Here is a 56,102-nt window from a genome sequence, read left to right on the forward strand (position 1 = left end):
CGTCACACGCGGGTCGAAGCCGATGCGGCGAAGGTGTCGCGCGCCGTCCAATGGGTGGAACCCGGTGTCGGAGACAGCGGTCGCGTACCCGATGTCATGCAACCATGCGGCACAGACGAGCGCCTGGCGATCCTCAAGCGACGCCGTGAGTGACTCGGCGCGCTCGGCCACCGCCACCACATGCCGCCAGCGCTTCGGCCACTCGTCTGCGAGCAGCTGGTGCGCAAGCCAACGCGCGTCGTCGATGATGGGCACGCCGCCAGGCTACGACTCGTCCACGTCGCGTACCCGACCAAGAACGACGGTGGCGGGGTGGGCGGGACCGGCATCCCGCCCACCCCGCCACCGGTCCGGGGGAACGCTCAGCCGTCCAGCCAGGGGTCCTCGGGACGTTCGCGGTCGAAGGTGGGCCGCGGGTCCTCCCAGTAGCCGCGGGTGAAGTCGGGGACCTTGACGGACTTGATGCGGCCGCCCTTCATCGAGTCGTGGCTGAGGGGGACGACCGAGCACCAGGCGGCCGAGTCGTAGACGTCGATGTCGGGGGTCATGCCGAGGCGCATGAGCTGCACCAGGCGGAAGATCGCGATGAAGTCGCCGCCGCCGTGGCCGCCGTACTGGTCGGCGAGGTCCTCGAGGGCCGGCCAGAGCCAGTGGTCGTGCTCGGCCATGATCGCGTTGTACGCGCTGCCGGTGCGCCAGGTGTGGTTGTCGTGCCCGAGCGACTCCAGGTAGATGCGCGCGTTGTCCAGCTCGACGACGCCGCCGCTGCCGGTGAGAGTGGTCTCGCGGCTGTACGGGTGCGGCGAGTTGACGTCGTGCTCGACCCGGATCATGCGGCCGTTCACGGTCTTGATCAGCGCGGTGTGGCGGTCGCCGGAGATGTACTCGTCGTCCTGCCACGAGGAGTGGTCGGGGCCGACCCGCGGGTCGTTCTCGCGGAACAGGGCGAGGTTCATCGGCGGCGACGAGACGGCGACCAGCTCGTCGAAGCGGTCGCCGCGGTTGATGTCGAGGGCGGCGGAGACCGGGCCGAGGCCGTGCATCGGGTAGTGCAGTGCGTTCATCCGGGTCTGCCAGTGCCGCCGCCAGTACTCCGGGTAGTACGCGCCGCCGAAGAAGTACGGCCAGCGCAGGTCGTGCACGTACCCGCCGGACGCGTGCTGCAGCTCGCCGAACACGCCGGCCTTGGCCATGTTGAACATGCGCAGCTCGGGCCGGAAGTAGTTGACGTTCTCGAGCAGCATGCAGTGCTTGCCGGTGCGCTCCGAGGTACGCACGAGGTCCCAGATCTCGTCCAGGTGCGGCGAGATCGGCAGCTCGACGGCGACGTGCTTGCCGTGTTCCATGGCGGCCTTGGCCTGCGGGTAGTGCCACTCCCAGGGGGTCGCGACGTAGATGAGGTCGATGTCGTCGCGCTTGACGAGGTTGAGGAAGTCCTCCTCGCCGTTGGAGTAGCCGACCGGTTCGACGTCCTGGAAGCCCTGGGCCATGATGCGCCCGATGGTGCGGCTGACCCGGTCCGGCCGGATGTCGCAGACGGCGGTGACGGTCGAGACGGCGCCCCAGCGGACGTCCTGCCCGCCGCCGCGCTGGCCGACTCCGATGAGGCCCACGCGGACCTGCTCGAAGCCCTCGAACGGCACCTCGGCCATGGACCGCTCGCGGCCCTTGATGCGCGGTGGCTCGCGGCGGGTGTCGTCGGCGACGTCCGAGGCGGCGGCCGCGCCGGTGGCGGCCGCACCGAACCCGGCGGCGGCGCCCAGGGCGGCGCCGGTCCTGATGACGTCGCGGCGGGAGGGTCGATACCTGTGCGGAAGGGCCACGCGAATCACTCCTCTGATCGAACCTGCACTTTTCAATCGAGTAACGAGCATTATCGAGCACGGCCGGAACCGCCCGCAAGGGGTGGAACCGACTCATTCCGGAACCCGTCGAACTCGGCGAGCCCGGTGGCGCCGCTGATCACGTTCACGGCGCTCATGAACACCCCGGCGTCGACGGCGGCAGCGGCGGGCAGCGCCGCGGAGCCGACCTCCGTCCACGTGACGCCGTCGGCGCTGCACTCGCCGGCGAAGGTCGAGCCGCGCCGGGTCAGGCGCAGGTGCACGGGCACGGTGAACGACGGCGCCTGGCGGGTCGAGTCCAGTTGGCCGTCCCCGTTCGCGTCCCAGGAGAAGACGCAGCCGTTGCCGGGCGTGACGGCGATGTTGGCGTACCCGGCCGACCCCTGGACGGCGAGGTCGTCGCGGGCGATCAGGCCGGCCCGCGCCCACGGCCAGGTCGGGTCCTGCGCGACGACGGTCGTGCCGACGGAGCCGCCGTCGGCCAGCAGGCCGTCCCGGTAGACGGCGCCGAACTCGTTCGTCCCGCCCCACAGGTCACCGCCACCGCCGACGATCGCGAACCGGTCGCCCTGCTGCCCGAAGGTCGCGTCGTTGAACGACACCGACGCGTACGGCGCCTCGACGGTGGCGTCCGTCAGCAGCCGCACCGACGCACCGCCCGCGGGCACGCCGTCCGCCGTCACCCGCACCGGCAACCGCACCACCAGGTCGTCCGGCGGCGCCGTCAGGGCGACCTCCACCTCCAGCGTCGCCGACCCACCGGGCGGCAGCGCCGGCACGTCGCCCACCGGCGTCGCGGTCAGGCCCGCCGGCGTCACGACCTCGACGGCGACGTCCGTCGCGGCGGCGAACTCGTTCGGGTTCGTCACCGTGACGACCACCCGGGCCGGCTCCGACGGCGTCACCACGGGCCGCGACGCCGACGCAGTCGCGGTCAGCGCGAGCGGGTGGTCCGTCAGGTGCTCCAGCACCCGCCCGGCGACCTCGTGCACGTCCCCCGACGGCGTCACCGGCAGCTGGTCGGTGCGCGCGGCCCACGCGGCGCCGACGGCGTACCAGTCGATCGGCGCCGGCGCGGTCCCCGAGACCAGCGCCGCCTCCAGCGAGGCGAAGTACGCCCGCCACCGCGGCGCGTAGTAGGTCGACACCAGCCCGGCCCACTCACGATTGGCGTAGTCCGTCAGCCCCGCCGCAGCGCCGGACCGCGTCCCCCAGACCGACAGCAGCGTCCGTGCGTCGTGCGCCAGCCGGTCCGCCTCGGCCGCGTCGGCGCCCCACGACCGCGCGTCGGCCAGCCAGCGGCCGAGCAGCCAGTCGGGGTTGGTGGCCGCGACCTCGTCGACCAGCTCGAGCAGCGTCATCCACTCGTCAGTCAGCGCGCGGAACCCCGCGAGATCACCGGACTCGTACGCGGCCCGCACCGACGGCAGCAGCAGCCGGCTCCGGTTCGCCAGCGCCTGCCGCGCGACGTCGGCGAGGTCGTACGCGTACGCCGACGACGACCGCAGCGACGGCGGCACGTCCAGCAGCGCCGGCAGCGCGGCCGCGAACGCCGCCGCGTCGTAGCGCAGCTCGCTCGGCGACCACTCGGCGGCGCGGTCGGCGGTGAGGCTGGGCTCGGCGCCGAACAGCCCGTCCTGCGCCTCCGACCAGGTGCCCGACGGCATCGCGTACGCCGTGCGGCCGAGCGCCTGCCAGGCGGCGCGCGCCGACGGCGACGGCCCGCCGTAGCGCCGGTCGGCCCAGTCCGCGAACCACGCGTCGAGGTCGACCGGCCCGTCGCGCCAGGCCAGCGACGTCAGCAGGTCGAGGGCGGCGGGGTTGTTCGCGCCCGCCTCGGGCAGCACGGCGATGCCGTCGAGGGCGCTGCCGGGACGGTCGCGCCAGGCGAAGAACCGCTCGTTCCAGACGCCGGCGTTGGCGCCCATCGTGGTGTGCCCGCCGAAGTTCCAGATCGACCCGAACGCGTACGGCGTGCCCTGCCACGACGCGTCGCGGTCCAGCCCGTCGTAGCGGTCGGACAGCCCGTCGACGATCAGCATCTTCGACCGGTCGACGGCGGCCAGCGTCTCGGGCCGCGGGTTGTTCTGCCAGCCGAGGATCGCCCAGATCGCGCCCGGCCGCGCTGCCTGCAGCGCGTCCTCGACCGCGACGCTGGCCGCGGCCACGTCGACGTCGCCGGCGACGCCGCCCTCGTGCAGCAGGTCCATCTTGTACATCGCGGAGTCGCCGAACCGGGCCCGTGAGCTGCGGTAGAACTCCGCCGCGACGTCCGGGAAGACAGCGCCGGTGGGGTCGAGCCAGCCGGGCCGCTCGAACCCGACCCAGTCGCCCTGCGGCACCACGTTCGCGCCGGGGTTGCGCGTCGCGAACCCGGCCGGCACCGTCCCGAAGTAGCCCGGCAGCACCGGCGTCATGCCCAGTTCGCGCAGCCGGTCGGCGATGCGCCGGCCCAGCTCGGCCCGCTCCTCGATCAGCGCCGCCGACACCGGGCTCGGGAAGCAGCACATGTTCTGCAACAGCCACCACGGCTGGTGCGCCGGCGGCGGGATCCATCCGCGCAGCTCGTCGGCGGTGTAGCCGAAGCGCTGGAACGTGTCGTAGTACACGGCCTCCGCGCCGACCGGCACGAACACCTCGTTGACGCCGTGCAGCGCGAGCACGTCGATCAGCCGCTCCCAGTCGGCCCAGTCGCGGTACGGCCCGGTGTAGCCGTCGTCGGTGTCGTTGAGCGCGAACCGGTGCGTGACGGTGGCCGGGCGGACGATCTCGGCGTCGGGCAGCGGCAGCCGGGCGGGCAGGTCCAGCTGCTCGCCGGTCCACGAGACGTTCGCGTCGGCGACCTCGCCGAGGTAGGCGTTCAGGCCGGTCAGCAGCACGGCCGGGCTGGTGCCGCCGATCTCGACCAGGCCGTTGCGGGCGCCGACGCGGTAGTGGTCGGCGCCGTCCGGGCCGGGCTGCTCGGCGACGAACCGGATTCGGCGGGCGTGGTCGGGCAGCAGCCGCCGGGCCGCCTCGACGGCCGGGCGCACACTCCAGTCCGCGGCCCGGTACCCCTCCGGCTCGGTGCCCGAGGACGGCGCGGCCGCGGCCGGGAACGCCGCCGCGACCAGAGCGAGGACGACCACGAAGCGGGCTGGACGGAAGGCCATCGGCTACTCCCTGGCGATCGATTATGATCGAATTGCCCGGAGAATAGCCAGATTCACGCACTATGCCAAGGGTTGTCCGGCCCGCAGCACCCCCAGCAGCCGGGCCGTCTCGGCGGCCAGCGCGTCTCGCCCGGCGGCGATGTAGCGGCGCGGGTCGACCAGCTCCGGGTCGCCGGCCAGCCGGTCCCGGACCGCCCCGGTGAACACCGCGTTGAGGTGGGTCGAGATGTTCACCTTCGTCATCCCTGCCTCGACCGCCCTGGTCAGCTCGGCGTCGGGCACGCCGGAGGAGCCGTGCAGCACCAGCGGCACCGGCACCGCGGCGCGCAGCTTCGCGATCAGGTCGTGGTCGACGACGGCGTCGCGAGTGCGCATGGCGTGCGAGGTGCCGACGGCGACCGCGAGGGCGTCGACGCCGGTCGCGGCGGCGAACGCGGCCGCCTCGGCGGGGTCGGTGCGCGCACCGGGCGCGTGCACGCCGTCCTTGCCGCCCACCTCGCCCAGCTCGGCCTCGACGGCGACGCCGCGGGCGTGGCAGTGCTCGACGACGGCGCGGGTGGCGGCGACGTTGTCGTCGTAGGGCAGCTTCGACGCGTCGAACATGACGCTGCCGACGCCGAGCCGCACCGCCTCGTGGACGAGCTCGGGGTTCTCGGCGTGGTCCAGGTGCACGACGACGGGGACCGCCGCGGCCTCGGCGACGGCCAGCGTCGCGGCGGCGATCGGGGCCAGGGCGCCGTGGTAGCGCACGCAGTTCTCGCTGATCTGCAGCACGACGGGCGCGCCGGCCCGTTCCGCGCCGGCGACCAGCCCTTCGGCGTGCTCGAGCAGGATCACGTTGAAGGCGCCGACGCCGCCGGAGCGAGCGGCGGCCGCGGCGAGGAGGGTGATCATCGGGGTCAGCGTCATGCGATGCGCTCCGCGGTCAACAGGGGCAGGAACCGTGCGTAGGCGGCGAGGTCGACCTCGCCGGCGGCCGCCTCGAGCACCGCCGCGGCCCCCAGCGCGGCGGCGTCGACGAGGACGTCCGGCCAGGGCGCGCCGGCGACCAGGCCACGGACCAGCGCGGCGACGGTGGCGTCGCCGGCGCCGGTCGGGTTGCCGCCGACGCCGGGGACGCCCGCGACCCGCCAGGCCGAGCCGTCGCCCGTCAGGCCGAGCAGGCCGTCGGCGCCCTGCGAGACGACCACGTGGCCGGCGCCGAGCGCGAGCAGCCGCCGGGCGGCGTCAGCGGGGCCGAGCCCGGGGACGGCGGCGGCCAGCTCCTCGGCGTTCGGCTTGAGCAGCGCCGGGCCGGCCCCGGCCGCGGAGAGCAGGGCCGGCCCGGAGGTGTCGGCCACGGCGGGGACGCCGGCGGCACGGGCGGCCGCGATCAGCCGCGGCAGCAGGTCGTCCGGAGCTCCGGCGGGCAGGCTGCCGGACACCACCAGCGCGTCCGCGCCGCGCACCTCCTCGGTCACGGCCGCGACGACGGAGGCCCACTCCGCGGCGGACAGCGGGCGGCCGGGCTCGTTGAACGCGGTGGCCGCGCCGGAGTCGTCGACGACGGTGACGGTGCGGCGGGTCGCGGCGGCGACCGGGACCGCCCGCACCGCGAGGCCGCCCTCGGCCAGCGCGCCCGCCAGCCAGTGCCCGCCCGGCCCGCCCACCGGCGCGACCACGACCGCGGGGACGCCGAGCGCCTGCAGCACGCGCGCGACGTTGACGCCCTTGCCACCGGGCCGTTCCAGCACGTCGGCGACGCGATGACTGGCGCCGAGCTCGACCAGCGGCACGCGGTACGTCACGTCGACCGCCGGATTCGGCGTGACGCAGACGACCCGGGTCACGTGACCAGCTCCCGCGCCAGCAGTCCGGCGCCGACGCACCCGGCCCGGTCGCCCAGCTCGGCGGCGACGATGCGGGGCACACGCTGGAAGGTCAGCCGCGCGGCCAGCCGGCCGGCCAGCGGACGCAGCACGAGGTCGGCCGACTCCCCCAGCCCGCCGCCGATCGCCACCACCGACGGCGCCAGCAGACCGGTGAGCATCGACAGCCCGCACGCCAGCGCGTCCAGCGCGTCGTCCCAGACGGCGACGGCGGCGGGGTCGCCGCGGCGGACGAGGTCGGCGACGTCGCGGCTGCCGGCGACGGTGGTGCCGGTGGCGGCGGCGTAGCGACGGGCCACGGCGGCGGCCGACGCGATGGCCTCGAGGCAGCCGCGCCCGCCGCATGCACACGGCAGGTCGTGCCCGACGGACACGTGGCCGATCTCGCCGGCGTAGCCGTCGGCCGAGAACACCCGGCCGTCGAGGATCAGCGCCGCCGCGATGCCCGTCCCGACCGGCAGGAACACGCCGTCCGACGCCCCGCGCAGCGCGCCGGCCCGGTGCTCGGCCAACCCACCCGCCCGCACGTCGTGGCCGACCGCGACCGGACAGCCCAGCCGCTTCGCCAGCACGTCGCGCAGCGGCACGTCCGCCCAGCCGAGGTTCTCGGAGTGCACCGCGACCCCCGCGGCGTCGTCGACGATGCCCGGCACGACGACGCCGACGGCGGCCGGCTGTGCGCCGTCCGCGAGCCGCCGGACGATCGCCTCGACGGCGTCCAGCACCGCCGCGCCGTCGGCCCCGGCGGCCGGCGTGGCCGTGCGGTCGACCGCGTCCAGCCGGCCGGCGGCCTCGAGCACACCGGCCTTGATCGAGGTGCCGCCGACGTCGACGGCGACCACCGGCCCGGCGCCGGAACCCGTCACGTCAGCCGCCCGGCAGCACGACGGAGCGGGTGAGGTGCCGCGGCCGGTCGGCGTCGAGACCGCGCGCCTCGGCCAGCGCGACCGCCAGCCGCTGCGCGACCACCAGCTGCGCCAGCGGATCGAGCTCGCTGGTGACGAACGTCGCGCCGGTGGCCTCGACCTCGTCGGCCAGCCCGTCCGGCGGCGGCCCGAACGACCACACCAGCCGGCCCGGCTGGGCGATGGAGATGGGGCCGTGGCGGTAGTCCATGGCGGGGTACGCCTCGGCCCAGAACTGCGCCGACTCGCGCAGCTTCAGCGCCGCCTCGTGCGCCAGCCCGACCGTCCAGCCGCGCCCGACGAACGTCGCCTGCTCGGCCCCGACGAGGTCGTCGAGCGGCTCGGCCATCGCCTTCTCGGCATCGGCGGCCACCGGCGCGAGGTCGTCGCCGAGGTGCGCGCGCAGCAGCGCCAGCGTGCTGGTGGCGAACCGCGTCTGCACGACCGCGCGCTCGTCGGCGAAGTCGAGCACGACGGAGTGCTGGGCCGCCTCGATCACCGGTGAGCCGGCGGTGGCGGTCAGCGCCACGGTGCGCGGCGCGCCGGGCCTGGCGGCGAGCGTCGCCAGCAGGTCGAGCACCTCGGTCGTCGTGCCCGACCGGGTGATGGCGAGGACGGTGTCGTAGCCGCGCCCGATCGGCGCCTCGGACGCGGCGAACGCGTCGGTCTCACCCAGCCCGGTCTGCTCCCGAAGCGCCGCGTAGGCCATGGCCACGAACCACGACGTGCCACAGCCCACGACGGCGACCCGCTCGCCCGCCGCCGGGAGCGCCCGGCCGGCGTCGTCGAGCAGGCCGGCGGCGCGGACCCAGCAGCCCGGCTGACTGGCGATCTCCGCCCTGACGTGTTCGCTCATCGATGTGTGTCCCCTCTCGCGCGGCCCGGATCGTCTGCATCATATCGATCGAATCATCCACTAATCGAGCAGACTCAGTCGCGCCCCGTCACATACGATCAAGGTTGCGGTCCAGTCACGACCTGTTGACAGCGTTTCCCCCGGCCGCCACGATGGGTACCCGCATCGACAGATTGTGCGCGAAACGTGCATGAAACGCATACAAACAATCATCGCAGTGAGCGGACCGGAGGGCGGACATGAGACGACTGGTGTCGTTGACGGCGACGGCGGTGGCGGCGGGCCTCGTGCTCACGGCGTGCGGGTTCGGTGGTGACGACGACGGCGGCGGCGGTGACTCCGCGAGCGGCGGCTCGACCACGCTCGACCTGCTGGTCCCCCAGTACAGCGATGGCACGACGGCGCTGTGGGAAGAGATCATCGCCTCGTTCGAGGAGGCCAACCCCGACGTCACCGTGAACCTCGAGGTGCAGTCGTGGGACAACATCAACGACGTCATCCGCACCAAGGTGCAGGCCGGTGAGGCGCCCGACATCCTGAACATCGACGCGTTCAGCGGCTTCGCCAAGGACGACCTGCTGTACCCGGCCGACGAGGTCGTCTCCGAGGACACCTTCGGCGACTTCCAGGAGTCGTTCGTCGAGAACGCCTCCCTCGACGGCACCGTCTACGGCCTGCCGATGATCGCGTCGGCGCGGGCGCTGTTCTACAACGAGGACGTGCTCGCCCAGGCCGGCATCACCGAGCCGCCGGCCACGTGGGACGACCTCCTGGCCGCCGGCACCGCCGTCGCCGGGCTGGGCACCGGCGTGTTCGGCTACGGCATGCCGCTGGGCAGCGAGGAGGCGCAGGCCGAGACGTCGATCTGGACCTTCGGCGGCGGCGGCTCGTGGACCGACGGCGACGCCATCACCGTCGACACCCCGGAGAACCTCGCGGCCGTCGAGTTCATGAAGCAGATGATCGACGCCGGCGCCACCCAGCCCGACCCGGGCGCCACCGACCGCACCCCGATGCTCGACGTGTTCATCCAGGGCAGCATCGCGATGGCCGTCGGCCTGCCGCCGACCATCGGGCAGATCGAGGAGCGCAACCCTGAGCTCAACTACGGCATCGCGCCGGTGCCCACGCAGGACGGATCGCCGGTGACGCTCGGCGTCGCCGACCACCTGATGGCGTTCCGCAACGACGACGACAAGCAGGAGGCCATCACGGCCTTCCTCGACCACTTCTTCAGCACCGACGTGTACCTGAGCTTCGTCGACACCGAGGGCTTCCTGCCCACCACGAAGTCCGGCGCCGAGGGCACGGCCAACGCGGAGCGGTTCGCCGACTTCCTCGCGCTGCTGCCCGACGCGCAGTTCTACCCGAGCACCAACGAGGCATGGGCGGCCACGCAGGGCGCGCTGCAGAGCCTGGTCGGCCAGATCCAGACCCAGGACGCCGCATCCGTGCTGCAGCAGATCCAGGCCAGCGCCGACAACGCATGACGACCACCGCGACCCGCCCCGCGACCCGGTCCTCCGACCGGCCGCGGGGCGGCCGCTCCCGCTGGGCGGCGACGGCCCGCGCACTGCCGTGGCTCGGGCCGACGCTGCTCCTCGTCGCCGGCGTGGTGTTCTTCCCGGCCGGCTACATGGCGTGGACGTCGTTTCGCGACCTGAGCCAGTTCGGCATCGACAACGGACCGGCCGGGCTGGACAACTACGCCCGGCTGCTGGAGTTCACCGCGCTGCCGCGGGTGCTGCTGAACACCGTCGTGTGGGTGGTCGGCGTGGTGGTGGTGACGGTGCTGCTGTCGCTGGGGCTGGCGCAGTTCCTGGACAAGGCGTTCCCGGGGCGGCGCTTCGTCCGGCTCACCATCATCATCCCGTGGGCGGCCAGCGTCGTCATGACCACCACCGTCGTCTACTACGGGCTGGACCCGTTCTACGGCATCATCAACGCGTTCCTCGTCGACGTCGGGCTGCTGGACCAGCCGTACGGGTTCACCCGCAACGCGGTGCCCGCCTTCCTGACGGCGATGGGCATCGCGGTGTTCGTGTCGCTGCCGTTCACCACGTACACGCTGCTGGCCGGGTTGCAGACGATCCCGGCGGACGTGCGCGAGGCCGCGGCCATGGACGGCGCCGGACCGTGGGCGACGTACCGGCGGATCATCCTGCCGCTGCTGCGTCCCGCGCTCGCCGTCGCCACCATCATCAACATCATCAACGTGTTCAACTCGCTGCCGATCCTGCAGGTCATCACCGGGTCGATCCCCGGCTACAACGCCGACACCACGACCACGCTGATCTTCAAGTTCATCCGGGCGGATCGGCAGATCGACACCGCCAGCGCGCTGAGCATCGTCAACTTCCTCATCGTGCTCGCCGTGATCCTCGTGTACCTGAAGGTCGTCAAGCCGATGAGGGAGGACTGAGCCGTGGCCGCCGCCGTCCGCACGGGAGGCACCCGAGGCGCACGGGGCGCACGGAGCCCGCGCCGGCCGCTGATGGCCGCCGCCGGCGCGCTCATCGCGCTGGTCTTCGTCCTGCCGTACCTGATCATGCTGATCGGGTCGTTCAAGTCGCGGTCGGAGATCCTGCGGGTCCCGCCGACGTTCCTGCCCGAGGAATGGCTGCCGTCGAACTACGTCGACATGTGGTCGACGCCGGAGACGCCGCTGCCGTACAACCTGGTCTCGACCATCGTCATCTCGGTCTGCGCGACGCTGCTGGTGCTGGTCGTGGCCGCGCCGGCCGCGTACTACACGGCGCGGTACCGGTTCCCCGGCCGGCTGGTGTTCCTGCTGCTCGTGCTGGTGACGCAGATGCTCCAGCCGACGGTGCTGGCCACCGGGCTGTTCCGGCAGTTCGTCACGCTCGGCATCAACGACACCTGGCTGGCGATGATCCTGGTCAACAGCGCGTTCAACCTGTCGTTCGCGGTGTGGATCATGCACAGCTTCTTCGCCGCGATCCCGCGCGAGCTGGACGAGGCGGCCGCGCTCGACGGCGCGTCGCGGCTGCAGATCCTGCGCCGGGTGACGATGCCGCTGGTCTGGCCCGGCGTGGTCACCGCGATCATCTTCACGTTCGTCGCCTGCTGGAACGAGTTCGCCGCCAGCCTCGTCATCCTGACGACGGCGGAGAACCAGCCGCTGTCCGTCGCGTTGACCAAGTTCGTCGGGCAGTACGAGTCGGCCTGGCAGTATGTGTTCGGGGTGTCGATCGTCGGTATCGTGCCGGTGGTCGTGCTGTTCGCGCTGATCGAGAAGAGACTGGTGGCGGGGTTGACCGCCGGGGCGGTCAAGTGAGGGGGACGCCGTCGTGACCGACCAGCCGGCCGGGGAAGCCGGCACCGACCTGGACGGGCAGGCGCCCGACCGCGCCCGGCGCTGGCGCCAGATGCTCGACCTGCTGGCCGAGCGGGGCCGCCTCAGCGTCACCGAGACCGCGTCGGCGCTGTCGGTGTCCGAGGCGACCGTCCGCCGCGACTTCACCGAGCTGGCCCGGCAGCAGCTGGTCACCCGCACCCACGGCGGCGTGCTGGCCACGGCGGTCGCCTACGACCTCCCGGCCCGCTACCGCGCGTCGTCCGGCAGCGACGCGAAGGAACGCATCGCCGCGCTCGCCGCCGACCTCGTCGAGCCCGGCATGGTGGTCGGGTTCAACGGCGGCACCACCACGTCGGCGACGGCGCGGCGGCTGGCCGCCCGCATCGAGCACGGCCCGCACTCCGGCGAGCACGCGCTGACCGTCGTCACCAACGCGCTGAACATCGCCACCGAGATGGTGCTGCGCCCGCACATCCGCACCGTCTCGCTCGGCGGGGTGGCCCGGCCGCAGTCCTACGAGATGACCGGCCCGCTGGCCACGCTGGTGCTCAACGAGCTGTGGCTGGACGTGCTCATCCTCGGCATCGACGGGCTGACGGCGGCCGGCGGGGCGTCCTGCCGGCACGTCGGCGAGGCCGGCATCAACGCGCTCATGGTGCAGCGGGCCAGCCGCGTGGTCGTCGCCGGCACCGGCGAGAAGATCGGCCACCGCGCGTTCGCCCGCATCTGCGACGTCGACCAGGTCGACGTGCTGGTCACCGACCCCAGCGCCCCCGAGGACGAGCTGACCGCCCTGCGCACCGCGGGCGTCGAGGTGCACGTCGTCTGACGCACCCTGGCGTCAGCAGACGTCGTCGACGTTGACGGCGCCGTCGGCGTCGTTCGGCGTCTCGGTGCCCGCCGGAGTCTCGCCGTCGGCCGGGGTCTCGCCGTCGGCCGGCGGCTCCTCCTCGCCGGTGGGCGGGTCGGCCGGCTCCTCGGTGGCCGGCGGCTCCTCCTCGCCGGTCGGGTCGCTGGTCGGGTCGCCCGCCGGCTCCCCCGTCGGCTCCTCGGCCGGCGGCTCCGTCGGCTCCTCCTCCGCGGGCGGCGTGGCGGCCGGGTCGAGCGACTCCTGGACGAACTCGCGGATGAGCTCGTAGTCGGGGTCGTGGTACTGGATGATGTCGTCGGTGAACGGCAGGCTGCGCAGGCCGCCGGCGTCCTGGACCTTCAGCGCAAGCTCGGCGAAGTCGGACAGCCGGGCCTGGGTGATGTCGGTCGACATGGTCTTCTCGGCCGCCTGCGCGAGCTGCTGGTAGCGGCGCAGCAGCGTCGTCGGGTTGGCCTGCTCGGTGATGGCGCCGATGACGCAGCGCTGCCGGCGCATGCGCTCGTAGTCGTCGGAGACCGGTCCGGGGCCGCAGCGGGCCCGCGCGAACCACAGCGCCTGGTAGCCGTCGAGGTGCTGGTTCTTGCCCGGCTCGATCCAGCCGGACGGCTCGGTGCAGCGGCCGTACTGCTCCTTGGTGCCGATGGGGATGCGGTACGGCACGTCGATGTCGATGCCGCCGAGGGCGTTGACCAGGTACTGGAAGCCGCGCAGGTTGACCAGGACGTAGTAGTGGATGTCCAGCCCCAGCACCTCGCCGACGACCAGCTTCATCGCCTCGGCGCCGGGGTCGGGGATGCCCTCGAAGTACTCCGGGAACTCGTACGGCACGAACCGGTACATCGAGGAGAGCCAGTAGTAGGCGTCCTCCTCGGACCCGCGGAAGCCGTCGGGGTACGCCTCGGCCAGCGGGGTGTCGGCCGGCATCGGGACGTTGAGCAGGTTGCGCGGCAGCGAGAACAGCGCGGTGTCGCCGGTCTCGGTGTTGATGCTGGCGACCATGATGGTGTCGGTGCGGGTCTCCTCGCGGCCGGGGCCGGCGTCGGAGCCGAGGATGAGCACGTTGACCCGCTGCTGGCCGGCCCACGGGTCCTCGTCGGACGAGTCGGGGACGGTGAGGCTGGGCTGGTCGTCGTCGGCGAACACGCTGCCGATGAGGTCGCGCTGGGTGTACGCGTACCGGCTGCCGAGGCTGAGCGGGCTGACCACCAGCGAGGCGACCACCACCACGACGAGCGCCGACAGCAGCCGCTGCGGACCTCGCAGGCCGCGCGGCTGCAACAGGTACAGGCTGACCAGCGCCGTCAGCAGCCAGGCGACGGCCACGGCGGCGAGGCCGGCGGTGATGAGGTTCAGCGTGTCGGTGTCGGTGCCGGCGTCGACCAGGCCCGACCGCCCGCTGCGCACCACCGCGACCACGGCTCCGGCGGCGAGCAGCACGAACACGGCGAGGATCGTCCAGCCCAGCTTCTTCCGCCCGGCCGAGATGAGCCCGACGCCCGGAACGAGCGTGCCGACACCGACCTGGCGCAGGAAGCGGCGGAACTCGGCCGGGCTGACGTTGGTGCGTCGCCCCCGAGCTCGTCGGCCGACCGTCTCGTCGCTGCTCATCGATGCCGCCACCACACGCGTGCCCCCGCGCGGGCTGCCTCCTCACCAGTTCGGGACGTGCTGCCGATGGGTCGCCGGACATTGTGCCTCACGTGTCGAACTCCCACCGACGCACCCGCGTTCCCGGCGTGCCCGGCCTGTCCCGATTCACAGCTTCCGGATCATGAGCACGGAGTCGCGGTCGTCGCCCGGCGCGACCCTGATCGCGCCGGGGATGCGGCCCACCTCGGCGAACCCGCACGACTCGTAGAACCGGTCCAGCCCCATGCCGTCGCGATAGGTCAGGTGCAGGAACTCCAGCCCGTCTTCGCGGGCGAGGGTGTGTCTCCCGGGTCTCGGCCGTAGCGAGCGGCGTCCAGGTGGATGCCTCGCAAGGCCGAGGAAGGAGTCATAGCGGGGTTCTATGACGACTGACGAGAACGCGGCGAGGCGCCGCCTGGGCGCCGCGCAGTAGGCCACGGACCCGGGAGACACACCCTGGGTCAGGCCTTCGAACAGCGCACGGCCGGCGCCGCGGCCCTGGAACCGCGGGTGCACCTGCAGCCGCAACACCGTCGCCCAGTGGCGGAACAGCGGCCGTGTCGAGCCGATGACGAGACCGAACCCGGCCCGCTCGCCGTCGACCCGCAGCACGCCGGCGAATCCGGCGCCCGCCGCGACGTCGGCGAGGTGGTCGTTCAGCGCGGGCCGCACGTCCGCCCAGCAGGTCAGCAGCCAGGCGGCGGGGTCGTCGCCGATGTCGGTGACGCGCTCGACCATTTCACTCACGGACCGACGGTACGGGACAATGGGGCGGTGAACGACGGACCCCTCATCGTCCAGAGTGACAAGACCCTGCTCCTCGAGGTCGACCACGACCACGCCGACGACTGCCGCCGCGCCATCGCGCCGTTCGCCGAGCTGGAGCGGGCCCCCGAACACGTGCACACCTATCGTCTGACCCCGCTCGGCCTATGGAACGCCCGGGCCGCGGGTCACGACGCCGAGCAGGTCGTCGACACCCTGCTCACGTACTCCCGCTACCCCGTTCCGCACGCCCTGCTGGTCGACGTCGCCGAGACGATGGCCCGGTACGGGCGGCTGCGGCTGGAGAGCCACCCCGTCCACGGGCTGGTGCTGGTCAGCACCGACCGCGCGGTGCTCGAGGAGGTGCTGCGGTCCAAGCGGGTCGTCCCGCTCGTGGGCGCCCGGCTCGACCCCGACACCGTCGTCGTGCACCCGTCCGAGCGCGGCAACCTCAAGCAGGCTCTGGTCAAGCTGGGCTGGCCGGCCGAGGACAGCGCCGGCTACGTCGACGGCGAGGCGCACCCCATCGAGCTGGCCGAGGACGGCTGGGCGCTGCGGCCGTACCAGCGCGAGGCCGCCGACGGCTTCTGGCACGGCGGCTCCGGCGTGGTCGTGCTGCCGTGCGGCGCCGGCAAGACGCTGGTCGGCGCGGCCGCCATGGCCCGGGCCGGCGCCACCACGCTGATCCTGGTGACGAACACCGTCGCGGCCCGGCAGTGGCGCGACGAGCTGATCAAGCGCACGTCGCTCACCGAGGACGAGATCGGCGAGTACTCCGGCGCCAAGAAGGAGGTTCGCCCGGTCACCATCGCCACCTACCAGGTGCTGACCACCCGGCGGAAGGGCGTCTACCCGCACCTCGAGCTGCTCGACGCCCGCGACTGGGGCCTCATCGTGTACGACGAGGTGCACCTGCTGCCGGCGCCGATCTTCCGCATGACGGCGAACCTGCAGGCCCGCCGCCGGCTCGGGCTCACGGCCACGCTGGTGCGCGAGGACGGCCGCGAGGACGACGTGTTCACGCTGATCGGCCCGAAGCGCTACGACGCGCCGTGGAAGGAGATCGAGAACCAGGGCTGGATCGCCCCCGCCGACTGCGTCGAGGTCCGCGTCACCCTGACCGACGGCGAACGGCTCGCCTACGCCACCGCCGAGCCCGACGAGCGCTACCGCCTCGCGTCGTGCACCGCCGCCAAGACCCGCGTCGTCGAGGGTCTGGTGAAGCGGCACGCCGGCGAGCCCACGCTGGTCATCGGCCAGTACCTCGAGCAGCTCGACGAGATCGGCGAACGCCTCGGCGCCCCCGTCGTCAAGGGCGAGACGACGGTGCGCGAGCGGCAGCGGCTGTTCGACGCGTTCCGCACCGGCGAGCTGCGCACGCTGGTCGTCAGCAAGGTGGCGAACTTCTCCATCGACCTCCCCGAGGCCAGCATCGCCATCCAGGTGTCCGGCACGTTCGGATCGCGGCAGGAGGAGGCGCAGCGGCTCGGTCGCATCCTGCGTCCCAAGGCCGACGGCCGCACGGCCCGCTTCTACTCCGTCATCGTCCGCGACACCGTCGACCAGGACTTCGCCCAGCACCGTCAGCGCTTCCTCGCCGAGCAGGGTTACGCCTACCAGATCGCCGACGCCGAGGACCTCCTCCGCGAGGGCTGACGATCAGGGGGTGTCCCGTGGATATTGGTGGATGCGGGCGGCGTCCAGTCGTCGATCCAGCAAGGCGTCGAAGTAGTTCGATGCGGTGCCATCGGGCGACGACGACAACGCAGCTGGTCGGCGTCTGGGCGTCGATCCGCGCCGCCGAAGATCCACGGGACACCCCCTAATTGGGTGGACACCCCGGCCGGTCGCGAACTAGGCTCCGATGCCCTTCGCGACCGGACCGGGGCACCGGGCCGTCGGAATGTCTCATCTTCCGCCGAGCCCTAGGAGGCCCCCTGTGTCCACCGACCCCGTCCTGCGTGCCGAGCGCGAGCATCTGCGCCGTTCCCGCGCCGATCTCGCCGCCATGCGCGAGCACACCCTGTCGCTGACGGCGCAGAGCGCGGATCACGTCTCGACGGAGTACCTCAAGGCCTCGCTGTACCGCCGGGCCAAGGCGCTCGAGGACGACCCGTCGCTGCCGCTGTTCTTCGGCCGCATCGACCGCACCGCCGACGACGGCGACGACACGTTCCACATCGGGCGACGCCACGTCATGGACGGCAACGGCGACCCGATGGTGATCGACTGGCGGGCGGACGTGGCGCGGGCGTTCTACCGGGCCACCCGCGACGACCCGCACGGCGTCACGCTGCGCCGCCGCTACGGGTTCGCCGGCGGCGACCTCACGTCGTACGAGGACGAGCACCTGCTCGACCCCGGCGAGGCCGACGTCACCAGCCGCATCCTCGCCGAGGAGATCGAGCGGCCGCGCGTCGGCCCGATGCGCGACATCGTCGCCACCATCCAGCCGGAGCAGGACGAGGTCGTGCGGGCGGGCCTGGACCGGACGGTGTGCGTGCAGGGCGCGCCGGGCACCGGCAAGACCGCCGTCGGGCTGCACCGGGCGGCGTTCCTGCTGCACACCTACCGCGAGCGGCTGGCCCGCACCGGCGTGCTGGTCATCGGGCCGAACCAGGCGTTCCTGCACTACATCGCCCAGGTGCTGCCGACGCTCGGTGAGGTGGACGTCCGCCAGGTCACCGTCGCCGGTCTGGTCGAGAGCGTCCCGGTCCGCGGCGCCGACGACCCGGAGACGGCGACGCTCAAGGGCGACGCCCGCATGGCCGAGGTGCTGCGCAACGCCATCTGGTCGCACCTCGCCGAGCCGACCGAGACGCTCTACGTCGCCCGCGGCACCCGGCGCTGGCGGGTGCCGGTGCACGAGGTCGCCGACGCGATCCGGACGCTGCGCGAACGCGGCGACGGCTACACGACGGCCCGCGCGCTGCTCGGCCAGCGGCTGGCGCACCGCGTCCTGCTGCGCATGGAGTCGGCCGGCGAGATCACCGACGACCGCGTCCAGAACGCCGTCGCCCGGTCCCGGCCGGTGAAGGCGTACGTCGACGAGCTGTGGCCGGCGCTGGACCCGGTGAAGCTGGTCCTGCGGCTGCTCAGCGACCCGCAGCTGCTGGCCGCGGCCGCCGGCGGCATCCTCGACGCCGACGAGCAGCAGCGGCTGCTGTGGCGCAAGCCGGCCCGCGGCCCGAAGACGGCGCCGTGGTCGCACGCCGACGCCGTCCTCGTCGACGAGGCGGCTGCGCTGCTGGAGCGGATCTCCGGCGTCGGCCACGTCGTGCTGGACGAGGCGCAGGACCTCTCCCCCATGGAGCTGCGCGCCGTGGGCCGCCGCGCCGCCACCGGCTCGCTCACCGTCCTCGGCGACATCGCCCAGGGCACCACCCCGTGGGCGACGCCGTCCTGGCCGGAGGCGCTGCGCCATCTCGCCCAGGACGACGCCCACCTCGAGGTGCTGCGCAAGGGCTACCGCGTCCCGGCCGCCGTCGTCGAGTTCGCCGGGCAGCTGCTGCCGGTCATCGCGCCGGGTGTGGCGCCGCCGGTGCCGGTCCGGTCCAATCCGGGCCGCCTCGACGTCACGCGCACCGGCGGCGAGCTCGACGCGGCCATCGTCGATGCCGTGCGCGACGTCGCCGCCCGCGAGGGGTCGCTCGGCATCATCGTCGCCGACGACGCCGTCGACGCGGCCGCGGCCGCCCTCGACGCCGCCGGCCTGCCCGCCGGCCGGCTGGCCGACGACGCCCGGATCACGCTGGTCCCGGCCACGTTGGCCAAGGGTCTGGAGTACGACCACGTGATCGTCGCCGAGCCGGCCGCCATCGTCGCCGCCGAGCCGGCCGGGCTGCGCCGCCTCTACGTCGTGCTGACCCGCGCGGTGTCGTCGCTCACCGTCGTGCACCGCGAGCCGCTGCCCGATCCACTGATTCACCAGTAGCGATACGATGGCGATGCCCGCCAAGGGCTACATTCTGTGTATTGTCTGCACGGCGTATGGGGTCATCGGCACCCCCCGAAACATCGCTCGACCGAGCGGCGGCACCTGCCTGGGGAGGGCGCATGGCATCTGACTTCGACCTGGCACAGGCCGGACGCGGTGCCTCGGGAATCCGCCGGTGAGCGCCGACACGGCCAGCGGAGGAACCTCGATCTTGCACGGCGCACACGTTCTCCTCACCGGCGCGACCGGGTTCGTCGGACAGGCTCTGCTCGAGAAGCTGCTGTCCAGCTACCCCGACACCAGGGTCAGCCTGATCGTCCGGCCACGCGGCGCGCTCAGCGCACAGGACCGCATCGACCGGCTGTTCCGCAAGCCCGTCTTCGGCGCCTGGCGCAAGGCCGTCGGCGACGACGAGGCCGAGCGGCAGTACCGCGCGCGGGTCACCGTCCTCGAAGGTGACCTCGGCGCCCTGCCGCCACTGCCCGCCGACGTCGACGTCGTCATCCACTCCGCGTCGACGGTCTCCTTCGACCTGCCGATCGACGAGGCGTTCGACTCCAACGTCTCCGGGCCCGAGTCGCTGTACCGTGCGCTGCTCGCGGGCGGCACCGACCCCCACGTCGTCCACGTCTCCACCGGCTACGTCGCCGGGCTGCGCAAGGGCATCGCCGAGGAGCGCAGCCTCGAGCACGAGGTCGACCGCGTCGCCGAGCTCGCCTACGCGCAGGCCGCCCGCCCCGACGCCGAGCGGCTGTCGCGCAACCCGCGGCTGCTGCAGCGGCTGCTCACGCAGGCGCAGGCCGACCACGGCCGGGCCGGCGCGCGGGTCGTCACCGACGCCGCCGAGCAGGCCCGCCAGGAGTGGGTCCGCAACGAGCTGGTCGAGGCCGGCCGCACCCGCGCGCAGAGCCTGGGCTGGCCCGACGTCTACACCTTCACCAAGGCGCTGGGCGAGCGGGTCGCCGAGGACCTCTGGGCCGGCGCCGGCCACCGGTTGACGGTCGTCCGGCCGACCATCATCGAGTCGTCGCTCAAGCACCCGTTCCCGGGCTGGATCGACGGCTTCAAGGTCGCCGACCCGCTCATCGCGGCGTACGGACGCGGCCTGCTGCCGGAGTTCCCGGCGCTGGCCGACACCGTGCTCGACGTCATCCCGGTCGACTACGTCGTCAACGCCGCACTGGCCGCGGCCGCCGCGCCGCCACCGCCCGGCGAGGCACAGTACTTCCAGGTCAGCTCCGGCATCACCAACCCGCTGCCGTTCGGGCGGCTGCTGCGGCTGGTGCACGAGTACTTCGAGGCCAATCCGCTCCAGGACGCCAAGGGACACGTCGCCGTCCCATCGTGGTCGTTCCCGCACCGCGGCGTGGTCGAGCGGGCGCTGCGCCGCCGCGAGCGGGTCGTCGACCTCGCCGACAAGGCCGTCGACCGCCTGCCGCCGAGCGAGCGCTCGCGCAAGTGGATCTCCACCATCTACCGCGCCCGCCGCGACCTCGACACCCTGCGCAAGTTCACCTCGCTGTACCAGCCGTACACCGAGACCGAGGTCATCTTCGACGACGCCCGCCTGCGCGAGCTGCACGCGTCGCTGCCCGACGACCGCAAGGCCGAGCACGGCTTCGACGTCACCGAGATCGACTGGGCGCACTACCTGCAGAAGATCCACATCCCCGGCGTGCCCGGCCTGACCCGCGGCAGCGGCGGCGACGGCTCGGGCTCCGGCCCGGCGCCGCTCGAGCTGCCGCGGCGCACCGACGTCGTCGCCGTCTTCGACCTGCAGAAGACGGTCGCCGCGGCCACGCTGGTCGAGCACTACGTGTGGATCGAGCTGGCCGCCAAGCCGCTGTCGCGGTGGCCGGTCGTGCTGAGCAACCTGGTCGCGCTCGGCCCGCGCTACCTGCAGGCCGAGCGGCGCGACCGCGGCGACTTCATCCGCACGTTCATGCGCCGCTACGAGGGCGTCAACGAGAACGAGCTGCGCAAGGTCATCGCCGACGAGGTGACGGTGTCGCTGCACCGCGGCCTGTTCGAGCAGGCGCTCGAGCGCATCAAGGCGCACCGCGCGGCCGGGCACCGCACCGTCCTGCTGACCGGCGAGATCGACGTGTTCGTCGAGCCGCTGGCGCCGCTGTTCGACGTCATGGTGGCCGGCAAGATGGAGTCCGACGAGTCCGGCCGCTGGACGGGGCACCTGGCCACGCCGCCGCTGGTCGGCGAGGCCCGGGCGGCCTGGCTGCGCCGGTACGCGCGGTCCGAGGGGCTCGACCTCGCCGGCTCCTACGCCTACGGCGACAGCTACGCCGACCGCTCCTGGCTGGAGGTCGTCGGCCACCCGAGCGCAGTCAACCCCGACGCCAGCCTGTACCGCTACGCCAAGTCCAAGCGCTGGCCGGTGCACACCTGGACCACCACCGCCGAGGGCCGGCTGTCGCCGGTCGTGCGCAGCGTGCGGGGAGCACGACGGGCATGACCGCGCCGCTGCTCACCGGCCGGGCGCTGATCACCGGCGGGACGTCCGGCATCGGCCTCGCGTTCGCCCGGGCCCTGGCCGCGCGCGGCTGCGACCTCGTCCTGGTGGCCCGCGACGAGGACCGGCTGAAGAGCACCGCCGACGAGCTGCGCCGCCGCTACGACGTCGACGTCGAGGTGCTGCCGGCCGACCTCGGCGACCGCGCACAGGTCGACGCCGTCGTCGCCCGGCTCACCGACACCGGCGCACCCGTCGAGGTGTTCGTCAACAACGCCGGGAAGGGCGTCCACTCCCGGCTGGTCACCGACGACACCAGCGAGCACGAGCAGGCCATCGACCTCATGATCACCGCGGTGGTGGTGCTCGGCGCGGCCGCCGCGCGCACCATGCGCGGGCGCGGCCACGGCGTCATCGTCAACGTGTCGTCGGTCGCCGGGCTCATCACGATGGGCGGCTACTCGGCGGTGAAGTCGTTCGTCCGCACCTACTCCGAGAGCCTGTCGCTGGAGCTGACCGGCACGGGTGTGCAGGTCACGGCGTTGCTGCCGGGCTGGGTGCGCACCGAGTTCCACGAGCGGGCCGGCATCCGCACCAGCTCGATCCCGTCCTCGCTGTGGCTCGACCCCGACCGCGTGGTGGCCGATTGCCTGGCCGATGTCGAGAAGAGGCGGGTCCGTTCGGTACCGTCAGCACGGTTCAAGGTCCTGGCCTGGCTGGCCGAGCACGCCCCTCGGGCGGCGGTGCGCAAGGTCACGGCGCGACTGGTGAGCGGACGACGATGAGCGAACTGGCGAGTACGAAGAGGTACCACGCGGCCTGGCACCGCTGGGCCCGGTTCGTGGCGCAGCGCGTGCTCCTGCGGCCCGTCGTGCACCTGACGACGAAGGTGTCGGTGCTCGGGGCCGAGAACCTCGACGACCTCGACGCCCCGTTCATCGTCGTGGCCAACCACAGCAGCCACCTCGACGCGCCGCTACTGGTGACGGAGCTGCCGCGGCGCTACACCCGCACCATGGCCGTCAACGCCGCCGCCGACTACTTCTACCGCTGGTGGTGGATGAAGGCCGCGACGTCGTTGTTCTTCAACACCTACCCGGTGAGCCGCACCAACGCCGACATGGGCAAGGGCCGCGGCCTGGCCAACCGGCTGCTGAGCGAGGACGTCCCCGTCGTCGTGTTCCCGGAGGGCACCCGGCGCAACACCGAGAGCGGCGTCAAGCGGTTCAAGCCGGGCGCGGCCGCGCTGAGCATCGCGCAGGGCGTGCCGTGCGTGCCGGTGGCGATCATCGGCACCTCCGCGGCCATGCCGGTCGGGCACTTCTGGCCGAAGCCGGGCCGGCCGCCGGTGACGGTGGTCATCGGCGCGCCGATCCACCCGGAGCCGGGGGAACGCACCCGTGACCTGACCGAGCGGCTCGAGGCGAAGGTGGCGGCCATGGTCGCCACCGGCGACCCCGACGCCGAGGGGAAACCGCTGCGCGACGCCGCCTCGCCGGAGCACCCGGCGGAGCAGGCGAGCGACCACGCCCAGAAGGAGGAGGCGTCGTGACCGGTGTCAAGCACCAGAAGTGGTGGGGCTGGGGAGTCGAGGGCATCGCCTTCACCCACGACGACAAGCCGAAGCTGGCCCCGTTCGTCATGGAGAAGATCGGTCTCGACCTCAACGCGCCCGGCACGCCGCCGCCCGCGTTCGACGACCTCGAGGTGCCGGCCTCCCAGCTCCAGGACGACCTCGGCACGAAGCTGCGCGACGCCGTGGGCGAGCAGTACGTCGACACCGACGACCTCAACCGCGTCGTGCACACCTACGGCAAGGGGCTGGTCGACCTCGTCCGCGTCCGCGCCGGCGACCTCCCCCGCGTCCCGGACGCCGTGGTCTACCCGGCCGACGAGGACCAGGTGCGCCAGGTCGTCGACGCCGTGGTCGCGGCCGACGGCGTCGTCATCCCGTTCGGCGGCGGCTCCAACATCTCCGGCTCGCTGACCCCGCAGGCCGGCGAGCAGCGCGTCGTCGTGTCGCTCGACCTCGGCCGGCTGAGCCGGGTGCTGGAGGTCGACGAGGCGGCGGGGCTGGCCCGCATCCAGGCCGGCGCGCTCGGCCCGGACCTCGAGGACCAACTCAACGCCCGCGGCTGGACCATGGGCCACCAGCCCGACAGCTTCAAGCACTCGACGCTCGGCGGCTGGATCGCGACCCGCAGTTCGGGCATGCAGTCGGACAAGTACGGCGACATCGCCGACATCACCCGCGGCCTGCGGGTCGTGCTGCCGGGCAAGGTCATCGTGCTGCGGCCGCTGCCCAGCACGTCGTCCGGGCCGAGCGTGCGCGAGATGATCCTCGGCTCCGAGGGCCGGCTCGGCATCATCACCGAGGCGTGGGTCAACGTGCACCGGCTGCCGGAGAACCGCGAGATCATCGCGTACCTGTTCCCGACGTGGGCGGCCGGCGTCGCGGCGATGCACGAGATCTCCGAATCCGACGCGTCGCCGACGGTCACCCGCGTGTCCGACGCCAACGAGACCGCGTTCTCGCTGTCCATGCAGAAGCCGTCGAAGGGGCTGGCGGCGAAGGCCGGGCCGATCCTGTTCAACGTGCTGGAGCGGCGCGGCTGGGACCTCTCCGCGGCCTGCCTGTCCTACATCGGCTACGAGGGCGCCGAGTCGCACCTCAAGCACGAGAAGGCCATCGTCGGCAAGATCGTGAAGAAACACGGTGGCATCAAGCTGGGCAAGGGTCCGGGCTCGCTGTACGACCAGAAGAAGTTCGACACCCCGTACATCCGCGACTTCCTGCTCGACATCGGCGCGCTCGGCGACGTCTCCGAGACCGCGGCGCCGTGGTCGAAGCTGATGAACCTGTACGCCAACACCATCCGCGCGGCCAACGAGGCCTACGCCGAGCTGGGCGTGAAGGGCTTCGCGATGTGCCACCTGTCGCACAGCTACCACTCCGGCGCGTGCCTGTACTTCACCTTCGCGTTCCCGCCCAGCACCGACGTGGCGGCGGAGCAGATCGAGCAGTACTGGGTGGTGAAGAAGGCCATCCAGCAGTCGTTCATCGACAACGAGGCGACTATCTCTCACCACCACGGCGTCGGCACCGACCACGCGCACTGGCTCGAGGACGACATCTCCCCGGCCGGCGTCGACGTCATGGCCGGGCTGCTGGAGGCCGTCGACCCCGGCCGCAACCTCAACCCTGGGACGCTGCTGCCAGCACATCGGGAGTGGTGACGTCCGCCGCCGGGCGCTGGATGCGCAGCCGGACGACGGCCAGCAGCACCGCGAGTGCCGCGGCGGTGACGGTGACGGCGAACGCGGGCCGGTGCCCGCCGAGGTCGGCCAACCGGCCGGCGACGCCTGACCCGACGGCGTAGCCGATGCCCGTGGCGCCGGCCAGCAGCGTCATGGCGGCACCGACGCGGGCGGCCGGCACCGTCCGCTCGGCGGCGGCGAACACGCTGATCATGTACGGCGCGACGGCCAGGCCGAGCACCAGCACGACCGGCACGAGCGCGGCCAGTGACCCGGCCAGCAGCAGCGGCGCCGACAGCACCACCAGCCCGGCGGCGAACACCAGGATCCGCTTGTCGTAGCCGAACCGCGACGGCAGCGCTGCCGTCGCCAGCCCGGCCAGCACGCTGCCCACGCCGAGCAGCGAGTGCACCAGGCCGGCCATCCCGGGCGTGCCCGCGGCCGTGGCCAGCGCCGTCGTACCGGTCTGGGTGGCGCCGAAGATCACGCCGATGAGTAGCTGGGCCAGGCACAGCGTCAGGAACGCGGCGGTGACGAACGCCGTGCCGTGCGCGGCCGCCGACGCCCGCAGCGCGTGCGTCAGCCGGGCGGTCGGGTGCAGCGCGAACCAGGAGCCGAACACCACCAGCAGGGCGGCCGCGGCCAGCAGCGCGCCGCTCGGGCTCAGCGCCACGGCGCCGAGGCCGACCAGCGCCGGTCCGAGCACGAACGACGCCTCGTCGGCGGCGCCCTCGTAGGAGAACGCGGCGTCGACGAGCCGCGGCTGCGCGGCGCCGGTGCGGTGCGTGATGGGCCGCCAGCGCACCCGCGCCAGCGGGCCGACCTGCGGCATGGTGAACCCGGCGACGGCGGCCGCGGCGACCAGCACCGCGACACTCGCGTCGGACTGGACGGCCGCGACCAGCGCGGCGAGCGCGACACCTGCCGTCAGCGACTGGGCCAGCACGACCGGCCGCTGCCCGACGCGGTCGGCGATGCCGCCGGCCAGCGGCGCCCCGACGGCGTTGGCGACGGCCAGCGCGCCGGCGGCCAGGCCGCCGGCGGCGTACCGGCCGGTGGCGTCGGACACCAGCAGCAGCGTGCCCATCTGGCTCATGGCCAGCGGCAGCCGGCCGAGGAAGGCGACGACGACGTACCCGAGGCCGGCCAGCGACAGCAGCCGGCGGTACGAGGCGAGAGGGGACACAGGAACTCCGGGGAACGCTTCGGCGGCGCGCCTCCCCACCACCAGGTCGCGCACGGAACCCTGTGCTGGCGCTAGTTTACCCGCTCGCCCCCATGATCATCAATGATCCAACCCCACCTGGGTGGTTGGATCATTGATGATCATGGGAGGGAGGAGGATGGGACCATGGATCTCGAGCGACGTTGGGCCGCGCTGGCCGGCGACTCGGCGGCGGCGACGGCGGCCGGCGCGGATCTGCTGGCCCGCTGGGGCGAGGCGCACCGTCACTACCACGCGACCGGCCACCTGGCCGCCGTCCTGGTCGCGGTCGACGAGCTGGCCGGCGCCGCGGCCGACTACGACGCCGTCCGGTTCGCCGCCTGGTTCCACGACGCCGTCTACGACGGCCGGCCGGGCGACGACGAAGCGGCCAGCGCGCGGCTGGCCCGCGAGGTGCTGACGTCGCTGGGCCGGCCGGCGGCGCAGGTCGACGAGGTCGAGCGGCTGGTGCTACTCACCGCCGGCCACGATCCCGCGCCCGGCGACGGCAACGGCGCCGTGCTCTGCGACGCCGACCTCGCCGTGCTAGCGGGCACTCCGTCCGACTACGCGGCCTACGCGTCCGCCGTCAGAGCCGACTACGCACACGTGTCCGACGCCGACTTCGCCGCCGGCCGGGCCGCCGTGCTGAAGGGCCTGCTGGATCGTCCGGCGCTCTTCCACACCGACGACGGCCGCCGCCGCTGGGAGGCCCAGGCCCGGCACAACCTGCGGACCGAGCTCACCCTGCTCCGCGCCGCCTACTGACCACGGCGTCAGTGCCGCTTGCGGCGGCGCAACCCGGCCCTCGTCAGCCGGGTGACCAGCTCGCGGCTGCTGATGGGGACCGCACCGGCGTCGACGGCGCGCTGGTAGTCCGACTCCATCAGGTCGTAGTGGTCGCCGTCGAAGCCGCGGGCCGGCAACCCCAGCCGCGCCGCGAACTCGTGCAGTTCCTCGAACGACTCGTCCGACGCCAGGTGCGACCAGAGCCGACCGTGGCCGGGCCAGGCCGGCGGGTCCACGAGCACCGTCACAGAGCAGCCGCCACGGCATCGTCGATGAGGACCCGCCACGAGCGCACCAGCCCGGCGTCGATGTAGGCCTTCCACGAGCCGCCCGGACGGACCCGGCTGCCCACGTGGAACTGGCGGATGCCGGCCCGGGCCAGCCAGGGCACGTGGTCGGGCTCGAGCCCACCGCCGGCCATGATGACGTCGGCCGCCGCCGGCGAGCCGGTCGCGCGCGTGCACAGCTCGTCCAGGCCGGAGCCGACGCCGCGCGCGGAGCCGGCGGTCAGGACGGCGTCGAGACCGGGCAGCCCGGGTACCACAGCCCACGCGTCGTCGAGGTCGAGGCAGTGGTCGATGGCGCGGTGGAACGTCCACGGCCGCCCGTCCAGCTCCTCCGCCAGCGCCAGTGTCGCCTCGACGTCGATCTCGGCGTTGAGGCCGAGGAAGCCGAGCACGAAGCCGTCGGCGCCGGCGTTCGCCAGCTGGTGGGCGGCGATGCGCAGCCGGGCCAGTTCCGAGCCGCTGGTGGAGAAGCCGTCGTTGGAGCGCAGCATGACCCGCAGCGGGAGGTCGCAGGCGCGTTTGAGATCGCGGACGGTGTCGAGGGACGGTGTGAGGCCGTCGGCGTCCATGTCGGCGACGACCTCGAGGCGGTCGGCGCCGCCCTCGACGGCGCCGGGCACGTCACCGGGACCCAGGGCGATGACCTCCAGCAGCGGACGCACGTGGATCAGTGTGCCAGCAAGATGGCACCATCGGTGCCGTGGTCGACGACGTGATGATGGTGGCGCGGGCGATGGTCCTGCGCGACCTCGGCGCGCGCCGCCTCGACGTCGCCGCCGCGGTCGACGTGCTGGACGCGGCGCTGACCGAACGCCGCTGGTGGGTGGAGCAGTGGCCCGAGGGCGCGGCGTTCGTGGCCGGCCAGTTGGCGCAGGACGTGCAGGACCGCCTGCTCGACGCCGGGGTGGGCCGGTGGCCGTCGTGCCGGTCGTGCGACGACGAAGAGCCGCACGAACTGCGGATCGAGCCCGAACTCGGGCCCGATCCGCAGTGGGTGTGTGAGGAGACCGGCCGGCCGGTGGCGCCGCTCGGCGCGCTGTAGACCGGTCGCGCCGCTCAGGCCGCCCGCACGTCCGCGGGCTGGACGTCCTCGGCGGGGACCCAGCGCTGTTCCGTCCGCGAACGGCCGGAGATGTCGGTCACCGTCACCCAGCGGGCCACGAGCGTGGGGCGCTGGAGCTGTGTCGTTGTCACCTTGTCCGCTCCTTCCGGCCACCCATGAGTGGGGTGTTGTTCACCTTCTGTTCACCTAGCGTACCAGGCGTGTTTCCCGAACTCGATGATGGCTTCATTTTGGCCCTCAGTGCCATTATTCTGTGGTGAACGGCACGACCGGCGACCTCAGAGGTGACGATGTTCGGCAGGAACAAGTGGTTCGAGACCGTGGCCGAGGCCGAGCGGCGCGCCCGCCGCCAGCTGCCGTCGTCGGTGTACGGGGCGCTGGTGGCCGGCTCCGAGAAGGGGCTGACGCTGCGCGACAACCTCGCCGCGTTCACCGAGCTCGGGTTCGCGCCGCACGTCGCCGCGACGTCCGGCGAGCGCGACCTCTCCACCCACGTCATGGGCCAGGACATCGCACTGCCGGTCATCCTCTCGCCGACCGGCGTCCAGGCCGTCCACCCCGACGGCGAGGTGGCCGTCGCCCGGGCCGGCGCGAACCGCGGCACCGCCATGGGGCTCAGCTCGTTCGCCAGCCGGTCCATCGAGGACGTCATCGCGGCCAACCCCAAGGCGTTCTTCCAGATCTACTGGCTGGGCAGCCGCGACGAGATGGTGCGCATCCTCGACCGCGCCCGCCGGGCCGGCGCCGCCGGGGTGATCCTCACGCTGGACTGGTCGTTCAGCCACGGCCGCGACTGGGGCAGCCCGAGCATCCCCGACCGGCTCGACCTCAAGACCATGGTCCGGTTCGCGCCGCAGGTGTTGCCGCACCCGGCCTGGCTGCTGCGCTACCTGCGGGCCGGGACACTGCCCGACCTCACCACCCCCAACCTCGAGGGCACCGACGGCGTCGCGCCGACCTTCTTCGGCGCCTACGGCCAGTGGATGCAGACGCCACCCGCCACCTGGGACGACGTCGCGTGGCTGCGGTCGCAGTGGGACGGCCCGTTCATGCTCAAGGGCGTCATGCGCGTCGACGACGCCAAGCGCGCCGTCGACGCCGGGGTCAGCGCCATCTCGGTCTCCAACCACGGCGGTAACAACCTCGACGGCACCCCGGCCGCCGTCCGCTCCCTGCGCTCCGTCGTCGACGCGGTCGGCGCCGAGATCGACGTCGTCCAGGACGGCGGCATCCGGCGCGGCAGCGACGTCGTGAAGTCGCTCGCGCTGGGCGCCAAGGCCGTCATGATCGGCCGCGCCTACCTCTGGGGGCTGGCCGCCAACGGCCAGGCCGGCGTCGAGAACGTCCTCGACATCCTCAGCGGCGGCATCGACTCCGCCCTGCGCGGCCTCGGCAAGGCGTCGGTCCGCGACCTCACGCCCGACGACCTCGTCATCCCGCCGGGCTTCCACCGAACCTTCGGCGCCTAGGGTGTGTCTCCCAGGTCCGTGGCCTACTACGCGACGCCCAGGCGGCGCCTCGCTGCGTTCTCGTCAGTCGCCATAGGCACCGCTATGTCTCCTTCCTCGGCCTTGCGAGGCATCCACCTCGACGCCGCTCGCTACGGCCGAGACCTGGGAGACGCACCCTGGCCGGAAGGAGCGGGCGGGCCGTGCGCGCGCGAACGGCGCCGCGCCAGACGCCGGCGCCGTAGGCGAGGTCGTCGGCGATGCCGGCGAGGGTCCAGCGGACCGGGTCGAGCGACGGGCGCAGGCGCAGCCAGTCGCGCAGGGCCGGGGCGGCGACCAGTGCCGCCAGCGTCGCCAGCCGGCGGGGACGGCGCGCGCTCAGCGCGACCGCGGCCGGCAGCGCCAGCTGCGTGACGGCGCGACCGGTAGCGGTCAGCGTCGCCGCGGTGGCCTCGGCGATCATCGGCGCGGCGATCGACGGCGGGAGGCCGTCGGCGCGCAGTTTCGACGCCAGCCGGGCGGCCGCGACGGCGCCGGTCGCCGCGGCCAGCACCGGGCGCCGGGCGAGCAGCAGCGCCGTCACCGCGGCCGGCCAGGGTGAGAGCACCAGCGGGGCCAGCCGGTCCGGGTGCCGCCGCGCGAGCGGTCCCGCCGACGTCCCGTACAGGTGGCGGCGACGCAGCCAGGCCGACCACGTCGCCGGCTCGGCGTGCGCGACGATGACGGTCGGGTCGTAGCGGACCACGCCACCGGCCGCGATCAGCCGCCACACCGCGTCGACGTCCTCGCCATAGCGCAACGCCTCGTCGAACTCGTCCAGCGCCGCCCGCCTGACCACCAGCGCCGCCGTCGGTACGTACGACACCCGGCCGCCGGGCCGCACGAGCGCCTCGTCCGGCCCGAGATCCAGTGGCGACCGGTCCGCCGCGAACGCGCCGAGCACCCGGCCCGCGTCCGGCGCGGCGACCGGCACGATCCGCGGCGCCACGGCCACGACGGCGGGATCGGCGAAGTGGCCGGCCAACCGGTCCAGCCAGCCCGGCGACGGCACGCAGTCGCTGTCGACGAACGCCACCAGCTCCGCCGCCACGGGACGGAGGGCAGCGAGGCCGGTGTTCCGGGCGGCGGCCGGCCCGCCGCAGACCGGACGCCGGAGCAGCCGAGCGCCGTGCCGGGCGACGACGGCGGCCACCGCCGCAGGGTCCACCGAGCCGTCGTCCACCACCAGCACGGACGCGCCGGCCAGCGCCGCCAGACATCGGGACAGCGACTCGGCGCGGTCGCGGACCGGCACGATCACCGTCACCTCGGCGTCCACACGAACCGGCGGCCGCGGGTGCGCCACCCCCGCGTCGACCAGCCGCCGCGCCAGACGCCCCGTCGGGCCGTCGGTGACGGAACCGGAGGCCAGCAGCCGCCGGAACGCCCCGACGCCGGCCGGCGACAGCTTCAGCGCCCGCCGCGGCGACCCGCCGAGCAGCACCCGGCCGCCGTCGAGGACGCGCGTCTGCCGGTCCAGCACCACTCCGAACCCGGCCGGAAGCCCACGGCTCACGAGGCGGCCAGCCAGGCGGCCACGGCGGTGACGAGGTCGGCGGCCAGGCCGTCGAAGATCTCGCGGCCCGCCTCCGCCGACGCGCCGGCCGGGTCGCCGAGCACGCCGTTCGGGCTGACCGACCGCACCCCGCCGGAGCGCAGCGCCGGCATCAGCTCGGCCAGCGGCGCGACGGCGCCCGCGGCGGCCGACGACAGCGCCACCCGCGACGCGGACAGGTACAGCTGCAGCGACGTCTCGACGAACCCGGCGTGCGCGTCACCGTCCCAGCGCGGGAACCACGCCAGCACGTCGCGCGACTCCGCCGTCAGCGTGGCCAGCGCCGCCCGGACGGCGGCCAGGTTGCCGCCGTGCCCGGACACCACCAGCAGCCGCGGGAACGTCGCCGACGCCGACCGGCCGAGCTCGACCAGCACGTGCGTCAGCGCCTCCGTGCCGATGGAGACCGTGCCCGGGAAGTCCTGGTGCTCGCCGCTCGCGCCGTACGGCAGCACCGGCGCCACCACGACGTCGGGCCGCGCCGACGCCAGCGCCGTGCACAGCGCCAGCGCGACGTCGGTGTCGGTCGAGAGCGGCAGGTGCGGCCCGTGCTGCTCGGTCGACCCCAGTGGCAACGCCAGCACCGAATCACGCGGGACCACAGGCCACCGCAGATCGCCCAAGCTCACGCAAACACCTCTCCGAGTGCCGGTGCGACCTCACGATAGCCGCCGATCCGGAACAGCCGCCCGCGGCCGAGCCGGGCGAGGTCGCGGCCGAGGTCGGCGTCGTGCTCGCCGGACGTGTCCAGCAGGACGTCCAGCCGGGGCAGCCGGGCGGCGAACGGACGCGGATCGGGTCCGGCGTTGTGCACGCAGTCGGACAGCAACAGCACCCGGGCGTCTCGCGCCGGCGCCCGGGCCAGCTCGCGCGCGGCCACCCGCAGGGGGAACGCGACGTTGGTGAGCCCCTTGGCGGGGATCCGCAGCAGCGTGTCCAGCAGCCGCTGCGGCGACACCCGCTCGCCCAGATGCGCCAGCACGGCGGCGTCAGACCAGAACGCGATGGCCGCGACGTCGTCGGCCGAAAGCTCCGCGGCGAGCGCGCCCAGGGCGGCCGCCGCCGTACGCACCCGCTCGCCGCGCATCGAGCCCGACACGTCCACCAGCAACGCGACCGCCCGGCGCGCCCGCACGCGCTCGCGCACGATGACGTCGTCGTCCTCCGGAACGGGGTGCTCGACCAGCTGCTCCAGGGTCCGGTCGAGGTCGATGTCGTCGGAGCCGCCGCGGTACCGGACGCTGGCCAGCTCGCCGGCGCCGCGCCGCGCGGTCACGTCGCGACGCGGCCGCGGCATCGCCAGCCGGGCGGCGATCTGGCGGGCCCGGCGCAGCACCTCGGGATCGGGCTCGGCGTCGTCCGGGACGGCCGCGAGCAGCGTCGCCGCCTCGTCCGTCGTCCCGGGCGCGCCCGAGCCCGGCGGCACCCGCCGCGGCCCTTCCGGCCGCAGCCCGCCCGGCAGCACCACGCCCCCGCCGCCGGACGCCGAGACGTCGTGCAGGACGGGGTCGTCGTCCAGCTGCTTCGGCTTGCGCCGCAGCGGCCGCAGGCCATTCGGCGACGGCGACGAGGCCCGCCGCCGCACCGGCGACGACGCCTCGACCGTCCTTCAACCGGGGGCCGCGGCGGCCGGCTGCAGGACGAAGTGGTCCTCCCAGATCGTGCGCAGCACCCGCTCCGGCGTCGTCTCGACGGTCTCGTCGAGGAAGATCCGCCCGGACAGCGCGACGACCATCGCGTCGAACACGACGTCGGGGTAGCCCGGGTCCGCCGCCGAGGCCACCCCGGCCAGGCCGAGCAGCTGCCCGGCCACCAGCGTGAGGTCGATCGCCCCGCGGACGCTGCTGCCCTGACGCAGGTCGTCGTGCATGCGGGTGGCCCGGGTGACGGCGACGGCGTCGGCGACCAGCCGCTCGTACAGCGTCAGGTCGACGTCGTACAGCGGCGCCCGCAGGCCGACGATGCCGCGCTCGGCCTCGTCGTCCTGGTAGCCGACCGCCAGCCGGCACAGCCGGTCGTGCACGCTGGTCGACAGCCGGGTGGTGCCGACGTTGTCGAACGGGTTCATCGACGCGACCACCCGGAAGGTCGGCAGCGCCGCCACGCGGCCCACCCGCGGCACCGCGATCTCGCGCTCCGCCATCGCCGTGAGCAGCGTGTTCAGCGTGTCCTCGGGCGCCCGGTTGAACTCCTCGACGTACAGGAAGCCGCCGCCGCGCATGGCCTCCAGCAGCGGCCCGTCGACGAAGTTCTCCGGACTGTAGTCCTCGCGCAGCACCCGGGCCGGGTTGTGGTGGCCGACCAGCTTGGCCGGCGTGAGGTCGGCGTTGCCCTCGACGAACACCAGGGGGATGCCCCACTCGGCGGTGATGGCCCGCAGCAGCGTGCTCTTGCTGGTGCCGGGCGGGCCCTCCAGCAGGAGGTCCCGCCCGGCGGCCACGGCAGCCAGGACGAGATCCAGCTCGCGGTCGCGGCCCACGAGGTGGGTGCGGACCCGGTCGCGGACCTGCGTCAGTGCCGTCATGTGGCCTCCTACTTGATGACGGCGCCGGCGTCGACCGGGAGCGCCACCCCGGTGATGTAGCGCGCCTCGTCCGACGCCAGGAACAGCAGCGCGTTGCTGATGTCCACCGGCTCGACCCACGGGATCGGCAACGCGTTCATCGCCTGCGATGCCGGAACGAAGTCGTCGCGGGTCGGGTTCTCCAGGTCCGGCCGGAACAGCCGGTAGGTGCCCTCGTTCTGGATCATCGGCGTGTCGACCTGCGTGGGGTGGATGCTGTTGACGCGGATCGAGTGCGGCGCCAGCTCCAGCGCCAGCGTCCGCATCAGCCCGACGACGCCGTGCTTGGCCGACACGTAGTGGGCGATGTTCTGGTACGCCTGCAGCCCGGCAGCCGAGCTCGTCAGCACGATCGACCCGCCCTCGCCCTGCTCGACCATCCGCGGGATCGCCACCTTGGTGGTGTGCCACACGCCGGTGAGGTTGATGTCGATCATGTCGCGCCAGAGGTCCTCGGACAGCTCGTGCGTCAGGTGCGGCTGGGTGCCGATGCCGGCGTTCGCGCTGACGATGTCCAGCCGGCCCAGCTGCGCGACGCCGTCGTCGACGGCCGCCTGGAGCGCGGCGAGGTCGCGCACGTCCGTCCTGGACGCCACGATGCGCCGGTCCAGCGCCTCGACCTGCGCCACCGTCTCGGCGAGGTCCTCCTCGGTGGCCGGCGCGTAGGGCAGGCCGGGCACGTCGTCGCAGAGATCGACGGCGATGATGTCGGCACCCTCCTGCGCCAGCCGCACCGCGTGGCTGCGGCCCTGGCCGCGCGCCGCACCGGTGATGAACGCGACCTTGCCCTCGACCCGTCCGGCCATGTCAGCGCCTCACTTCTTGTTCGTGAAGCCGGCGTCGACCGGCAGCGTGACGCCGGTGACGTAGCGGGCGTCGTCGGAGACCAGCCATAGGATCGCGTTGGAGATGTCGACGGCCTCGACCATCGGCACCGGCAGCGCGTTCGCCATCGCGTTGGACAGGCTCGGGTCCTGCGCCAGGAACTCCTGCATGACGTCGTTGACGACCATCGGCGTGTTGACGCCGGTCGGGTGGACGGTGTTCACCCGGATCGAGTGCTCGGCCAGCACGTTCGCGTACGAGCGCATGAGGCCGACGACGCCGTGCTTCGACGCGGTGTAGCCGAGACCGCCGGGCTGGCTGCCGCCGATACCGTTGATGCCGGCCGTCGAGCTGGTGAGCACGATCGCGCCGCCGCCGCGCTCGATCAGCGACTGCTTGGCCACCTCGACGGTGTTGTAGACGCCGGTGAGGTTCACCGCCACGACGTCGTCCCACTCGTTCGGCCGCACGGTGACGCCCATCGGCGCGATGCCGGCGTTGGCCAGCACGATGTCGACGCCGCCGAGCTGCGCGACGCCGGCGTCGAACGCGGCCTGCAGCCCGTCGCGGTCGCGGACGTCGGCCTCGGCGGCGACGATGCGCCGGTCCAGCGCCTCGACCTCGCTGACCGTCTCGGCCAGGTCCTCCGGCGTCGACATGGGGTACGAGACCGAGTCGATCTGCTTGCAGATGTCGACGGCGATGATGTCGGCGCCCTCCTGCGCCAGCCGCACCGCGTGGCTGCGGCCCTGGCCCCGTGCCGCACCGGTGATGAACGCGACCTTGCCCTCGAGCTTGCCCATCTCGCGACCTCCTCAGTACTGGGTGTTGCCGGCGTCGACGGTCATGGTGAGCGCGGTGACGTAGCGGGCCTCGTCGGAGGCCAGGAACAGCACGGCGTTGCTGATGTCGACCGGCTGGGTGATCTCGACCGGCAGGCTGTTGGTGAACATGCCGGCCAGGCGCGGGTGCTGTTCCAGCCACGCGCCGATCTGGGCCATCCCGTCGCCCGCGCCCATCGGCGTGTCGACGCCGGTGGGGTGGACGCTGTTGACCCTGATGTGGTGCTCGGCCAGTTCATGCGCGAACGCCCGCATGAGGCCGACGACGCCGTGCTTGGCGGCGACGTACGGGGTGAGGAACGGCAGCCCCTTGAGGCCGGCCGCGGAGCTGGTGAGGACGATCGACCCGCCGCCGGCGGCGACCAGGTGCGGCGCGGCCAGCTGGACGGTGTTCCAGACGCCGGTGAGGTTGATGTCGAGGGTGTCGCGGAAGACCTCCGGCGTCACCTCGTCCCACGGCGCCAGGATGCAGATGCCGGCGTTGGCCACGACGACGTCCAGCCGGCCCAGCTCGGCGACGCCCTCGTCGATCGCTGCCTTCAGGGCGTCGCGGTCGCGGACGTCGGCCTGACGGGCGACGATGCGGCGATCCAGCGCCTCGACGTCCTTGACGGTCTGTTCCAGGTCCTCCGGTGTGGCCGGTGGATACCCGATGCCGGGCACCGGCCCGCACAGGTCGATCGCGATGACGTCGGCGCCCTCCTGCGCCAGCCGGACCGCGTGGCTGCGGCCCTGACCGCGTGCCGCACCGGTGATGAACGCGACCTTGCCTTCGACACGCCCCATTGCGCGCCTCCTTCGGATGTCAGGTGCTGGTGGGCACCTCGCTGAGGTCCAGGCCCGCGAGCGGGCTCTCTTCGCACGCGCTGACCGGCGGCCGTTCGGGCCGGCGGAGCGCGATGGTGACGGGGACCGGACCGTGCCCGCGGCGGGCGCGGCTCGCGGGCGCGGTCCGGTGGGAGTGGTCGACGGCCGATTTCGGGGGGCGGACGTCGCCACGGGCCAGCAGCGCGTCGGCGCCGTAGCCCTGCACGCACTCGGGGTCCGGGCCGTCCAGCGGCAGCCCGGTGAAGAACTTCGCCGCCATGCAGCCGCCGCGGCAGGAGTCGAAGTGCTCGCACTTCGTGCAGGCGCCGCCGGTCTGCGGACTGCGCAGGTCGGTGAACAGGTCGGACTCGCGCCAGACCCGGGTGAAGCCGCCCTCGTCGCGGACGTTGCCGGCGAGGAACGTGTCGTGGATGGCGAACGGGCAGGCGTAGACGTCGCCGACCGGGTCGATCAGGCAGACGACGCGACCGGCGCCGCACAGGTTCAGTCCCGGCAGCGACTTTCCGTAGGCGGACAGGTGGAAGAACGAGTCGCCGGTGAGCACGTTGTCGCCGTGGTCGAGCAGCCAGTCGTACAGCTCGCGCTGCTGCTGCGCCGTCGGGTGCAGCTCGTCCCAGACGTCGGCGCCGCGGCCGGACGGACGCAGCCGGGTGAGCCGCAGCTGCGCGCCGTAGCGGTCGGCGATGGCCTTGAAGTCGTCGAGCTGGCCGGCGTTCTGCCGGGTCACGACCACGGAGATCTTGAACCCCTTGAACCCGGCGGCCGCCAGGTGCTCCATCGCCCGGATCGCGGTGGCGTACGAGCCCGGTCCGCGGACGAGGTCGTTGACGTCGGCGGTCGCGCCGTCGAGGGAGATCTGCACGTCGACGTAGTCGCTCGCGGCCAGCCGGGCCGCGACCTCGGCGTCGATCTTGACGCCGTTGGTGGAGAACTTCACGCCGACGCGGTGCGCGGTGGCGTAGTCGACCAGCTCCCAGAAGTCCGGCCGCACCGTCGGCTCGCCGCCGCCGATGTTCACGTAGAACACCTGCATGCGCTCGAGCTCGTCGATGACCGCCTTGCACTCCTCGGTCGTCAGCTCGCGCGGGTCGCGCCGGCCCGAGCTGGAGAGGCAGTGCACGCAGGACAGGTTGCAGGCGTAGGTGAGCTCCCACGTGAGGCAGATGGGCGCGTCGAGGCCGTACTCGAACAGCTCGACCAGCTTCGTCTGGGTGGTCATGGGGTCCTCTCGACGACCATCTGGGACTGCACCAGCACACCGAGCGCCTTCTCGTACCTGGGCAGCTCGGCGCCACCGACGCCGGCCGCCGTGCAGGCGGCGCGCGCGGTCGGCTCGGCCGCGAGCGAGCGCACGACGGCCAGCAGCGTGCGGTCCTTGAGGAAGGAGAGCCGGCGGGTGCCGAAGTGGTACAGCAGCGCTCCGAACGGCTCGGGCCGCACCGCGACCTGCGGATGCAGGTCGAAGGCGCGGTCCAGGTCGATGGCGGGCACGGCGGCGCTCAGTACACGCCGCACATGCCGTCGATGGAGACCTCTTCCACCAGAGAGTCGTCCTCGACGAGATCATCCGGCTCGGTCACTGCTGTCTGATCCGTCTGGGTCATGAAATGCTCCTGCAGGTCGAGTTCCGGCGATATGGTTCGGATACTAATGACACCCAGTGCCGAATGGAAGGGGGTGACCCGACATTGCCCACCGACGACGGTTCCACCGCTGGTGAGAGCGGTGCGCACCGGCTCGGACGGCGTCCGTCCACCACCCAGGCGGAGCTCAGTCACGTCGCGCTGACGCTGTTCGCCGAGCGCGGCTTCGACGACACCACCGTCGACGACATCGCGGCCGCGGCCGGCATCGGCCGGCGCACGTTCTTCCGCTACTTCGCCTCGAAGAACGACCTCCCGTGGGGCGACTTCGAGGCCCAGCTGGACGGCATGCGCCGTCACCTGGACGCGCTGCCCGACGACCTCCCGCTGATGGACGCGGTCTGCCGCGCCGTCATCGAGTTCAACCGCGTCCCGGCCGAGGAGGTGCCGTGGCACCGGCAGCGGATGCGACTGCTGCTGGGCGTCCCTGCGCTGCTGGCGCACTCGACGCTGAAGTTCCAGGCCTGGCGCGACGTCGTGGCCGAGTACGCCGCCCGGCGGCTCGGCGTGCCGGCCGAGAGCCTGGAGCCGCAGGCGCTGGCATGGACGATGCTCGGCATCGCGCTGTCGGCGTACGAGCAGTGGCTGCTGCACGAGGACGCCGACCTCACCGAGCTGCTGGAGTCCGCGCTGCGGATGCTGGGCGAGCGGTTCGCGACGTGACCCTGCCCGCCGGTTTCGGGGTCGCGCTGGACCCCGGCGCCTGGCTGGACGGCGACGTGCTGTTCGGCGGCGCCCCGTTCCGGGTGGTGACGCTGACCGCGGCGCAGCGGGCGACGGTGGACGGCTGGCTGGCCGGTGCGCCGGTCGGCGCCGACGGCGTGCTGGCCCGGGCGCTGGTCACGGCCGGGCTCGCGCTGCCGGTGCCGCCTGCCGTTCCGGCCGGCGGGTGGCCGCGGGTGAGCGTCGTCGTCCCCGTGCGCGACCGGCCGCGGCAGCTGGACCGCTTGCTGACGGCGTTGACGGCGCTGTCCGCGCGCGAGCCGGTGCACGAGGTGATCGTCGTCGACGACGCGTCCGCCGACGCCGCCGCGCACGCCGCGGTGGCCGCGTCCGGCGGGGCGCGGCTGGTCCGGCTGGACGAGCGGCGCCGGGCGCCGGGCGCACGCAACGCCGGTGCGGCCGTCGCGACCGGGGACGTGCTGGCGTTCGTCGACTCCGACTGCGTCCCGTCGGCCGGCTGGCTGACGGCGCTGCTGCCGCACTTCGCCGACCCCGAGGTGGCGGCCGTCGCGCCCCGGGTGGTGGCGCTGGAGACCGGGCGGCGCGGCTGGCTGGACCGCTACGAGCAGCACCGGGCCCCGTACGACCGTGGCGCCCTGCCCGGACTGGTCGCGCCCGGGGCGCGCGTGCCGTTCGTGCCGACGGCGACGGTGCTGGTGCGCGCCGCCCACTTCCCCGGGTTCGACACCACCCTGCACGGCGGCGAGGACGTCGACCTCGTCTGGCGGCTGACGGCCGCGGGCCGGTCGGTGCGGTACGAGCCGGCGGCGACTGTGGCGCACGAGCACCTGACCGCGCCGCGGGCCTTCCTCAGCCGCCGCGCCTACTACGGGCGCACGGCCGCCCCGCTGGCCCGGCGGCACCCCGGCGCCGCGCGGCCGCTGGCGATGTCGCCGTGGACCGCCGCGGCCTGGGCGGCCGTGGCGCTGCGGCGGCCGGTCGCGGCGGCCGCGATCACCGGGACGGCCTGCGCGCTGCTGGCCGCCGAGCTGCGCGGCGTCGTGCCCGACCCGGTGCGGACGGCGGTCCGGCTGGCCGGCGGCGGCACGCTGCGCGCCGGCGAGGCCGTCGCCGACGCCGTCGTGCGGACGTGGTGGCCGGGCGCGGTGGCCGCCGGCGTGCTCGTACCCCGGCTGCGCCCCGCGCTGGCCGCCGCCGCCGTCGTCCCGGCCGTCCTGGAGTGGCGCCGGCAACGCCCCGGCCTCGACCTCGTCCGCTGGCTGCTCACCCGCCGCCTCGACGACGCCGCGTACGGCTGGGGCGTGTGGGCAGGTGCGCTGGCCACCGGCGAGCCCGACCCGCTCCGCCCCGACCTCGGGTGGCGGCTGCGGGTCGAGTCCGCCGACGACCTCATGGGCTGATCGGGGGCGGTGGGTGCTGCGCCGGCTCCGCCACCTCAGCGGAGCGTCGCGAAGAACTCCTTGACGTCGGCGGCGAGCAGGTCGGGCGCCTCCAGCGCGGCGAAGTGGCCGCCGCGGTCGAACTCGGTCCAGCGCGAGACCGTTCCCATCGGGTCGACGAGGTGCCGCACGGAGGTGTCCGCCGCGAAGACCGCGACGGCGCCCGGCGGGAGCACCGGCGCCTCCTGCGGCTGGTCGGCCGCGGTGGCCATGAACTGCCGGAACGCCTGCATCCCCTCGTAGACGACATGCGCCGCCGTGGCGCCGGTCCCGGTGAACCAGTAGAGGCTGACGTTGGTGAGCAGCCGGTCCCGGCCGACGGCGTCCTCGGGCAGCTCGGCGGCCGGGTCGGTCCACTCGCGGAACTTCTCCGCGATCCACGCCAGCTGCTCGACCGGCGAGTCGGCCAGCGCGTAGGCCAGCGTCTGCGGCCGGGTGGCCTGCAGCGCGAGGTAGCCGATGCCGTCCTCGCGGAACGTGTTGAACCGCTGCGCCCGCGCCTGCTCGGCGTCGGACAGCCCGTCGAGCTCGACCGGCGGCCCGAACGGGTACGGCGCCGGCCCGTTGACGTGCGTGCCGACGACACGTTCCGGGTGCAGCATCGCCAGCAGACCGACCACTCCGGCGCCGACGTCACCGCCCTGCGCGGCGAAGCGCTCATAGCCCAGGCGCGTCATCAGCTCGGCGACCGCGCCGGCCACCCGGAACAGGTTGCCCCAGCCCGGCCCGGACAACGGCGAGAAGCCGAACCCGGGCAGCGACGGGACGACCAGGTGGAACTCGTCGGTGAGCAGCGGGATCAGGTCCAGGAACTCGACGACGGAGCTGGGCCAGCCGTGCACCAGCAGCAGCGGCGTCGCGTCCGGGTTCGCCGACCGGACGTGCAGGAAGTGCAGGTCCTGCCCGTCGACGGTCGTGACGAACTGCGGGTGCGCGTTCAGCTCGGCCTCGCGGGCTCGCCAGTCGAACCCGTCGCGCCAGTACGCCGTCAGCTCCTTCAGGTAGGGCAGCGGGACGCCGCGTTCCCAGCCGGTGCCGGCCACCTCGACCGGCCAGCGGGTGCGGGCCAGCCGGTCGCGCAGGCCGGCGAGGTCGGCGTCGGAGATGTGGATGCGGAAGGGCCGGATCTCGTTCATCGGACGGTCTCCTTCAGGTCGGTGAAGAACGTGCGGACGTCAGCGGCCAGCAGGTCCGGCGCCTCCAGTGCGGCGAAGTGGCCGCCGCGGTCGAACTCGGTCCAGCGCACGATCGTGTCGTTCGCCTCCGCGAACCGGCGGATCGCGATGTCCGTGGTGAAGTTCGCGACGGCGGTCGGGACGGTGGACCGCTCACGCGGCGCCCAGCCGGCCGCGTCGTGGAACCGCTCGTAGTAGGTGTGCGCCGTCGAGCCGGCGGTGTTGGTGAACCAGTAGAGGCTGACGTTGGTGAGCAGCAGGTCGCGGTCGACGGCGTCCTCGGGCAGTTCGGTGGCCGGGTCGGTCCAGTCCTTGAACTTCTCGACGATCCAGGCCAGCTGCGCCGTCGGCGAGTCGGCCAGCCCGTACGACACCGTCTGCGGCCGGGTGCCCTGCAGCTGCAGGTAGCCGCCCAGCTCCTGCTGGAAGTGCTGGAACAGCTCCATCCGCCGCTGCTCCGACTCCGTCAGGCCCTCCAGGTCGCCGGACGGGAACGTCACGAACGCGTTGACGTGCACGCCGACGACGCGCTCCGGCGCCACCCGGCCGATCTCCGGTCCGATGAACCCGCTGACGTCGCCGCCCTGGACGCCGTAGCGGTCGTAGCCGAGCCGGTCCATCAGCGCGGCCAGCACCGCGGCGGACCGGCCGTCGGTCCAGCCGGTCTCGGTGACCGGGCCGGAGAAGCCGTAGCCGGGCAGCGACGGGATGACGAGGTGGAACTCGTCGGCGAGCAGCGGGATCAGGTCCAGGAACTCGAGGAACGAGCCCGGCCAGCCGTGCAGGAGCAGCAGCGGCAGCGCGTCCGCGTTCTCCGACCGCAGGTGCAGGAAGTGCACGGTCGCGCCGTCGAGGTCGGTGGTGAACTGCGGGTACGCGTTGAGCGCCTTCTCCTGCGCGCGCCAGTCGAACTCGTCGCGCCAGTACGCGGCCAGCTCCTTCAGGTAGCCGGACGGGACGCCGCGCTCCCAGCCGGTGCCGGCGACCTCCACCGGCCAGCGAGTGCCGGCCAGCCGGTCGCGCAGGTCGGCGAGGTCGGCGTCGGGGATGTCGATGCGGAAGGGGCGGATCTCGGTGGAGTTCGTCATGTCCCCACGGTCTCGACAATTACGGCCAGTTACGGGCCGCGATTGCTGCCAGAATCGAGGAATGGTGGAAACCTCGGCCCGGCTGCTGAAGCTGCTCTCGTTGCTGCAACTGCGCCGCGAATGGGCCAGCGCCGACCTCGCCGACCGGCTCGGCGTCGCCGTGCGCACGGTCCGCCGCGACGTCGACCGGCTGCGTACGCTCGGCTATCCGGTCGACGCCACGCCCGGCGTGTCCGGCGGCTACCGGCTCGGCTCCGGCGCAGCGATGCCGCCGCTGCTGCTGGACGACGAGGAGGCGGTGGCGGTCGCGGTCGGGCTGCGGACGGCCGCAGGCGGCTCCGTCACCGGCATCGAGGAGACGTCGGTGCGGGCGCTGGCCAAGCTGGAGCAGGTGCTGCCGACACGGCTGCGGCACCGGGTGACGGCGCTGTCGTCGGCGACGGTGCCGCTGCCGGTGGCCGGTCCGTCGGTCGACTCGGACGTGCTGACGGCGATCGCGGCCACCGTCCGCGACCACGAGCGCCTGCGCTTCGACTACGTCGGCCACGACGGTGGCTCGTCACGGCGCGACGTCGAGCCGCACCGGCTGGTCAACCGCGGCCGCCGCTGGTACCTCGTCGCCTGGGACGTCGGCCGGTCCGACTGGCGCACCTTCCGCGTCGACCGGATGACGCCGACGATCCCGACCGGGCCGCGGTTCGCGCCGCGCCCCGACCCCGGCGGCGACGTCGCCGACTTCGTCAACCGCGGGCTGGACCTCGCACTCTGGCGCTACCGCGCGACGCTGCGGCTGCACGCGCCGGCCGACGCCGTCGCCGGCAGCCTGCCGGCGACGATCACCGTCGAGCCGGAGAGCGAGCACACCTGCGTCATCCACACCGGCGCCGACACCTACGAGATGCTCGCCGTCTACACCGCCATGCTCGACGTCGACTTCGACGTGCTCGACCCGCCCGAGTTCGCCGTCCACCTGCGCCGGCTGGCCGCCCGCTACACGCGCGCCGCCGACTCGGCTACGCAGTTGTAGTCATACTTGTCTACAACTGCGTAGACTCGGAAGTATGACGACGACCATCCGGGTATCGCGCGAGGTGCACCAGCGGCTGACGAGATACGCCGCGGCGCACCACACGTCGCTCGCCGGCGCCATCGAGCGCGCGCTCGACGCGGAGGAGCGGGCCGCGTTCTGGGACGAGGTCCGAGCCACCATGGGGACCCGCGAGGGCGGCGGCGAGGTGCGCGGCGTCAGCGAGCGCTACGCCGGCTCGCTCAAGGACGGCCTCGATCCGGACGAGCGCTGGGACGACGTGCTGTGATGCGTGGCGACATCCACCTCTGCGATTTCGGCGACCCGATCGGGCACGAGCAGGGCTATCGGCGACCCGCCGTCACCGTCTCGTCCGATGGCTTCTCCGCCACCGGCCTGGCGATCGTGCTCCCGGTGACGCGTACCAAGCGCGACTACGCCACCTACGTCGAGCTCGAGGGCGCGCTGCCCGTCACCAGCTACGTGCAGTGCGAGCAGATCCGGCTGGTCTCGACGCAGCGGTTCATCAAGCACGTCGGCGTGGTCGACGACGTCGACATGCTACGGATCGAACGGATCCTGCGCCTGCTGCTGGAACTCTGAAGAGTAGAAGCGACGAGGGCGGCACCCCGGCTGGGGTACCGCCCTCGTACGCGTGGTGCTGGTGGTGCGGCCGGACTCAGAAGTCCATGCCGCCCATGCCACCGCTGGGGTCGGCGGGAGCGGCCGGGGTCTTCTCCGGCTTGTCCGCGACGACGGCCTCGGTGGTGAGGAACAGACCGGCGATGGACGCGGCGTTCTGCAGCGCCGACCGGGTCACCTTGACCGGGTCGTTGATGCCCTCGCCGAGCATGTCGACGTACTCACCGGTCGCCGCGTTCAGGCCCTGCCCGACCGGAAGGCTGCGCACCTTCTCGGCCACGACCCCGCCCTCGAGACCGGCGTTCACCGCGATCTGCTTCAGCGGCGCCTCGACGGCCACCTTCACGATGTTCGCACCGGTCGCCTCGTCGCCGTCGAGCTCCAGCTTCTCGAACGCCGCCGCACCGGCCTGGATCAGCGCCACGCCACCACCGGCGACGATGCCCTCCTCGACAGCCGCCTTGGCGTTGCGCACCGCGTCCTCGATGCGGTGCTTGCGCTCCTTCAGCTCGACCTCGGTCGCCGCGCCCGCCTTGATGACGGCCACGCCACCAGCCAGCTTGGCCAGCCGCTCCTGCAGCTTCTCGCGGTCGTAGTCCGAATCGGAGTTCTCGATCTCCGCGCGGATCTGCGACACCCGCCCGGCGATCTGCTCGGCGTCGCCGGCACCCTCGACGATCGTCGTCTCGTCCTTGGTCACCACGACCTTGCGAGCCTGCCCGAGCAGGTCGAGGGTCGCGTTCTCCAGCTTGAGGCCGACGGTCTCGCTGATGACCTGGCCACCGGTGAGGATGGCGATGTCCTGCAGCATGGCCTTGCGGCGGTCGCCGAAGCCCGGCGCCTTGACGGCGGTGGACTTGAAGGTGCCGCGGATCTTGTTGACGACCAGGGTGGCGAGCGCCTCGCCCTCGAGGTCCTCGGCGATGATCAGCAGCGGCTTGCCGCCCTGCATGACCTTCTCGAGCAGCGGCAGGAGGTCCTTGACGCTGGAGATCTTCGACTCGACCAGCAGCACGTAGGCGTCCTCGAGGACGGCCTCCTGGCGCTCCGGGTCGGTGACGAAGTAGCCCGAGATGTAGCCCTTGTCGAAGCGCATGCCCTCGGTGAGCTCGAGCTCGAGCCCGAAGGTGTTGCTCTCCTCGACAGTGATGACACCTTCCTTGCCGACCTTGTCCATCGCCTCGGCGATCAACTCACCGATCTGCGAGTCACCGGCCGAGATCGACGCGGTCGCGGCGATCTGCTCCTTCGTCTCCACCTCACGCGCCGTCGACAGCAGCTGCTCGGCGATGGCCTCGACGGCCCGCTCGATGCCCCGCTTCAGCGCGATCGGGTTCGCACCGGCCGCCACGTTGCGCAGGCCCTCACGGACCAGCGCCTGGGCCAGCACGGTCGCCGTCGTCGTGCCGTCACCGGCCACGTCATCGGTCTTCTTCGCGACCTCCTTGACCAGCTCGGCCCCGATCTTCTCCCACGGGTCCTCGAGCTCGATCTCCTTGGCGATCGACACACCGTCGTTGGTGATGGTGGGAGCGCCCCACTTCTTCTCCAACACGACGTTACGGCCCTTCGGGCCGAGAGTGACCCTGACGGCGTCAGCAAGAGAGTTCATGCCACGCTCGAGGCCACGCCGCGCCTCTTCGTCAAAGGCAATGATCTTTGGCATGGGTTCCTGGTCCTCCCATAGCGGGTGGAAGTTCCGGCTCGACGCCCGCGACGGACGACCGCCAGTTCCCGGCTCCTGTCACCGGGCCCCCGCGGCCTCGCCGATCCGAAGTCCTGTCACTCTCACCTCGAGAGTGCTAACAACGTGTTTAGCACTCTGCCATGGAGAGTGCAAGCGCCGCCCTATACCCCGTATACTCGCGGGCTGTGAGTTCCGAACCGGCCGTCCGGCGCATCTCCCGGCGGGGCCTGGCCTGGAGACTCGGCGTCACCGGAGTGGCTCTGGTGATCCTGACCATGGGCCAGCTCCAGGACACCAACGACTACTTCCCGCTCGGCTCGCTGTCGCAGTACGCCACTCCGCGCGACCTCGACGGCACCGTCCGGTCCGTCTACATGATGGCCGACACCGAGACCGGCGAGCGGGTGCGGGTGCCGCTCAACCCGCAGGGCGTCGGCGTCGGACGCGCCGACATCGAGTCCCAGCTGAACCGCATCGTCGACGACCCGTCGCTGCTGCAGGCCATCGCGAACTCCTGGTCCGAGCTGCACCCCGACGCCGACCCGTACGTCGCGCTCTACGTCATGCGCAGCACGTACCAGCTGAAGGACGGCATCCAGCAGGGCGAGCCCGAGATCGAGCAGCTGACGTCGTGGGAGGTGCAGCGGTGAGCCGCGCACTCGACGCCGGGCGCGCCGTCGTCGGCTGGTGGACCCGGCCGGTCCCGCTGGCCCGGGTGGCCGTGCTGCGGGTCGCGATCTACCTGTTCGTGCTCTACGACATCTTCCGGCTCACCAACGACGTCATCCCGATGGCGCACGCGCCGGAGCTGTACTACCCGACGTGGGTCGGCCGGGTGCTGCCGCTGCCGGAGCCGTCGCTGCCGCTGGCGCAGACGCTGCAGATCGTCATCGTCGTCGGCGCCCTGGTGGCGGCGACGGGCTTCCTGCCCCGCGTCGCCGGCTGGATCGTCGCCGTCGCGTACTTCCAGTGGATGGTGTTCAGCCAGGGCTACGGCTACGTCTCGCACGACCACCTGGCGCTGATGGTGGCGGTCGTCGTGCTGCCGACCATCGGCCAGGCCCGGTTCACCGACACCGACTCCAGCGAGTCGGCCGGCTGGGCGTTCCGCTGCATCCAGGTGTCGGTCATCGCGACCTACTTCGCGTCGGCCGTCGTCAAGTGGGTGCGCAGCGGTTCGCCGGCCACCTGGGCCAACGGCGCGGTGTTCATCTGGGCCATCATGCGGCGCGGCTCGGACCTCGTGCGCTGGACCACCGACTACCCGTGGCTGCTGATCATCGCCCAGTGGGGCCTGATCATCATCGAGTTCCTGTCGCCCGTGGTGCTGTGGCTCAAGGGCAAGGCGCTGTACCTGGCGGTCGTCACGTTCGCCGGCTTCCACCTGATGACCTACCTGGCGCTCGGCATCCACTTCCTGCCGACGGTCATCTGCTGGCTGGCGTTCCTGCCGCTGGAGCGGCTGGTGCCGGTGGCGCAGCGGCTCAGGGCGCGAGTGACGGCACCCGGCGGATCCCGAACCGCGTCCTGAGCGCCCGCTTGGCGGCGTTGAGGCCGCTCATGCCGTGCACCGCCGGGCCGGGCGGCGTCGACCCCGAGCAGAGGTAGACGCCGGGCACGGGGGTGGCGTAGGGGTTCCAGGACAGCGTGGGACGGGCGAAGATCTGCCACATGGTCATGGCGCCCGCGGCGATGTCGCCGTCGCGGTAGTTGGCGTTGTGGTCGGCCATCTTCGCCGCCGGGATGGTGTGCCGCTCGACGACGACGTCGCCGAAGCCGGGCGCGAACCGCTCGATCTGCGCCTGCACGGCGTCGCCGACGTCGACGGTGGAGCCGGCCGGCACGTGGGTGTACGTCCAGAACGGCCGCAGCCCGCCCACCTCGCGGGCGGGGTCGAACACCGCGGGGTCGGACGAGAGGATCATCGGCCGCTCGGCGTGCCGGCCGGCCTTGACCTCGGCCTCGGCCAGCGACATCTCCGCCAGCGTGCCGCCGACGTGGATGGTGCCGGCGCGGCCGACCTCGGGGTGTGCCCACGGCACCGGGCCGGAGAGCACGAAGTCGACCTTGGCGGCCGCGTTGCCGGCCTTGAACCGGTCGATGGCGCGGCGGTAGCGGGCCGGCAGCCGCTCGCCCAGGATGCCGGCGAGGGTCCACGGACTGGTGTCGAACAGGTAGGCGCGCGCCTTCGGCAGCTGGCTCATCGAGGTGACCTCGACGCCGCGGTGGACGCTGCCGCCGTGTGCCTCGAGGTCGGCCACCAGCGCGTCGATGATGGCCTGGCTGCCGCCGACCGGCAGCGGCCAGCCCGGCGAGTGCGCGAGCGCGCCCAGCGAGAGCGCCGTACCGGCCGCCGTCAGCGTGGGGATGGGGGTGATGGCGTGCGCGGCGACGCCCATCAGCAGCGCGGGCGCGACCTCGTCGGACCAGCGCAGCTTGCCCAGCCCGGTGCCCTGCTCGAGCAGCGACAGCCCGAACTGGGCCGCGGTCAGGAGGTCGGGCGGCAGGCTGCGGCGGTCGCCGAGGGCCAGCTCGACGACGGCCGGCGAGTGCTTCGCCAGCGGGCGCATGAGCCGCCGCCAGGCCCGGCCGTCGGGGCCCAGGCCCTCGACGGTGCGGTCGAGGTCGCGGTAGGCGATGCCGGCGCGCCCGCCGTCGAGCGGCTGGGCGTAGGAGACCTCGGGGTAGTTCAGCCGGACGCCGCGCGCGGTGAGGTCGAAGGCGCGGAAGAACGGCGACGCGGCGGCCATGGGGTGCACCGCCGAGCAGATGTCGTGGACGATGCCCGGCGCCAGGCCGAGGTCGAGGGTGCGTGCGCCGCCGCCGACGGTGCGCTGCGCCTCGTAGACCCGGACCTCGAGACCGGCCCGGGCCAGGACCACCGCCGCCGCCAGCCCATTCGGGCCGGACCCGACGACGACGGCGTCACACTGCTCGGACGCCTGCACGCCGCCATCCTACGACGGCGATCACTGCGAGGTGGGCGGTGGTGTCATCCGGTCGTCGTACATCAGCCGGCCGCTCGGCGTGACCTGCACGGAGGCGTCGCGCAGCAGCAGCTCGCGCAGCTCGTCGACGCTCATGGCGTTGAGCTCGGCGACGTACTCGAGCTGGTCGCCCAGCGCGTCGACGGCCTCCTGCCCGCTCATCGGGCTCGGCAGCACCTCGCCCTGGGCCTGCGCGGCGGCGTCGTCGCCGGGCGTCGAGGTGGAGGCCGGCGGCTGGGCGGACGGCACCGCCACGGAGCCGTCGTCGTCGCCGGAGTCGCGGGTCAGCCAGACCGCGAGCACCACGGCCAGCGCCACCACCACGACGGCGGCGGCCACGGCGAGCACGGTGCGGTTGCGGGGCTGCTGAGCGGTGTCGGACACGTCGGTTCCTCCTTCCTGAGTCTGACGCACGGGACGCGGCCGCGGTTTCGTGTGGGCGGCCCGCAAACGCGGACGGGGCCCGGGACCACGTAGGTCCCGGGCCCCGTCTCAGGGGTGCTGACGTCAGCTGGTCACGCTGCGCCGGGTGCGCGCGTACAGCGCACCACCCAGGCCGAGCAGCAGCAGGCCGGCCGTCAGGACGAGCGGGTTCATCGACGCGCCGGTGTCGGGCAGGTCGTCGCCGTCCTCCGTGCCGCCGTCGCCGCCGTCCTCGGAGCCGTTCTCGCCGCCGTCCTCGGAGCCCTCGTCGTCACCCGCGACGTCGACGGTGAAGGACACCGGCTCGGTCTGCGCCGAGGTGACGCCGTTGATCGTCTGGACCGCGGTGACGGTGCACTCACCGTTGGGGAGGTTCTGCTCGGGCGTGAACGTCCACGCGCCCTCGCCGTCGACCTCGGCCGTGCCGGCCCAGGTCTCCTCGCCGCAGGTGATACTCAGCTCGACGGACGCGCCCGCCAGGCCCTCGCCGGTGAACGTCGGCGTGGCCGTGGTGGCGGTGTCGCCGTCGACCGGCCGCACGATGGTCGGCGGGTCGACCGGGACCACGAGCGTCACCGACGCGGTCTCGGGCACCTCGATGGTGCCGACCGTCTGCTGAGCGGTGATCGTCGACTCGCCGTACGGCAGGTCGGCGGTCAGGACGATGCTCCAGGTGCCTTCGTCGTCGGTCGTGCCCTCGCCGACGACCTCGTCGCCGAGCGTGAGCGTGACCGTCGAGCCGGGCTCGGCCGAACCGGTGATCTCCACCGGCGACGGCTGGACCTCCTCGCCGCCCTCCGGCGAGATGATCGTGATCGGGTCGGCCTCGAACGGGGCGGCCGTACCGGACACCGTGTAGTTGCCCAGGCTGCCGTACTCGGTGTAGCCCGAGCCGTTGCTCGGCGTGTTCGCCGCCGGGTCGCCCTGGCCGGCGCCGCTGACCCGCACGTAGTACAGGCCGGTCTCCAGCTCGGTCTCGATCTGAGCGTCGAGGCCGGAGGCCGTGCGGTCGGTGGGCGAGCTGGCGAGGTCGGTCGCCGTCTCGGGGTTCGCCTCGGCGACCAGGTCACCAGCGGAGTCGATGAGCTCCAGGTTGATGTCCAGGTTCGCGCCGACGCTGGCGCCCTCGGCCGAGATGGTGACCGGGCCGCCACTGGTGACGAGCGAGAACACGTCGCGCTCGCCGGACTCCGAGATGATGCCCGCCTCGGTGAACTCGCCGGAGCCGTTGTCGAGCGCGGTGGCGTCGTCGAGCACGTCACCGTGGTCGTCGGCCGCGTACGCGGCCCGGCCGGCGTAGTAGAACTTCAGCGTCAGCTCGTCGCCGATCTCAGCGCACGGGTTGTCGGCCGGCCCGGCCGGCTTGTACGCGGAGTCACCGGGCTGCGGGTTGTTCGGGTCGGCGGCGTCGGTGCAGAAGATGTCGTTCCACATGACGTCGCCGTCGAACGCCGCGAACGTCTGCAGCGTGGTGTCGGCGGTGATCTCGGCGAGGTCGTCCTGGGTGTTCGTGGCGCCGGAGTAGTCGCCGGGCGACCACTGCGACAGCGGCGTCGACCACGGCGCGCCCATGATCGGGCCCCACAGCGAGGTGGGCTCGGCCAGGGTGTCGCCGTAGTACTCGTCGTCGCCGATGCCGTCGTGGCCGAGGTTCAGCGTGTGGCCGACCTCGTGCGACACGATGTTGCCGACGTCGGGGGCGTTGCTGTCGCGCGCGATGGGCGCGAAGATCATGGCCGGCGACAGGAACTCGTTGCCGAACCCGCCCACCCAGGCCCGCCCGCTGGCCTGGTCGGCCGGAGCGATGTCCGTGGTGTCGGTGATGACGGCCGTCATGCCGTACTCGCCGTCGTCCTCGGACGTCTTGTAGAGCGCGTCGGCGCCCGGGTCGGTGGTGGTGACGTTGACGTCGAAGGGCGCGTAGTCCTCCGCCACCCGCGCCCACACCTGGTACACGTAGTCCGCGTCGGAGGCGGCCGCGTTGGCGGACAGCTCGAACACGTCCTCCTCGTACGACCGGTTCCACTCGGTGTTCTGGACCGTCGCGCCGTCGAAGTCGAGGTAGACGGTGAACGCCGCGCCCGGCTTCGAGCCGCCCGCGGGGTCACCCGGGACGTCGGCCGCCGTGGACGGTTCGTCGGCGTGGCCGTCGGGAGCGTCGAACCGGTCGGTGTACGACAGCGTGCCGCTGTCGCCGACCATGGCCTGCCCGGTCTCGACCAGTTCCCGCACGGTGTCGACCGCCAGCTCGGCTCGGTCGGCGGCGACCTCGAGAGAGCGCTCCACGACCTCCTCGGACTTGAGATCGACCAGGTCGGTCAGGTCATCAGTGGCGTTTGCCGGCACGGCGCCGGCGAACGCGAGTGCGCCCGTCCCGGTCACCGCCACCGCGGCCAGCAGCCGCCGTGTGATTGTGCGATTCATTTGTTCATATCTCCTGAAGATTCAACGATTCTCAGGGCACATGCTCGCGGTACGTTAGCAGACCCGATTTTCCGGTTCGACCCCTCTCGCCGAGATCAGCTCACGAGCACCATGGGTCGGCGGTTAGGCTCTTGGGCATGCATCGCAAGGCGGCCCGGGGGCGCCGCAAAGCCTCCCGCCGGAACACTCCCCAGCCGGCGCCCAAGCGCAACGTCGCCGCCCTCATCGCGGGCGGCGTCGGTGAGTTCATGCTCACCGCGGGCGCCGTCGTGCTGTTGTTCGTGGTTTACACGCTGTGGGGCACCGGCATCCAGACGGCCAACGCTCAGGACGACCTGCGCGACCAACTCGGGCTCGACTCCGGGGTGGTCGAGAAGGACCCGATCCCGCTCGACCAGCTCGAGGTCGGCGACGCCTACGGCATCATCCGCATCCCCCGCTTCGGCGACGACTGGGAGTGGGTCATCGTCCAGGGCACCGAGGACTCCGACCTCAAGAACGGGCCCGGCCACTACCTCGACACCGTCGACCCCGGCCAGGTCGGGAACTTCTCCATCGCCGCGCACCGTTCCGGTCACGGCGAACCGTTCGCCCAGTTCCCCGAGCTGCAGGTCGGCGACATCATCGAGATCGAGACCGCCACCGGCACGTATCTCTACGAACTGGACAGCGCGCCGAACGGCGACCCCGACGGCAACAAGATCGGCATCCGCGACAGCTGGGTGGTCGACCCCGTGCCGGGCGAGAGCGCCGACACCGAGGCGACCGAACGGCGCATCACGCTCACCACGTGCTGGCCGCGGTGGGGCTCGTCACACCGTATGTACGCGACCGGCATCCTGATCGGCGGAGAGGAAGTCTAGACAGATGTACGCCTGGATCTGGCGGCACCTGCCGGGACCGTGGCCCCTTCGGCTGCTCATCTACCTGGTCCTCATCGCCGCGCTCGTCTACGCGCTGTTCATCTGGATCTTCCCGTGGGCGGAGGACGCCTTCAACATCAGCGAGGTCACCGTCGGCTGACGGTGACCTCGCCCGGAGCGCGGCGTCAGCCGCCGGCGACCGCCGGGATGACGGAGACCTTGGCGCCCGCCGGCGTCGGCGTCTTCAGGCCGTCGGAGAAGCGCACGTCGTCCTCGTTCACGTAGACGTTGACGAAGCGGCGGATCTGGCCGGTGTCGTCGAGGACGCGCGCGCCGATGCCCGGGTAGGCGGCGTCGAGCGCGCCCAGCACGTCGGCGAGCGTGGCACCCTCGGGCACGTCGACGCTGACGTCGGACTCGCCCTTGGTGTAGGTGCGCAGGATGGTCGGGACGCGTACGGCGACGCTCATGTTCAGCCTCCGTTGACGAGGCTGTGGAACGCCTCGGTAGTGGGTGCGATGGTGCCGGCGGGGCCGACCACGGACGAGACGGCGTCGAGCGTCTTGAGCCCGTCGCCGGTGTTGAAGATGACGGTCTCGGCGTCGGGGTCGAGCTTCCCCTCGCGCAGCAGCTTCGCCAGGACGGCGACGGTGACGCCGCCGGCGGTCTCGGCGAAGATGCCCTCGGTGCGGGCCAGCAGCCGGATGCCGTCGACCACCTCGGCGTCGCTGACGTCCTCGACCGCGCCGCCCGTGCGCCGCGCGACGTCGAGCACGTACGGCCCGTCGGCGGGGTTGCCGATGGCCAGCGACTTCGCGATGGTGTCGGGCCGCACTGGCTTGACGACGTCGTGGCCTTCCTTGAACGCCGTCGCCACCGGTGAGCAGCCCGTGGCCTGCGCGCCGAAGATGGCCGGCGCGTCGCTCTCGACCAGGCCGAGCTGGACCAGCTCGCGGAAGGACTTGTCGACCTTCGTCAGCTGCGAGCCGCTGGCCACCGGGATGACGACCTGCCTCGGCAGCCGCCAGCCCAGCTGCTCGGTGGTCTCGTAGCCGAGCGTCTTGGAGCCCTCGGCGTAGTAGGGCCGCACGTTGACGTTCACGAACGCCCAGTCGTCGTGCTCGCCGGCCAGCTCGGAGGCCAGCCGATTGACGTCGTCGTAGTTCCCCTCGACGGCGACCAGCGTGGTGCCGTAGACGGCGCTCGTGGTGATCTTCGGCTGCTCGAGGTTGCTCGGGATGAACACGTAGCTGGTGATACCGGCCCGCGCCGCCGCCGCGGCCACCGCGTTCGCCAGATTGCCCGTCGACGGGCAGGCCAGCACCTTGAAGCCCAGCTCGCGCGCCGCCGCCAGCGCGACCGCCACGACGCGGTCCTTGAACGAGTGCGTGGGGTTGGCGGCGTCGTTCTTGATCCAGAGGCGCTTCAGGCCCAGCTCGCGGGCCAGGTTGTCGGCGCGGACCAGCGGGGTGAAGCCCGGGTCGGTGTTGGGGATCTCGGTGACGGTCTCGGGGACCGGGAGGAGGTCGCGGTAGCGCCAGATGGAGCGCGGGCCGCTCTCGATGCGCTCGCGGGTGATCGTGCCGAAGTCGTAGGCCACTTCCAGTGGCCCGAAACACTCCATGCACGCGTAGAAGGGGCCCAGCTCGACGGTGGTGCCGCACTCACGACATGACAGGTGCGTGGCGCGCCCCAGGGAGGTGGTTCCGGTGACGGTCATGCTGCTGCGGATCCCTTCTCATCTCTCCCGCCCCGGGTCGGGCGGGCCGGAATTGGCACCGTCATCGCGCTGATCGACACGGACGGTTGCCGGAGCTTCGACGGGCCGGTCCCTCGGCTCCTCTGGATGAGGACAACTGGTTGTCACCATACGTGCGACTTTTGGATCCAGGCAGCCGCCATCCACGATGCGAGACGGATTTGTATCGCATCGTGGATGGTCACCCGAGTGGTCTGGCGTTCTCGGCCAGCCAGGCCGCCATGTCGGCGAGCTCACACGTCCCCTCCGCGACTTCGATCACGAAGTCGTAGGCCACGCCCTGGTCGACGTCGAGCAGACTCAGGCCGCTGTCGAGCAGGAAGACCGTCGTCGCGACCCAAGCCAGCCGCTTGTTGCCATCGATCAACGGGTGGCTGCGCGCCAAGGATTCCAGCAGCGCCGCAGCCTTGGTCGGCACATCTGGGTACGCATCGGCGCCGAACATCGACGCCTGCGGCCGATGAACGGCGGAGTCCAGCAGACCGAGATCGCGGACCTCTACGGGGTGGTCCAGGATCTCCTCAGCGACAGCCAGCACGTCCGCCAGGCTGAGGTAGCTGGTCACTCGGCAAGCCGGGCCAGCAACTCAGCGTGGCGCTCTTTGACCACTCGGGCGAGGCCGCGGACATGCTGGTCGCGGACGGAACGTTCGGCTCGCTCCAGGATCGCCAGCCGAGCGACCTCCTGCATGGACCGATGCTCGCGCTCGGCCTGTTGCCGCAGGATCTCGGTCTCTTCCTCGGTGAGCCGGAGTGTCATCGCCATACGGCCATGATACCGCCGTGATACCGCCTCAGTCGAGGGCGGCGAGCTCGCGCAGCAGTGCCTGCACCCCGGGCGGCCCGGGGACGACGACGTCGGCGGCGGCGCGGAGCTCGGCCGAGGCCTCCTCGGCGTCCGAGCAGACCACCAGCCCGACGAGGTCCGTCGAGGCGGCGAGGTCGCGCACCGCCGCGACCGCGGGGAGGTCACCGAGGTCGTCGCCGGCGTAGAGGACGGCGGTGGCGCCGGTCTCGGCCACCAGCGACCGGATCGCCATCCCCTTGTCGACGCCCACCGGCCGCAACTCCAGCACGAACCGCCCGGGCGTCACCTGCAGGCCGGCCTCGGCCGCGACGGCGTCGGCGTGCGGGCGCAGCTCGGCCAGCGCCGCCGCGGGGTCCGGCGCGGACCGGGTGTGCAGCGCGACGGAGTGGTGCTTGTCCTCGACGGTGACGCCGGGCCGGGCGGCGGCCAGCTCGGCCACCCGCCGCCGGGCGAGGTCGACGCCGTCGTCGCTGTCGGGGGTGGCCAGGGCGCCGTCGGACCAGCGTTGCAGCCCGTAGTGCCCGAGCACGACCAGGCCGGGCACGCCGGACAGCCCGCCCAGCCGGACGGCGTCGGCGGCGGGCCGGCCGGTCACGACGGCGACCCGCGCGACCCGCGCCGCGACCGCCGTCAGCACGTCCGCCGTCCCCGGCAGCGCGACGGCGGCGGCGGGGTCGGGCACGATCGGCGACAGGACGCCGTCGAAGTCGAGCGCGACGAGGGTGCGGCCCAGCCGGCCGGACAACCGCCGCAGCTCGGGCGTCACTGCGACTCGACCTCGTCGAGGTAGTCGTCGGCCAGCACGATGACCAGCCGGGTGTCGTTGAACGGCTCGACGTTCGGCATGACGCGCCCGATCTCCGGGAACTGCGCCACCAGCGCGTCGGCCGCCTCTTCCATGCCCTCGGGCACGTAGACCGTGGTCTCGGGGACGTTGCCGGTGAAGCCGCTCATCGCGGCGACCTCCCAGCCGCCCTCCTCGAACCGCTCGCTGGCCCGCTCCTCGAGGCCGTCCTCGTCGGTCTGGTTCAGCACGCCGAGCGGCTCGCGGACCTCGGGGTCGGCGGTGACGGGGCCGGTCGGCTCTTCCGTCGGCGCCTCGGTGGGCGGGGGCTCGGTGGCCGGCGGCTCCGTGGGCGG

Annotated in this window: 57 protein-coding genes and 1 riboswitch (2 of these 58 running past the window's edge); of the genes, 22 read left to right on the forward strand and 35 right to left on the reverse strand. The window is 72.8% G+C overall.

Annotated features, from left to right (window positions below):
* The 7 genes from BLU82_RS26135 to BLU82_RS26165 all read right to left on the reverse strand — a co-directional run.
* Positions 1-255 carry the 5' end (the start) of an HD domain-containing protein gene (locus BLU82_RS26135; RefSeq protein ID WP_092623880.1) on the reverse strand. 351 nt of this gene lie to the left of the window's left edge, so 255 of the gene's 606 nt are visible here — the first part of the coding sequence; its start codon is at positions 253-255; its stop codon lies beyond the left edge, outside the window.
* A gap of 107 nt (positions 256-362) precedes the next feature.
* A complete protein-coding gene (locus tag BLU82_RS26140; RefSeq protein WP_197682484.1) occupies positions 363-1,823 on the reverse strand; it encodes a Gfo/Idh/MocA family protein in 1,461 nt (486 codons plus the stop codon).
* Between the two features lie 50 nt (positions 1,824-1,873).
* A complete protein-coding gene (locus BLU82_RS26145) occupies positions 1,874-4,996 on the reverse strand; it encodes an alpha-N-acetylglucosaminidase TIM-barrel domain-containing protein (protein ID WP_092623882.1) in 3,123 nt (1,040 codons plus the stop codon).
* A 60-nt stretch (positions 4,997-5,056) separates the two neighbouring features.
* Positions 5,057-5,905 carry a class II fructose-bisphosphate aldolase gene (locus tag BLU82_RS26150; RefSeq protein ID WP_092623883.1) on the reverse strand — a complete coding sequence of 283 codons (849 nt, stop codon included), beginning with the start codon at positions 5,903-5,905 and terminating at the stop codon, positions 5,057-5,059.
* Positions 5,902-6,825, reverse strand: a complete 924-nt coding sequence (locus tag BLU82_RS26155; protein WP_092623884.1) for a 1-phosphofructokinase family hexose kinase — start codon at positions 6,823-6,825, stop codon at positions 5,902-5,904. The genes BLU82_RS26150 and BLU82_RS26155 overlap by 4 nt, the downstream gene beginning before the upstream one ends.
* Positions 6,822-7,730: an ROK family protein gene (locus BLU82_RS26160; RefSeq protein ID WP_197682485.1), complete on the reverse strand. Its 909-nt coding sequence runs from the start codon at positions 7,728-7,730 to the stop codon at positions 6,822-6,824. The genes BLU82_RS26155 and BLU82_RS26160 overlap by 4 nt, the downstream gene beginning before the upstream one ends.
* A gap of 1 nt (position 7,731) precedes the next feature.
* Complete coding sequence (locus BLU82_RS26165; RefSeq protein ID WP_092623885.1) at positions 7,732-8,625, reverse strand: SIS domain-containing protein; 894 nt, start codon at positions 8,623-8,625, stop codon at positions 7,732-7,734.
* A gap of 239 nt (positions 8,626-8,864) precedes the next feature.
* Here BLU82_RS26165 and BLU82_RS26170 point away from each other — a divergent pair, with 239 nt between their 5' ends.
* From BLU82_RS26170 to BLU82_RS26185, 4 genes are all read left to right on the forward strand, one after another.
* Positions 8,865-10,115 (forward strand): extracellular solute-binding protein, encoded by a 1,251-nt coding sequence (locus BLU82_RS26170; RefSeq protein ID WP_092623886.1) that lies wholly within the window; start codon positions 8,865-8,867, stop codon positions 10,113-10,115.
* The gene (locus tag BLU82_RS26175; RefSeq protein WP_092623887.1) at positions 10,112-11,047 is read left to right on the forward strand and encodes a carbohydrate ABC transporter permease; all 936 of its coding nucleotides are present in this window, start codon (positions 10,112-10,114) and stop codon (positions 11,045-11,047) included. The genes BLU82_RS26170 and BLU82_RS26175 overlap by 4 nt, the downstream gene beginning before the upstream one ends.
* Before the next feature lie 72 nt (positions 11,048-11,119).
* Positions 11,120-11,923 (forward strand): carbohydrate ABC transporter permease, encoded by an 804-nt coding sequence (locus BLU82_RS26180; protein WP_092623888.1) that lies wholly within the window; start codon positions 11,120-11,122, stop codon positions 11,921-11,923.
* 13 nt (positions 11,924-11,936) lie between these two features.
* The gene (locus BLU82_RS26185; RefSeq protein WP_231947586.1) at positions 11,937-12,773 is read left to right on the forward strand and encodes a DeoR/GlpR family DNA-binding transcription regulator; all 837 of its coding nucleotides are present in this window, start codon (positions 11,937-11,939) and stop codon (positions 12,771-12,773) included.
* 12 nt (positions 12,774-12,785) lie between these two features.
* On the opposite strand, the gene BLU82_RS26190 is transcribed toward BLU82_RS26185, so the two are convergent.
* On the reverse strand, positions 12,786-14,423 hold the full coding sequence (locus BLU82_RS26190; protein ID WP_157741272.1) for an LCP family protein: 1,638 nt from the start codon (positions 14,421-14,423) through the stop codon (positions 12,786-12,788).
* A gap of 147 nt (positions 14,424-14,570) precedes the next feature.
* Complete coding sequence (locus tag BLU82_RS35320; RefSeq protein WP_370246336.1) at positions 14,571-15,182, reverse strand: hypothetical protein; 612 nt, start codon at positions 15,180-15,182, stop codon at positions 14,571-14,573.
* A gap of 36 nt (positions 15,183-15,218) precedes the next feature.
* Here BLU82_RS35320 and BLU82_RS26200 point away from each other — a divergent pair, with 36 nt between their 5' ends.
* The 6 genes from BLU82_RS26200 to BLU82_RS26225 all read left to right on the forward strand — a co-directional run bounded on the left by BLU82_RS26200 (position 15,219) and on the right by BLU82_RS26225 (position 24,850).
* On the forward strand, positions 15,219-16,865 hold the full coding sequence (locus tag BLU82_RS26200; RefSeq protein WP_092623890.1) for a DNA repair helicase XPB: 1,647 nt from the start codon (positions 15,219-15,221) through the stop codon (positions 16,863-16,865).
* Positions 16,866-17,112: 247 nt separating this feature from the next.
* Complete coding sequence (locus BLU82_RS26205) at positions 17,113-19,143, forward strand: AAA family ATPase (protein ID WP_092626312.1); 2,031 nt, start codon at positions 17,113-17,115, stop codon at positions 19,141-19,143.
* A 178-nt stretch (positions 19,144-19,321) separates the two neighbouring features.
* Positions 19,322-21,616, forward strand: a complete 2,295-nt coding sequence (locus BLU82_RS26210) for an HAD-IB family hydrolase (RefSeq protein ID WP_197682488.1) — start codon at positions 19,322-19,324, stop codon at positions 21,614-21,616.
* The gene (locus tag BLU82_RS26215) at positions 21,613-22,398 is read left to right on the forward strand and encodes an SDR family oxidoreductase (RefSeq protein WP_092623891.1); all 786 of its coding nucleotides are present in this window, start codon (positions 21,613-21,615) and stop codon (positions 22,396-22,398) included. The genes BLU82_RS26210 and BLU82_RS26215 overlap by 4 nt, the downstream gene beginning before the upstream one ends.
* Positions 22,395-23,165 (forward strand): 1-acyl-sn-glycerol-3-phosphate acyltransferase, encoded by a 771-nt coding sequence (locus BLU82_RS26220; RefSeq protein ID WP_092623892.1) that lies wholly within the window; start codon positions 22,395-22,397, stop codon positions 23,163-23,165. Before BLU82_RS26215 ends, BLU82_RS26220 begins: the two co-directional genes overlap by 4 nt.
* Positions 23,162-24,850: an FAD-binding oxidoreductase gene (locus tag BLU82_RS26225; RefSeq protein WP_092623893.1), complete on the forward strand. Its 1,689-nt coding sequence runs from the start codon at positions 23,162-23,164 to the stop codon at positions 24,848-24,850. The genes BLU82_RS26220 and BLU82_RS26225 overlap by 4 nt, the downstream gene beginning before the upstream one ends.
* Here the strand turns inward: BLU82_RS26225 and BLU82_RS26230 are convergent.
* A complete protein-coding gene (locus BLU82_RS26230) occupies positions 24,810-26,057 on the reverse strand; it encodes an MFS transporter (RefSeq protein WP_092623894.1) in 1,248 nt (415 codons plus the stop codon). The genes BLU82_RS26225 and BLU82_RS26230 overlap by 41 nt on opposite strands.
* Positions 26,058-26,222: 165 nt before the next feature.
* On the opposite strand from BLU82_RS26230, the gene BLU82_RS26235 reads away from it, so the two are divergent.
* Positions 26,223-26,843: a metal-dependent phosphohydrolase gene (locus tag BLU82_RS26235; RefSeq protein WP_092623895.1), complete on the forward strand. Its 621-nt coding sequence runs from the start codon at positions 26,223-26,225 to the stop codon at positions 26,841-26,843.
* A gap of 8 nt (positions 26,844-26,851) precedes the next feature.
* On the opposite strand, the gene BLU82_RS26240 is transcribed toward BLU82_RS26235, so the two are convergent.
* On the reverse strand, positions 26,852-27,112 hold the full coding sequence (locus BLU82_RS26240; RefSeq protein WP_092623896.1) for a DUF4031 domain-containing protein: 261 nt from the start codon (positions 27,110-27,112) through the stop codon (positions 26,852-26,854).
* Positions 27,109-27,813 carry a copper homeostasis protein CutC gene (locus BLU82_RS26245; RefSeq protein WP_092623897.1) on the reverse strand — a complete coding sequence of 235 codons (705 nt, stop codon included), beginning with the start codon at positions 27,811-27,813 and terminating at the stop codon, positions 27,109-27,111. The genes BLU82_RS26240 and BLU82_RS26245 overlap by 4 nt, the downstream gene beginning before the upstream one ends.
* A gap of 53 nt (positions 27,814-27,866) precedes the next feature.
* On the opposite strand from BLU82_RS26245, the gene BLU82_RS26250 reads away from it, so the two are divergent.
* Positions 27,867-28,193: a hypothetical protein gene (locus BLU82_RS26250; protein WP_092626316.1), complete on the forward strand. Its 327-nt coding sequence runs from the start codon at positions 27,867-27,869 to the stop codon at positions 28,191-28,193.
* A gap of 14 nt (positions 28,194-28,207) precedes the next feature.
* On the opposite strand, the gene BLU82_RS34455 is transcribed toward BLU82_RS26250, so the two are convergent.
* Positions 28,208-28,345, reverse strand: coding sequence for a hypothetical protein (locus tag BLU82_RS34455; protein WP_157741273.1), 138 nt, complete (start codon positions 28,343-28,345; stop codon positions 28,208-28,210).
* 159 nt (positions 28,346-28,504) lie between these two features.
* On the opposite strand from BLU82_RS34455, the gene mftD reads away from it, so the two are divergent.
* Positions 28,505-29,683, forward strand: coding sequence for a pre-mycofactocin synthase MftD (gene mftD, locus BLU82_RS26255; protein WP_092626318.1), 1,179 nt, complete (start codon positions 28,505-28,507; stop codon positions 29,681-29,683).
* A gap of 82 nt (positions 29,684-29,765) precedes the next feature.
* Here the strand turns inward: mftD and mftF (BLU82_RS26260) are convergent, their stop codons facing one another.
* Genes mftF (BLU82_RS26260) through mftA form a run of 10 tightly spaced genes read right to left on the reverse strand, consistent with a single transcriptional unit; the run spans position 29,766 to position 37,918 of the window.
* Positions 29,766-31,217, reverse strand: a complete 1,452-nt coding sequence (gene mftF / locus BLU82_RS26260) for a mycofactocin biosynthesis glycosyltransferase MftF (RefSeq protein WP_092623898.1) — start codon at positions 31,215-31,217, stop codon at positions 29,766-29,768.
* Positions 31,214-31,885 (reverse strand): mycofactocin biosynthesis peptidyl-dipeptidase MftE, encoded by a 672-nt coding sequence (mftE, locus tag BLU82_RS26265; protein ID WP_092623899.1) that lies wholly within the window; start codon positions 31,883-31,885, stop codon positions 31,214-31,216. Before mftE ends, mftF (BLU82_RS26260) begins: the two co-directional genes overlap by 4 nt.
* Positions 31,882-32,841, reverse strand: a complete 960-nt coding sequence (locus BLU82_RS26270) for a VWA domain-containing protein (protein WP_197682490.1) — start codon at positions 32,839-32,841, stop codon at positions 31,882-31,884. Before BLU82_RS26270 ends, mftE begins: the two co-directional genes overlap by 4 nt.
* A 24-nt stretch (positions 32,842-32,865) precedes the next feature.
* Positions 32,866-33,780, reverse strand: a complete 915-nt coding sequence (locus BLU82_RS26275; RefSeq protein ID WP_092623900.1) for a MoxR family ATPase — start codon at positions 33,778-33,780, stop codon at positions 32,866-32,868.
* 8 nt (positions 33,781-33,788) lie between these two features.
* On the reverse strand, positions 33,789-34,625 hold the full coding sequence (locus tag BLU82_RS26280; RefSeq protein WP_092623901.1) for a mycofactocin-coupled SDR family oxidoreductase: 837 nt from the start codon (positions 34,623-34,625) through the stop codon (positions 33,789-33,791).
* 9 nt (positions 34,626-34,634) lie between these two features.
* Positions 34,635-35,447 (reverse strand): mycofactocin-coupled SDR family oxidoreductase, encoded by an 813-nt coding sequence (locus BLU82_RS26285; RefSeq protein WP_092623902.1) that lies wholly within the window; start codon positions 35,445-35,447, stop codon positions 34,635-34,637.
* A gap of 12 nt (positions 35,448-35,459) precedes the next feature.
* Positions 35,460-36,272 carry a mycofactocin-coupled SDR family oxidoreductase gene (locus BLU82_RS26290; protein WP_092623903.1) on the reverse strand — a complete coding sequence of 271 codons (813 nt, stop codon included), beginning with the start codon at positions 36,270-36,272 and terminating at the stop codon, positions 35,460-35,462.
* Between the two features lie 19 nt (positions 36,273-36,291).
* Positions 36,292-37,533: a mycofactocin radical SAM maturase gene (gene mftC, locus BLU82_RS26295; RefSeq protein WP_092623904.1), complete on the reverse strand. Its 1,242-nt coding sequence runs from the start codon at positions 37,531-37,533 to the stop codon at positions 36,292-36,294.
* Positions 37,530-37,805, reverse strand: a complete 276-nt coding sequence (gene mftB, locus BLU82_RS26300; RefSeq protein WP_069108852.1) for a mycofactocin biosynthesis chaperone MftB — start codon at positions 37,803-37,805, stop codon at positions 37,530-37,532. The genes mftC and mftB overlap by 4 nt, the downstream gene beginning before the upstream one ends.
* Positions 37,806-37,813: 8 nt before the next feature.
* Positions 37,814-37,918: a mycofactocin precursor MftA gene (gene mftA, locus BLU82_RS26305; RefSeq protein ID WP_092623905.1), complete on the reverse strand. Its 105-nt coding sequence runs from the start codon at positions 37,916-37,918 to the stop codon at positions 37,814-37,816.
* Positions 37,919-38,002: 84 nt separating this feature from the next.
* Between mftA and mftR the strand changes: the two genes are divergently transcribed.
* Positions 38,003-38,620: a mycofactocin system transcriptional regulator gene (mftR, locus tag BLU82_RS26310; protein WP_231947589.1), complete on the forward strand. Its 618-nt coding sequence runs from the start codon at positions 38,003-38,005 to the stop codon at positions 38,618-38,620.
* A complete protein-coding gene (gene mftF, locus BLU82_RS26315) occupies positions 38,617-40,041 on the forward strand; it encodes a mycofactocin biosynthesis glycosyltransferase MftF (protein ID WP_157741274.1) in 1,425 nt (474 codons plus the stop codon). The genes mftR and mftF (BLU82_RS26315) overlap by 4 nt, the downstream gene beginning before the upstream one ends.
* A 35-nt stretch (positions 40,042-40,076) precedes the next feature.
* On the opposite strand, the gene BLU82_RS26320 is transcribed toward mftF (BLU82_RS26315), so the two are convergent.
* Positions 40,077-41,216 carry an epoxide hydrolase family protein gene (locus BLU82_RS26320; RefSeq protein WP_092623908.1) on the reverse strand — a complete coding sequence of 380 codons (1,140 nt, stop codon included), beginning with the start codon at positions 41,214-41,216 and terminating at the stop codon, positions 40,077-40,079.
* A complete protein-coding gene (locus BLU82_RS26325) occupies positions 41,213-42,343 on the reverse strand; it encodes an epoxide hydrolase family protein (RefSeq protein ID WP_092623909.1) in 1,131 nt (376 codons plus the stop codon). Before BLU82_RS26325 ends, BLU82_RS26320 begins: the two co-directional genes overlap by 4 nt.
* A 61-nt stretch (positions 42,344-42,404) precedes the next feature.
* Here BLU82_RS26325 and BLU82_RS26330 point away from each other — a divergent pair, with 61 nt between their 5' ends.
* Genes BLU82_RS26330 through BLU82_RS26340 form a run of 3 tightly spaced genes read left to right on the forward strand, consistent with a single transcriptional unit; the run spans position 42,405 to position 43,973 of the window.
* Positions 42,405-43,370, forward strand: coding sequence for a YafY family protein (locus tag BLU82_RS26330; protein ID WP_092623910.1), 966 nt, complete (start codon positions 42,405-42,407; stop codon positions 43,368-43,370).
* 34 nt (positions 43,371-43,404) lie between these two features.
* Complete coding sequence (locus BLU82_RS26335) at positions 43,405-43,659, forward strand: hypothetical protein (RefSeq protein ID WP_157741275.1); 255 nt, start codon at positions 43,405-43,407, stop codon at positions 43,657-43,659.
* A complete protein-coding gene (locus tag BLU82_RS26340) occupies positions 43,659-43,973 on the forward strand; it encodes a type II toxin-antitoxin system PemK/MazF family toxin (protein WP_092626322.1) in 315 nt (104 codons plus the stop codon). The genes BLU82_RS26335 and BLU82_RS26340 overlap by 1 nt, the downstream gene beginning before the upstream one ends.
* Positions 43,974-44,049: 76 nt before the next feature.
* Here BLU82_RS26340 and groL read toward each other — a convergent pair whose 3' ends face one another.
* Positions 44,050-45,678: a chaperonin GroEL gene (gene groL, locus BLU82_RS26345; protein WP_092623912.1), complete on the reverse strand. Its 1,629-nt coding sequence runs from the start codon at positions 45,676-45,678 to the stop codon at positions 44,050-44,052.
* Positions 45,679-45,884: 206 nt separating this feature from the next.
* Here groL and BLU82_RS26350 point away from each other — a divergent pair, with 206 nt between their 5' ends.
* Positions 45,885-46,349, forward strand: a complete 465-nt coding sequence (locus BLU82_RS26350; RefSeq protein WP_157741276.1) for a hypothetical protein — start codon at positions 45,885-45,887, stop codon at positions 46,347-46,349.
* A complete protein-coding gene (locus BLU82_RS26355; protein WP_197682491.1) occupies positions 46,346-47,230 on the forward strand; it encodes a hypothetical protein in 885 nt (294 codons plus the stop codon). Before BLU82_RS26350 ends, BLU82_RS26355 begins: the two co-directional genes overlap by 4 nt.
* On the opposite strand, the gene BLU82_RS26360 is transcribed toward BLU82_RS26355, so the two are convergent.
* The 3 genes from BLU82_RS26360 to BLU82_RS26370 all read right to left on the reverse strand — a co-directional run bounded on the left by BLU82_RS26360 (position 47,184) and on the right by BLU82_RS26370 (position 51,533).
* Positions 47,184-48,647: an NAD(P)/FAD-dependent oxidoreductase gene (locus BLU82_RS26360; protein ID WP_092623915.1), complete on the reverse strand. Its 1,464-nt coding sequence runs from the start codon at positions 48,645-48,647 to the stop codon at positions 47,184-47,186. The genes BLU82_RS26355 and BLU82_RS26360 overlap by 47 nt on opposite strands.
* Before the next feature lie 21 nt (positions 48,648-48,668).
* Positions 48,669-49,070: a hypothetical protein gene (locus BLU82_RS26365; RefSeq protein WP_092623916.1), complete on the reverse strand. Its 402-nt coding sequence runs from the start codon at positions 49,068-49,070 to the stop codon at positions 48,669-48,671.
* A gap of 123 nt (positions 49,071-49,193) precedes the next feature.
* A complete protein-coding gene (locus BLU82_RS26370; protein ID WP_092623917.1) occupies positions 49,194-51,533 on the reverse strand; it encodes an Ig-like domain-containing protein in 2,340 nt (779 codons plus the stop codon).
* Positions 51,534-51,670: 137 nt separating this feature from the next.
* Here BLU82_RS26370 and BLU82_RS26375 point away from each other — a divergent pair, with 137 nt between their 5' ends.
* Together BLU82_RS26375 and BLU82_RS34845 are read left to right on the forward strand one after the other, a co-directional pair.
* Entirely contained in the window at positions 51,671-52,396 is a 726-nt protein-coding gene (locus BLU82_RS26375; RefSeq protein ID WP_092623918.1) for a class E sortase, read from the forward strand.
* A gap of 4 nt (positions 52,397-52,400) precedes the next feature.
* Positions 52,401-52,556, forward strand: a complete 156-nt coding sequence (locus tag BLU82_RS34845) for a hypothetical protein (RefSeq protein WP_092623919.1) — start codon at positions 52,401-52,403, stop codon at positions 52,554-52,556.
* Positions 52,557-52,581: 25 nt separating this feature from the next.
* Here BLU82_RS34845 and BLU82_RS26385 read toward each other — a convergent pair whose 3' ends face one another.
* From BLU82_RS26385 to BLU82_RS26410, 6 genes are all read right to left on the reverse strand, one after another.
* Positions 52,582-52,866, reverse strand: a complete 285-nt coding sequence (locus BLU82_RS26385) for a ubiquitin-like small modifier protein 1 (protein ID WP_092623920.1) — start codon at positions 52,864-52,866, stop codon at positions 52,582-52,584.
* Positions 52,867-52,868: 2 nt separating this feature from the next.
* Complete coding sequence (thrC, locus tag BLU82_RS26390) at positions 52,869-54,116, reverse strand: threonine synthase (RefSeq protein WP_092623921.1); 1,248 nt, start codon at positions 54,114-54,116, stop codon at positions 52,869-52,871.
* A 15-nt stretch (positions 54,117-54,131) separates the two neighbouring features.
* Positions 54,132-54,249, reverse strand: a riboswitch (SAM riboswitch).
* Between the two features lie 87 nt (positions 54,250-54,336).
* A complete protein-coding gene (locus tag BLU82_RS26395) occupies positions 54,337-54,720 on the reverse strand; it encodes a type II toxin-antitoxin system death-on-curing family toxin (RefSeq protein WP_092623922.1) in 384 nt (127 codons plus the stop codon).
* A complete protein-coding gene (locus BLU82_RS26400; RefSeq protein WP_092623923.1) occupies positions 54,717-54,920 on the reverse strand; it encodes a ribbon-helix-helix protein, CopG family in 204 nt (67 codons plus the stop codon). Before BLU82_RS26400 ends, BLU82_RS26395 begins: the two co-directional genes overlap by 4 nt.
* 28 nt (positions 54,921-54,948) lie before the next feature.
* Positions 54,949-55,728, reverse strand: coding sequence for a trehalose-phosphatase (gene otsB / locus BLU82_RS26405; protein WP_092623924.1), 780 nt, complete (start codon positions 55,726-55,728; stop codon positions 54,949-54,951).
* Positions 55,725-56,102 carry the 3' portion of a LytR C-terminal domain-containing protein gene (locus BLU82_RS26410; protein WP_092623925.1) on the reverse strand. It continues 168 nt past the right edge of the window, so only the last 378 of its 546 coding nucleotides appear in the window; its start codon lies beyond the right edge, outside the window — the gene reads right to left on this strand; its stop codon occupies positions 55,725-55,727. The genes otsB and BLU82_RS26410 overlap by 4 nt, the downstream gene beginning before the upstream one ends.

Origin of the sequence: Jiangella sp. DSM 45060 (assembly GCF_900105175.1) — a bacterium.
Lineage (GTDB): Bacteria > Actinomycetota > Actinomycetes > Jiangellales > Jiangellaceae > Jiangella.

Excerpts from the sequence above, each read along its gene's own strand:
- BLU82_RS26145 (WP_092623882.1), bottom strand. The coding sequence starts at position 4,996 with ATGGCCTTCCGTCCAGCCCGCTTCGTGGTCGTCCTCGCTCTGGTCGCG.
- BLU82_RS26150 (WP_092623883.1), bottom strand. The coding sequence starts at position 5,905 with ATGACGCTGACCCCGATGATCACCCTCCTCGCCGCGGCCGCCGCTCGC.
- BLU82_RS26165 (WP_092623885.1), bottom strand. The coding sequence starts at position 8,625 with ATGAGCGAACACGTCAGGGCGGAGATCGCCAGTCAGCCGGGCTGCTGG.
- BLU82_RS26170 (WP_092623886.1), top strand. The coding sequence starts at position 8,865 with ATGAGACGACTGGTGTCGTTGACGGCGACGGCGGTGGCGGCGGGCCTC.
- BLU82_RS26175 (WP_092623887.1), top strand. The coding sequence starts at position 10,112 with ATGACGACCACCGCGACCCGCCCCGCGACCCGGTCCTCCGACCGGCCG.
- BLU82_RS26180 (WP_092623888.1), top strand. The coding sequence starts at position 11,120 with ATGGCCGCCGCCGGCGCGCTCATCGCGCTGGTCTTCGTCCTGCCGTAC.
- BLU82_RS26190 (WP_157741272.1), bottom strand. The coding sequence starts at position 14,423 with ATGAGCAGCGACGAGACGGTCGGCCGACGAGCTCGGGGGCGACGCACC.
- BLU82_RS35320 (WP_370246336.1), bottom strand. The coding sequence starts at position 15,182 with ATGGTCGAGCGCGTCACCGACATCGGCGACGACCCCGCCGCCTGGCTG.
- BLU82_RS26205 (WP_092626312.1), top strand. The coding sequence starts at position 17,113 with ATGTCTCATCTTCCGCCGAGCCCTAGGAGGCCCCCTGTGTCCACCGAC.
- BLU82_RS26215 (WP_092623891.1), top strand. The coding sequence starts at position 21,613 with ATGACCGCGCCGCTGCTCACCGGCCGGGCGCTGATCACCGGCGGGACG.
- BLU82_RS26220 (WP_092623892.1), top strand. The coding sequence starts at position 22,395 with ATGAGCGAACTGGCGAGTACGAAGAGGTACCACGCGGCCTGGCACCGC.
- BLU82_RS26235 (WP_092623895.1), top strand. The coding sequence starts at position 26,223 with ATGGATCTCGAGCGACGTTGGGCCGCGCTGGCCGGCGACTCGGCGGCG.
- BLU82_RS26250 (WP_092626316.1), top strand. The coding sequence starts at position 27,867 with ATGATGGTGGCGCGGGCGATGGTCCTGCGCGACCTCGGCGCGCGCCGC.
- mftD (WP_092626318.1), top strand. The coding sequence starts at position 28,505 with ATGTTCGGCAGGAACAAGTGGTTCGAGACCGTGGCCGAGGCCGAGCGG.
- BLU82_RS26275 (WP_092623900.1), bottom strand. The coding sequence starts at position 33,780 with ATGACGGCACTGACGCAGGTCCGCGACCGGGTCCGCACCCACCTCGTG.
- BLU82_RS26280 (WP_092623901.1), bottom strand. The coding sequence starts at position 34,625 with ATGGCCGGACGGGTCGAGGGCAAGGTCGCGTTCATCACCGGTGCGGCG.
- BLU82_RS26285 (WP_092623902.1), bottom strand. The coding sequence starts at position 35,447 with ATGGGCAAGCTCGAGGGCAAGGTCGCGTTCATCACCGGTGCGGCACGG.
- BLU82_RS26290 (WP_092623903.1), bottom strand. The coding sequence starts at position 36,272 with ATGGGGCGTGTCGAAGGCAAGGTCGCGTTCATCACCGGTGCGGCACGC.
- mftC (WP_092623904.1), bottom strand. The coding sequence starts at position 37,533 with ATGACCACCCAGACGAAGCTGGTCGAGCTGTTCGAGTACGGCCTCGAC.
- mftA (WP_092623905.1), bottom strand. The coding sequence starts at position 37,918 with ATGACCCAGACGGATCAGACAGCAGTGACCGAGCCGGATGATCTCGTC.
- BLU82_RS26320 (WP_092623908.1), bottom strand. The coding sequence starts at position 41,216 with ATGAACGAGATCCGGCCCTTCCGCATCCACATCTCCGACGCCGACCTC.
- BLU82_RS26325 (WP_092623909.1), bottom strand. The coding sequence starts at position 42,343 with ATGACGAACTCCACCGAGATCCGCCCCTTCCGCATCGACATCCCCGAC.
- BLU82_RS26330 (WP_092623910.1), top strand. The coding sequence starts at position 42,405 with ATGGTGGAAACCTCGGCCCGGCTGCTGAAGCTGCTCTCGTTGCTGCAA.
- BLU82_RS26335 (WP_157741275.1), top strand. The coding sequence starts at position 43,405 with ATGACGACGACCATCCGGGTATCGCGCGAGGTGCACCAGCGGCTGACG.
- BLU82_RS26340 (WP_092626322.1), top strand. The coding sequence starts at position 43,659 with ATGCGTGGCGACATCCACCTCTGCGATTTCGGCGACCCGATCGGGCAC.
- groL (WP_092623912.1), bottom strand. The coding sequence starts at position 45,678 with ATGCCAAAGATCATTGCCTTTGACGAAGAGGCGCGGCGTGGCCTCGAG.
- BLU82_RS26370 (WP_092623917.1), bottom strand. The coding sequence starts at position 51,533 with ATGAATCGCACAATCACACGGCGGCTGCTGGCCGCGGTGGCGGTGACC.
- BLU82_RS26375 (WP_092623918.1), top strand. The coding sequence starts at position 51,671 with ATGCATCGCAAGGCGGCCCGGGGGCGCCGCAAAGCCTCCCGCCGGAAC.
- BLU82_RS34845 (WP_092623919.1), top strand. The coding sequence starts at position 52,401 with ATGTACGCCTGGATCTGGCGGCACCTGCCGGGACCGTGGCCCCTTCGG.
- BLU82_RS26385 (WP_092623920.1), bottom strand. The coding sequence starts at position 52,866 with ATGAGCGTCGCCGTACGCGTCCCGACCATCCTGCGCACCTACACCAAG.
- thrC (WP_092623921.1), bottom strand. The coding sequence starts at position 54,116 with ATGACCGTCACCGGAACCACCTCCCTGGGGCGCGCCACGCACCTGTCA.
- BLU82_RS26400 (WP_092623923.1), bottom strand. The coding sequence starts at position 54,920 with ATGGCGATGACACTCCGGCTCACCGAGGAAGAGACCGAGATCCTGCGG.